This is a genomic window from Moraxella catarrhalis (assembly GCF_001632285.1).
GTDB classification, from domain to species: domain Bacteria; phylum Pseudomonadota; class Gammaproteobacteria; order Pseudomonadales; family Moraxellaceae; genus Moraxella; species Moraxella catarrhalis.
Genome location: NZ_LWAH01000014.1, coordinates 58,798 through 116,468 on the forward strand (window position 1 = coordinate 58,798; position 57,671 = coordinate 116,468).

General features: G+C 41.6%; 50 protein-coding genes and 4 tRNA genes (1 of these 54 running past the window's edge). 34 read left to right on the forward strand and 20 right to left on the reverse strand.

All coding sequences use genetic code 11. The annotated features are described in order from the left end of the window. Window positions 1–654, forward strand: the end of a protein-coding gene (locus A4U55_RS05485) for an insulinase family protein (RefSeq protein ID WP_063454107.1). It extends 2,316 nt beyond the left edge of the window; the window shows 654 of its 2,970 coding nt (coding positions 2,317–2,970); its start codon lies off the left edge, out of view; it ends in the stop codon at window positions 652–654. Between the two features lie 105 nt (window positions 655–759). Here A4U55_RS05485 and A4U55_RS05490 read toward each other — a convergent pair whose 3' ends face one another. Next, window positions 760–1,980, reverse strand: coding sequence for a BaiN/RdsA family NAD(P)/FAD-dependent oxidoreductase (locus A4U55_RS05490; protein WP_063454108.1), 1,221 nt, complete (start codon window positions 1,978–1,980; stop codon window positions 760–762). 157 nt (window positions 1,981–2,137) lie between these two features. Here A4U55_RS05490 and pgsA point away from each other — a divergent pair, with 157 nt between their 5' ends. Beyond that, window positions 2,138–2,797, forward strand: a complete 660-nt coding sequence (gene pgsA / locus A4U55_RS05495; RefSeq protein ID WP_003657069.1) for a CDP-diacylglycerol--glycerol-3-phosphate 3-phosphatidyltransferase — start codon at window positions 2,138–2,140, stop codon at window positions 2,795–2,797. A gap of 229 nt (window positions 2,798–3,026) precedes the next feature. Here the strand turns inward: pgsA and pnuC are convergent, their stop codons facing one another. Together pnuC and nadR are read right to left on the reverse strand one after the other, a co-directional pair. After that, on the reverse strand, window positions 3,027–3,788 hold the full coding sequence (gene pnuC, locus A4U55_RS05500) for a nicotinamide riboside transporter PnuC (protein WP_063454109.1): 762 nt from the start codon (window positions 3,786–3,788) through the stop codon (window positions 3,027–3,029). 14 nt (window positions 3,789–3,802) lie between these two features. Beyond that, entirely contained in the window at window positions 3,803–4,858 is a 1,056-nt protein-coding gene (gene nadR / locus A4U55_RS05505) for a multifunctional transcriptional regulator/nicotinamide-nucleotide adenylyltransferase/ribosylnicotinamide kinase NadR (protein ID WP_063454110.1), read from the reverse strand. A 324-nt stretch (window positions 4,859–5,182) separates the two neighbouring features. On the opposite strand from nadR, the gene A4U55_RS05510 reads away from it, so the two are divergent. The 15 genes from A4U55_RS05510 to A4U55_RS05580 all read left to right on the forward strand — a co-directional run bounded on the left by A4U55_RS05510 (window position 5,183) and on the right by A4U55_RS05580 (window position 17,080). Then, a complete protein-coding gene (locus A4U55_RS05510; RefSeq protein ID WP_003657061.1) occupies window positions 5,183–5,428 on the forward strand; it encodes a PspC domain-containing protein in 246 nt (81 codons plus the stop codon). Between the two features lie 188 nt (window positions 5,429–5,616). Beyond that, a complete protein-coding gene (gene glyQ / locus A4U55_RS05515; protein WP_063454111.1) occupies window positions 5,617–6,573 on the forward strand; it encodes a glycine--tRNA ligase subunit alpha in 957 nt (318 codons plus the stop codon). Between the two features lie 203 nt (window positions 6,574–6,776). After that, window positions 6,777–8,855 (forward strand): glycine--tRNA ligase subunit beta, encoded by a 2,079-nt coding sequence (gene glyS, locus A4U55_RS05520; protein WP_038519031.1) that lies wholly within the window; start codon window positions 6,777–6,779, stop codon window positions 8,853–8,855. A 46-nt stretch (window positions 8,856–8,901) separates the two neighbouring features. Beyond that, window positions 8,902–8,992: transfer RNA gene (locus A4U55_RS05525), tRNA-Ser, on the forward strand. A gap of 251 nt (window positions 8,993–9,243) precedes the next feature. Beyond that, window positions 9,244–10,560, forward strand: coding sequence for a tyrosine-type recombinase/integrase (locus A4U55_RS05530; RefSeq protein WP_042510459.1), 1,317 nt, complete (start codon window positions 9,244–9,246; stop codon window positions 10,558–10,560). A gap of 301 nt (window positions 10,561–10,861) precedes the next feature. Continuing rightward, window positions 10,862–11,098, forward strand: coding sequence for an antitoxin (locus tag A4U55_RS05535; protein ID WP_003657054.1), 237 nt, complete (start codon window positions 10,862–10,864; stop codon window positions 11,096–11,098). Beyond that, window positions 11,095–11,472: a type II toxin-antitoxin system VapC family toxin gene (locus A4U55_RS05540; protein ID WP_003657052.1), complete on the forward strand. Its 378-nt coding sequence runs from the start codon at window positions 11,095–11,097 to the stop codon at window positions 11,470–11,472. Before A4U55_RS05535 ends, A4U55_RS05540 begins: the two co-directional genes overlap by 4 nt. A 75-nt stretch (window positions 11,473–11,547) precedes the next feature. Continuing rightward, complete coding sequence (locus A4U55_RS05545) at window positions 11,548–12,612, forward strand: GTP pyrophosphokinase (protein ID WP_003657050.1); 1,065 nt, start codon at window positions 11,548–11,550, stop codon at window positions 12,610–12,612. Window positions 12,613–12,940: 328 nt separating this feature from the next. After that, a complete protein-coding gene (locus tag A4U55_RS05550; protein WP_227513432.1) occupies window positions 12,941–13,489 on the forward strand; it encodes a hypothetical protein in 549 nt (182 codons plus the stop codon). Between the two features lie 166 nt (window positions 13,490–13,655). Then, window positions 13,656–13,865 carry a helix-turn-helix transcriptional regulator gene (locus A4U55_RS05555; RefSeq protein ID WP_003670252.1) on the forward strand — a complete coding sequence of 70 codons (210 nt, stop codon included), beginning with the start codon at window positions 13,656–13,658 and terminating at the stop codon, window positions 13,863–13,865. Next, window positions 13,862–14,155: a helix-turn-helix domain-containing protein gene (locus A4U55_RS05560; protein ID WP_042510457.1), complete on the forward strand. Its 294-nt coding sequence runs from the start codon at window positions 13,862–13,864 to the stop codon at window positions 14,153–14,155. Before A4U55_RS05555 ends, A4U55_RS05560 begins: the two co-directional genes overlap by 4 nt. A 33-nt stretch (window positions 14,156–14,188) precedes the next feature. Continuing rightward, window positions 14,189–14,659, forward strand: a complete 471-nt coding sequence (locus tag A4U55_RS05565) for a hypothetical protein (protein WP_042510456.1) — start codon at window positions 14,189–14,191, stop codon at window positions 14,657–14,659. After that, window positions 14,656–14,886: a hypothetical protein gene (locus A4U55_RS05570; protein ID WP_003657042.1), complete on the forward strand. Its 231-nt coding sequence runs from the start codon at window positions 14,656–14,658 to the stop codon at window positions 14,884–14,886. Before A4U55_RS05565 ends, A4U55_RS05570 begins: the two co-directional genes overlap by 4 nt. Then, entirely contained in the window at window positions 14,883–15,086 is a 204-nt protein-coding gene (locus tag A4U55_RS05575; protein ID WP_003670243.1) for a hypothetical protein, read from the forward strand. Before A4U55_RS05570 ends, A4U55_RS05575 begins: the two co-directional genes overlap by 4 nt. Continuing rightward, entirely contained in the window at window positions 15,083–17,080 is a 1,998-nt protein-coding gene (locus tag A4U55_RS05580) for a DUF3987 domain-containing protein (protein WP_003670241.1), read from the forward strand. Before A4U55_RS05575 ends, A4U55_RS05580 begins: the two co-directional genes overlap by 4 nt. A 1,015-nt stretch (window positions 17,081–18,095) precedes the next feature. On the opposite strand, the gene aat is transcribed toward A4U55_RS05580, so the two are convergent. The 3 genes from aat to A4U55_RS05600 all read right to left on the reverse strand — a co-directional run bounded on the left by aat (window position 18,096) and on the right by A4U55_RS05600 (window position 20,830). Continuing rightward, window positions 18,096–18,863: a leucyl/phenylalanyl-tRNA--protein transferase gene (gene aat / locus A4U55_RS05590; RefSeq protein ID WP_063454112.1), complete on the reverse strand. Its 768-nt coding sequence runs from the start codon at window positions 18,861–18,863 to the stop codon at window positions 18,096–18,098. An 86-nt stretch (window positions 18,864–18,949) separates the two neighbouring features. Then, window positions 18,950–20,212 carry a serine hydroxymethyltransferase gene (gene glyA / locus A4U55_RS05595; RefSeq protein ID WP_049148588.1) on the reverse strand — a complete coding sequence of 421 codons (1,263 nt, stop codon included), beginning with the start codon at window positions 20,210–20,212 and terminating at the stop codon, window positions 18,950–18,952. Between the two features lie 135 nt (window positions 20,213–20,347). Next, the gene (locus A4U55_RS05600; protein ID WP_003657036.1) at window positions 20,348–20,830 is read right to left on the reverse strand and encodes a chorismate--pyruvate lyase family protein; all 483 of its coding nucleotides are present in this window, start codon (window positions 20,828–20,830) and stop codon (window positions 20,348–20,350) included. Window positions 20,831–21,253: 423 nt separating this feature from the next. On the opposite strand from A4U55_RS05600, the gene A4U55_RS05605 reads away from it, so the two are divergent. Further along, window positions 21,254–22,852 (forward strand): isocitrate lyase, encoded by a 1,599-nt coding sequence (locus tag A4U55_RS05605; RefSeq protein WP_003670238.1) that lies wholly within the window; start codon window positions 21,254–21,256, stop codon window positions 22,850–22,852. Window positions 22,853–23,009: 157 nt separating this feature from the next. After that, on the forward strand, window positions 23,010–25,172 hold the full coding sequence (locus A4U55_RS05610) for a malate synthase G (RefSeq protein WP_063454113.1): 2,163 nt from the start codon (window positions 23,010–23,012) through the stop codon (window positions 25,170–25,172). 317 nt (window positions 25,173–25,489) lie between these two features. Here A4U55_RS05610 and A4U55_RS05615 read toward each other — a convergent pair whose 3' ends face one another. Then, window positions 25,490–28,984: an Rne/Rng family ribonuclease gene (locus tag A4U55_RS05615; protein ID WP_063454114.1), complete on the reverse strand. Its 3,495-nt coding sequence runs from the start codon at window positions 28,982–28,984 to the stop codon at window positions 25,490–25,492. Window positions 28,985–29,752: 768 nt separating this feature from the next. Here A4U55_RS05615 and A4U55_RS05620 point away from each other — a divergent pair. The 6 genes from A4U55_RS05620 to A4U55_RS05645 all read left to right on the forward strand — a co-directional run bounded on the left by A4U55_RS05620 (window position 29,753) and on the right by A4U55_RS05645 (window position 36,513). Further along, window positions 29,753–30,901 carry an RluA family pseudouridine synthase gene (locus tag A4U55_RS05620; protein WP_003657033.1) on the forward strand — a complete coding sequence of 383 codons (1,149 nt, stop codon included), beginning with the start codon at window positions 29,753–29,755 and terminating at the stop codon, window positions 30,899–30,901. 108 nt (window positions 30,902–31,009) lie between these two features. After that, entirely contained in the window at window positions 31,010–32,560 is a 1,551-nt protein-coding gene (ppx, locus tag A4U55_RS05625; protein WP_003660952.1) for an exopolyphosphatase, read from the forward strand. Between the two features lie 134 nt (window positions 32,561–32,694). Continuing rightward, window positions 32,695–33,492 carry an acetyl-CoA carboxylase carboxyltransferase subunit alpha gene (locus tag A4U55_RS05630; RefSeq protein ID WP_003657031.1) on the forward strand — a complete coding sequence of 266 codons (798 nt, stop codon included), beginning with the start codon at window positions 32,695–32,697 and terminating at the stop codon, window positions 33,490–33,492. 94 nt (window positions 33,493–33,586) lie between these two features. Continuing rightward, entirely contained in the window at window positions 33,587–34,942 is a 1,356-nt protein-coding gene (gene tilS, locus A4U55_RS05635) for a tRNA lysidine(34) synthetase TilS (RefSeq protein WP_063454115.1), read from the forward strand. 126 nt (window positions 34,943–35,068) lie between these two features. After that, window positions 35,069–35,914 (forward strand): pyrroline-5-carboxylate reductase, encoded by an 846-nt coding sequence (gene proC, locus A4U55_RS05640; RefSeq protein WP_003658648.1) that lies wholly within the window; start codon window positions 35,069–35,071, stop codon window positions 35,912–35,914. A 107-nt stretch (window positions 35,915–36,021) separates the two neighbouring features. Further along, window positions 36,022–36,513: a YggT family protein gene (locus tag A4U55_RS05645; protein WP_237049740.1), complete on the forward strand. Its 492-nt coding sequence runs from the start codon at window positions 36,022–36,024 to the stop codon at window positions 36,511–36,513. Window positions 36,514–36,574: 61 nt separating this feature from the next. Here the strand turns inward: A4U55_RS05645 and A4U55_RS05650 are convergent, their stop codons facing one another. Beyond that, window positions 36,575–37,372: a hydroxymethylpyrimidine/phosphomethylpyrimidine kinase gene (locus A4U55_RS05650; RefSeq protein ID WP_003657026.1), complete on the reverse strand. Its 798-nt coding sequence runs from the start codon at window positions 37,370–37,372 to the stop codon at window positions 36,575–36,577. Between the two features lie 234 nt (window positions 37,373–37,606). Here A4U55_RS05650 and A4U55_RS05655 point away from each other — a divergent pair. The 3 genes from A4U55_RS05655 to A4U55_RS05665 all read left to right on the forward strand — a co-directional run bounded on the left by A4U55_RS05655 (window position 37,607) and on the right by A4U55_RS05665 (window position 38,638). Further along, window positions 37,607–37,698, forward strand: a tRNA-Ser gene (locus A4U55_RS05655). A 114-nt stretch (window positions 37,699–37,812) separates the two neighbouring features. Continuing rightward, a tRNA-Arg gene (locus A4U55_RS05660) sits at window positions 37,813–37,889 on the forward strand. A gap of 197 nt (window positions 37,890–38,086) precedes the next feature. Then, window positions 38,087–38,638, forward strand: coding sequence for an RDD family protein (locus A4U55_RS05665; RefSeq protein ID WP_003663155.1), 552 nt, complete (start codon window positions 38,087–38,089; stop codon window positions 38,636–38,638). A 20-nt stretch (window positions 38,639–38,658) separates the two neighbouring features. Here A4U55_RS05665 and hemN read toward each other — a convergent pair whose 3' ends face one another. The 3 genes from hemN to A4U55_RS05680 all read right to left on the reverse strand — a co-directional run bounded on the left by hemN (window position 38,659) and on the right by A4U55_RS05680 (window position 41,575). Next, complete coding sequence (gene hemN / locus A4U55_RS05670) at window positions 38,659–40,068, reverse strand: oxygen-independent coproporphyrinogen III oxidase (protein WP_063454116.1); 1,410 nt, start codon at window positions 40,066–40,068, stop codon at window positions 38,659–38,661. A 186-nt stretch (window positions 40,069–40,254) separates the two neighbouring features. Next, on the reverse strand, window positions 40,255–40,827 hold the full coding sequence (gene pth, locus A4U55_RS05675) for an aminoacyl-tRNA hydrolase (RefSeq protein ID WP_038519056.1): 573 nt from the start codon (window positions 40,825–40,827) through the stop codon (window positions 40,255–40,257). A 76-nt stretch (window positions 40,828–40,903) separates the two neighbouring features. Continuing rightward, complete coding sequence (locus A4U55_RS05680) at window positions 40,904–41,575, reverse strand: 50S ribosomal protein L25/general stress protein Ctc (protein ID WP_003658644.1); 672 nt, start codon at window positions 41,573–41,575, stop codon at window positions 40,904–40,906. 474 nt (window positions 41,576–42,049) lie between these two features. On the opposite strand from A4U55_RS05680, the gene putP reads away from it, so the two are divergent. Further along, window positions 42,050–43,546, forward strand: coding sequence for a sodium/proline symporter PutP (gene putP, locus A4U55_RS05685; protein WP_003657018.1), 1,497 nt, complete (start codon window positions 42,050–42,052; stop codon window positions 43,544–43,546). A gap of 398 nt (window positions 43,547–43,944) precedes the next feature. Then, a complete protein-coding gene (gene rpsU, locus A4U55_RS05690) occupies window positions 43,945–44,160 on the forward strand; it encodes a 30S ribosomal protein S21 (protein ID WP_003657016.1) in 216 nt (71 codons plus the stop codon). A gap of 162 nt (window positions 44,161–44,322) precedes the next feature. On the opposite strand, the gene minE is transcribed toward rpsU, so the two are convergent. The 5 genes from minE to A4U55_RS05715 form a co-directional block, all read right to left on the reverse strand. Next, window positions 44,323–44,598, reverse strand: a complete 276-nt coding sequence (gene minE / locus A4U55_RS05695; protein ID WP_003657015.1) for a cell division topological specificity factor MinE — start codon at window positions 44,596–44,598, stop codon at window positions 44,323–44,325. A 2-nt stretch (window positions 44,599–44,600) separates the two neighbouring features. Next, window positions 44,601–45,416, reverse strand: a complete 816-nt coding sequence (minD, locus tag A4U55_RS05700; protein ID WP_003657013.1) for a septum site-determining protein MinD — start codon at window positions 45,414–45,416, stop codon at window positions 44,601–44,603. A gap of 154 nt (window positions 45,417–45,570) precedes the next feature. Further along, window positions 45,571–46,353, reverse strand: a complete 783-nt coding sequence (minC, locus tag A4U55_RS05705) for a septum site-determining protein MinC (RefSeq protein ID WP_003657011.1) — start codon at window positions 46,351–46,353, stop codon at window positions 45,571–45,573. Between the two features lie 158 nt (window positions 46,354–46,511). Beyond that, window positions 46,512–47,555, reverse strand: a complete 1,044-nt coding sequence (locus A4U55_RS05710; RefSeq protein ID WP_003657010.1) for a hypothetical protein — start codon at window positions 47,553–47,555, stop codon at window positions 46,512–46,514. A 181-nt stretch (window positions 47,556–47,736) separates the two neighbouring features. After that, complete coding sequence (locus tag A4U55_RS05715; RefSeq protein ID WP_003658641.1) at window positions 47,737–48,693, reverse strand: acyltransferase; 957 nt, start codon at window positions 48,691–48,693, stop codon at window positions 47,737–47,739. Between the two features lie 355 nt (window positions 48,694–49,048). On the opposite strand from A4U55_RS05715, the gene A4U55_RS05720 reads away from it, so the two are divergent. Both A4U55_RS05720 and A4U55_RS05725 read left to right on the forward strand, forming a co-directional pair. Continuing rightward, on the forward strand, window positions 49,049–49,723 hold the full coding sequence (locus tag A4U55_RS05720) for an OmpA family protein (protein WP_003657008.1): 675 nt from the start codon (window positions 49,049–49,051) through the stop codon (window positions 49,721–49,723). 628 nt (window positions 49,724–50,351) lie between these two features. After that, window positions 50,352–50,876 carry a c-type cytochrome gene (locus A4U55_RS05725; protein WP_003663156.1) on the forward strand — a complete coding sequence of 175 codons (525 nt, stop codon included), beginning with the start codon at window positions 50,352–50,354 and terminating at the stop codon, window positions 50,874–50,876. Window positions 50,877–51,146: 270 nt separating this feature from the next. Here the strand turns inward: A4U55_RS05725 and A4U55_RS05730 are convergent. The 4 genes from A4U55_RS05730 to gatC all read right to left on the reverse strand — a co-directional run bounded on the left by A4U55_RS05730 (window position 51,147) and on the right by gatC (window position 54,833). Then, a tRNA-Pro gene (locus A4U55_RS05730) sits at window positions 51,147–51,223 on the reverse strand. 214 nt (window positions 51,224–51,437) lie between these two features. Then, window positions 51,438–52,910 carry an Asp-tRNA(Asn)/Glu-tRNA(Gln) amidotransferase subunit GatB gene (gatB, locus tag A4U55_RS05735; protein ID WP_003663158.1) on the reverse strand — a complete coding sequence of 491 codons (1,473 nt, stop codon included), beginning with the start codon at window positions 52,908–52,910 and terminating at the stop codon, window positions 51,438–51,440. 66 nt (window positions 52,911–52,976) lie between these two features. After that, window positions 52,977–54,452 carry an Asp-tRNA(Asn)/Glu-tRNA(Gln) amidotransferase subunit GatA gene (gene gatA / locus A4U55_RS05740; RefSeq protein WP_042510447.1) on the reverse strand — a complete coding sequence of 492 codons (1,476 nt, stop codon included), beginning with the start codon at window positions 54,450–54,452 and terminating at the stop codon, window positions 52,977–52,979. 93 nt (window positions 54,453–54,545) lie between these two features. Then, on the reverse strand, window positions 54,546–54,833 hold the full coding sequence (gatC, locus tag A4U55_RS05745; protein ID WP_003658632.1) for an Asp-tRNA(Asn)/Glu-tRNA(Gln) amidotransferase subunit GatC: 288 nt from the start codon (window positions 54,831–54,833) through the stop codon (window positions 54,546–54,548). Between the two features lie 316 nt (window positions 54,834–55,149). Here gatC and A4U55_RS05750 point away from each other — a divergent pair, with 316 nt between their 5' ends. Beyond that, window positions 55,150–55,761: a Maf family protein gene (locus A4U55_RS05750; protein ID WP_003656996.1), complete on the forward strand. Its 612-nt coding sequence runs from the start codon at window positions 55,150–55,152 to the stop codon at window positions 55,759–55,761. 188 nt (window positions 55,762–55,949) lie between these two features. Further along, a complete protein-coding gene (locus A4U55_RS05755) occupies window positions 55,950–57,578 on the forward strand; it encodes an Rne/Rng family ribonuclease (RefSeq protein ID WP_063454117.1) in 1,629 nt (542 codons plus the stop codon). Window positions 57,579–57,671 lie beyond the last annotated feature (93 nt).

Sequence of the window (57,671 nt, forward strand, 5' to 3'; positions counted from 1 at the left end):
ACACCTGCACCAAGTCAAAAAGTATCTCAAAAGCTGGTTTTTGATACACTCGATGAGCTGTTATGCCAACAGGATGAACCAAAAACCGCATGGCTCATCTCAAGCAATGTCTATTATAATGCAGCTGCTTATCAAGCAACAACATCAGAGCATGAAGATACGCCTGCTTTAATGGTGCTTGCCCCATTTTTAAGAAATGGTTATTTGCATGGTGCTATTCGTGAAAAAGGCGGTGCTTATGGTAGCGGTGCCAGTTTTGATAGCAATGCTGCTGCATTTCGGTTTTATAGCTACCGTGATCCGCATTGTGCCAAGACTTTTGCACATTTTGACAAAAGTATCGATTGGCTTTTGCAGACAAAGCATGATACTGAGCAATTGCATGAGGCAATTTTAGGGATTATTGCAGGTATGGATAAACCAGGCTCACCTGCGGGTGAAGCGGTCAAGTCATGTTTTAATGAGCTACATCATCGTGATAAGGCATGGCAACAAAATCTGCGTGCCAAAATTTTGGCAGTCAGTATTGATGATTTAAAGTATGTGGCTCAAAAATATCTTAAAAATAAGCCAAGTCATCAAGCGGTACTTGCCCCCATTGAACAAGAATTGGCACTCATCGATATGGGCTTTAAGATTAAAAAATTAAGCTAAACTGCCAAAAGTATTTGGTCGTTTTTAGACCCCACGCCCCAAAGATTGGGCGTGGGGTTGTCTATTTATTTAAGGTTTTGGTTTAAAAAAATAGTATCTTACCAGCTACCACCGCACCCCAATGCTCTGAGCACAGGCATAACCACTTGCCCACGCCCAAGTAAAGTTATAGCCGCCAAGCTGTCCTGCCACATCAAGCACCTCGCCGATAAAATACAGATTTGGCTGTCGGCGTGATTCCATGGTTTTTCCTGAGATATCATGCGTATCAACACCGCCCAAAGTCACCTCTGCGACACGATAGCCTTCGGTGCCACTGGGTTTAAGGTGCCAAGCATTTAACTGCTGACCAATGTGATGCATGGTTTCATCTTTTAAATTGGCAAGTTCAATATTTTGATAAGCTTGCCAGAACAATTGTTCAAATCCACTGATGAGTTTTTTGGGCAATAAGGCTGCTAGAGCAGTTCGCAGTAATTGCTTGGGGTGTATTCGCTTTGCATCTAATAGATACTGATACACATCTTGGGTGGGGACTAGGTTGATGGTAATTTGCTCGCCTGCTTGCCAGTGATTTGATAATTGTAATATGGCAGGGCCTGATAAACCACGATGTGTAAATAATATCGGTAAATCAAACGATGCTTTGTCATTATAAGCAATCACATCAAGACTTAACCCTGCTAATGATTTTATCATCTCACCGACTTTATCGGTGAAAGTAAAAGGGACTAGTCCTGCACGAGTTGGAATAATTTGATGTCCAAACTGCGTGGCAACTTGATAGCCAAAACCACTTGCACCCAGTGTTGGAATTGATAGCCCGCCTGTTGCTATGACTAAAGCGTGTGCTTGAATGACTTTGATGCGATTATCAGGTTGAGATTTGACAGTGACCAAAAAATGAGTATCAGTTGCTTGAATATCTTGGACGGTTGTTTTTAGATGAATATCAACCCCTGCCATGTGGCATTCGTTTAGTAGCATTGATAAAATGTCTTTGGCACTGTTTTTACAAAATAGCTGACCATGTTCACGCTCTTGATGGGCAATGTGATGGCGGTTGACCAAATCAATAAAATCTTCTGGCTGATATTTTGATAGGGCAGATTTGACAAAATGCGGATTTTGACTGATAAAATGGCATGGTTCAACTTGTTTATTAACGAAATTACAACGACCGCCACCTGACATAAGAATTTTTTTGCCCGCTTTATTGGCGTGATCAATAATGAGTACCGATTTGCCATATGCCGCCGTATTAAAAGCACAAAACAGCCCCGATGCCCCTGCGCCGATAATAAGAGTGTCTACACTGATGCTCACAAAAACTCACCGCCGGATCAATAAAATAAAAAGATGGCTTATGGTAGCATTTTTGGGTTTTAAAATCACGAGTTGAAATCAGCTAAATTCAGCAAAACCATAGCAAATCACCCAAAAATTCGGTATCATAATACAAATTTATCAAAAACCAAGCTGCATGAGTTTAAATCCACAATCTCGGTCAATTAAAACCCCCTCGGTATTTAATTTACCTAATAATCTAACCATCGCACGCATTGTGATGATTCCTCTATTTGTTGCGATTGCCTATTGGCCACCTGCACTTGGCATTGGCGTGCCTGCGATTCCTGATAATGCCATCGCACGCTTGGGCATGATGGGCTATAGCGACAGTATGCTGCGACATCTGATCTTGACATTGCTGTTTATTTTGGCGGCAGTCACAGACTGGCTGGATGGTTATTTGGCTCGGCGTATGAATATCACATCAGCGTTTGGGCGATTTTTGGATCCTGTGGCAGATAAACTGATGGTGGCAGCTGCGTTAATTGTCCTTGTGCAGTGGCATCCAAATATTGTGATGGCGACGAGTGCCATTGTGATTATTTCACGCGAGATTGCGGTATCGGCATTGCGGGAATGGATGGCGGAGCTTGGTGCACGCACGAGCGTGGCGGTGTCTTATGTGGGGAAATTAAAGACCACTTTTCAGATGATTGCCATTACGGTATTTTTGCTTAATTGGCAATCGCTTGAGATGATCGGCTATGTGCTGATGGTCATTGCGGTCATTTTGACGCTTTGGTCGATGATGATTTATCTAAAAGCTGCTTGGCCATATCTTAAGCAGCCATAAAAAAGCCGTCTTAAAAACGGCTTTAGCAAATAAATTAAATTAAGGATGTATCAGATCAATCAGTGCAATAATGCAAAAATAATTGGCACACACAGCTAATGAATGCGTTTATTGGTGGGATTTTGATGGCTTGTGGCATAGTCATTAAGCCAATATTAAGCAGTTTTTGGCTTAAAAATAGTGGCATCACAACGCCTTTGGCTGGTCCTTTGCTTACTATAGCCAAATGTTAAGGCGATTGTAAGCGAGCTAATTGCTCAGAGCGATGCCAACCATATAATCCGACAAAGGCATTGATTTGATAAATCACGGTTTGAATGGCAAAAATGGTATTACCTGTCATAAGATTAATAATCAGCCAAACCGCATTAACCACAATCCATAGCCACCAATTTAAGGAATAGCGTAAAATCATCATCGTTTGTGCGGTAATTGACAAGACAAATGCCAAGACATTAATCCAAAAAAAGTCAATTCGCCCCAAAAATCGACTGCCGTCATTTTCAACCACCACATAGCCCATATTCGCAAGCCATGTATTGACCGTTGGGAATAATAACAGCCCCAAAACAATGAAACATATGGTGATGAGCCAAACATACTTTCCTGCAGACTTTGGAATCATATCGCCATCAGCACCAGTATGGTTTGACCAGTATTTAACGCCATAGACATGTGTAAAAAAATTAAATAACGGTGCAAGCATGAGACCAACGGCACCTGATGTACCTTGTACGATGACCTCACCTGCTGTGGCAACCATACCAAGTCCATTGCCTGTGATATTTTTGCGAAAAGACAAACTTACCACACAGACCAAGCCGATGATTGAGATGACAAAATAAAACCAATCCAAATGCGTGTGAGCTGTTGTGGTCCAAAATCCAGTAAATAGTGCAATAAATCCGCAAACAAACCAAAGTAGCACCCAGCTTGTTGTCCAATCTTTTTTACCAAAGCCTGTGATGTTATCTAAAATATCAATTTTCATCAGATTTTCCCTAATTAATTGTCATGAATTTTTGTAAAATGATTAAAAATATGATTGTCTATCAAGCTTAATGCTTGTAGATAGCGTTTGTGATAGTCGGTGTCATTAATGATATGATGACCAATATCATATCGTGCCAAAATCTCAAGCAGTTTATTGGCGAACAAACTGCGTTGATGATCATCACCAAGCCTACGCATGCCATCAGCGACCCAAGCAACATTATTATCTAAATAAATCGTAAAATCCAATCGCATTTGTTTAGCAAATTCTGCGACAAGCGGATGCGTTCGCCCTTCATAAATTTCACAAAATGCCTGCGTTGTTGCAAAATCAGTATCAATCAGTGTAACAGCAGAGCTGGCAGTGGTACGAGCGGTTTCGATAGCGTTGGCGTGATTGATGGCAATGGATGCGTAGTCGCTGTATTGAAGGGCAAGTTCGCTACCGCCGAGATGGGAGTGTGTGTATAATCGACCCATTTCAGGTGCGATGCTGGCACCATAATAATTGGCAAGTTTTTGTACTAAGGTAGTTTTCCCTGAGCTTTCGCCACCAACAATACAAACCGTTTGGGTATAAAAATAGCGGCAGACGGCAGACAGTTGATAAAAATAAGCCAATGGATTGTTTTGTACCAATTCATCATCATAATTTGAGGCATGGCCGTATTTGGGTAATGTCAATTCAAATGGATGTAAAGTATCTTTATGTGATGATTTAATGCCAAGCATTGTCGTATGAGCGGTAATATTGAGTGCTTGGCAAATGGCTAAAAATTGATGTTTGGTCAACTGCGTATTGTTTCGATAATCAAATGACATATCAGGTAAAGCCAAACTACCAAAGGTATGAATTTTAATAAAACCAAATGATTGACAAGCCATCTGAACCCAACGCACCGCATCAGCAAGTGTTGGCGTGCGACCACGGGGCAGAGGTGCATGGTTGGGCGTTTGAATGATGATGTGTAGTGTCTTTGACAATCCTGCAGCATGATTAATATCGGCAAGCATGCTAAGCGTGAGCGGTGCAAAATCCCCAATTAAAATCAAGTGGTCTGGTTGCATTATCATATCCTTGGTATGTTATTTTGTCATCATCATTGGGCAAAATCAGACTGCATCAAAAGCTGCCTTGCCCAAATATCAATTGATGCACTTATCATATCAATGTCTTTTCTAGATTGTGTCATGCTGTGTAAACTTTTTATGCTACTTGGTAACCAAATTCTATGAATGGCTTGAAATTGTCGGTAAAATAACCATTATTTATTTATCATTAGATTTATTTAACTGATTAACTGATAAATTAAGTTTAATAAAATAGGTCAAGTACCTGCCAAGATGGCTTTTTTAGCCCTTCACTCACAATGATAAACTATGGGGAAATTTATGCCAAGACTGATAAAATTACACCGCTCAAAAAACCATCGTATGATTGCAGGCGTGATGGGTGGTATTGCTGAATATTTAGGGTGGTCGCCTAACATGGTGCGTATTGCATTTGTGATTATCTCAAGTTTATCGGCCGCTGTACCAGGAATTTTGATTTATTTGGTGCTTTGGCTAATTATGCCAAATGCAACACCAAATTCTTATGCTACGAATTTGGTTCAATATGACCGTAAGTCGCTGTAATTTTGATTTAAGGTTGAATTGATTGTTATGATTGAAAGCCATGCAAATGGCTAAAATCAATGATTTTACCCTTATTTACCCAACTTTGATAACGATAAACTTGATAACGACAAAAACTCAAAAACTGATAGAAAAAATACCCAGTATTTAGTAAAATAGGTTTCATTTGTGACAGTTTTAGGATTTATATGGATTCGGGTGAGACCTTGACTTTTCAAGCACTGATTTTAACGCTGCAAAATTATTGGGCATCTCGTGGCTGTGTGGTGCTGCAGCCTTATGATATGGAAGTGGGGGCTGGGACATTTCACACCGCCACTTTTTTGCGTGCCTTAACCCCCGAGCGTTGGAATGCAGCTTATGTTCAGCCATCTCGCCGTCCAACCGATGGGCGTTATGGTGATAATCCCAATCGCTTACAACACTATTACCAATTTCAAGTGGTGTTAAAGCCCAATCCTGCCAACATTCAAGAGCTGTATTTAGGCTCTTTAAAAGCCATTGGCATTGATACGCTGACCCATGATGTCCGCTTTGTTGAAGACAATTGGGAGAGTCCAACGCTTGGGGCGTGGGGGCTTGGCTGGGAAGTATGGCTAAATGGCATGGAAGTTACCCAGTTTACCTATTTTCAGCAGGTTGGTGGCATTGAGTGCTTCCCTGTTACAGGTGAAATTACCTATGGGCTTGAGCGCCTTGCCATGTATATCCAAGGCGTGGACAGTGTGTATGATTTGGTGTGGGCAGATGGTGAATTTGGGCGTGTGACTTATGGTGATGTGTTCCATCAAAATGAAGTGGAGCAATCCGCCTATAATTTTGAACATGCCAATGCGGCTAAATTGTTTGAATTATTTGATTTTTATGAAGAGCAAGCAGATAAGTTGGTTGCGGTCAATTTACCCTTGCCTGCTTATGAGATGGTGTTAAAAGCCAGTCATGCCTTTAACCTGCTTGACGCTCGTGGGGCGATTAGCGTTACCGAACGCCAACGCTTTATCTTGCGTGTACGCACACTGGCCCGCAAAGTGGCAATCAGCTATACCGAAGCTCGGGCAAAATTGGGCTTTCCTTTGGCAGATGATGCCCATAAGGCAGAAGCGTTGGAGAAGTGGTTGCCAAAAGAACCAAAAATTATCTTATGATACAGTGAATATTGTAAATACAGTCAATCCAAGCTGTATACCTGAATAAGGCAAATGAATTGATAGATAAAGCCGTCCAGATTTTTTGGGTGGCTTGATTTTTTAGCTCATAAAATGTGTTAAAATGAGTGTAAATTTTTGACTAATTTGGCAATTGATTATTGTAAACTTTGCCGCCTTATGGGGCAAAAAAAGGCTGATTTATGACCACGATTTTATTTGAACTTGGCACCGAAGAGTTGCCACCAAAAAACCTAAAAACACTGCGTGATGCCCTTAAAAATAGCGTTGGCACTTTACTAAATGATCAAAATATCAGCTTTGATGATATTCATGCCTTTGCCGCACCACGCCGTTTGGCACTTACTATTACAGGTGTGGGCGAGTTTCAGCCTGACCGTATCGAAACTAAAAAAGGTCCAAGTGTTAAGGCGGCATTTGATGACGCAGGTAATTTAACGCGTGCAGGGCAAGGATTTTTGCAAGGTTTAAATGCCACTGGGCGAAATCTTAGCGTCAAAGATTTGGGGCGTATTGCTGATAAAAAAGGCGAATACATCGCTTATGATTTGACCATTAAAGGCGAAAAAATCACCGATTTAATGCCAAATATCTTACAAAAAGCGCTTGATGATTTGCCAATTGCTAAGCGTATGCGTTCTGGCATCGATCGCCATGAGTTCATACGGCCTGTTCATTGGATTGTCTTGATGTCAGATGATGTTGTAATTGAGGCGACCATTCAAGGCCATAAAACAGGCAACCAAAGCCGTGGTCATCGCTATCATTCACCTGATTTTTTTGCCATTGATCATGCCGATCATTATGAAAATTTACTTAAAAACCATCATGTCATTGCTGATTTTGATCAGCGTCAAGCCGATATTTTAGCACAAGTCAAAACATTGGCTGATGATGTGAATGGCACGGCAATCATGCCTCAAGAATTGCTTGATGAGGTCACAGCTTTGGTGGATTTGCCCGTTGCGTTAAGAGCAAGCTTTCCTGAGCGATTTTTAGCCGTTCCTCAAGAAGCCCTTATCAGCACCATGCAGGCTGACCAAAAGTATTTTTGCTTGACCGATCAAGCAGGCAAGCTGATGCCGCATTTTATTTTTATCAGTAATATCAACTCTAAAGATTCTGCTCAGATTATTACGGGTAATGAAAAAGTTGTTCGTCCTCGTCTGTCAGATGCAGAGTTTTTTTTCTTACAAGATCAAAAACAGCCACTGTTTGAGCTGAACCATCATCTAAAAACTCAGATTTTTCAAGATAAGCTTGGTACATTGTGGGAAAAATCTGAGCGTATTGCAAATTTGGCCGCCCATATTGCAGATCAGATAGGTGCTAATACCGATGCAGCGTATCGAGCTGGATTGTTATCCAAATGCGATTTGGCGAGTAGATTGGTGGGTGAATTCCCCGAATTGCAAGGCATTGCGGGTACTTACTATGCACGCCTAAATGATGAGCCTGATGTGGTGGCAGATGCCATCGAAGAACAATATTTACCAAAATTTAGTGGTGATAAGCTGCCTGCCACTCATGTGGGTGTTGCACTTGCATTGGCAGATCGTTTGGATACGCTGGTGGGCATTTTTGGGATTGGTGAAATACCCAGTGGCTCTAAAGACCCATTTAGCTTACGCCGTGCGTCTATTGGGATTTTGCGTATTTTAATTGAAAAACGCCTGCGTGTGAGCCTATCTCATCTGGTTAAACAAGCCTTAATGGGCTATGGCGATATACTTGAAAATATCGATCAGACCCTAACAGAAGTCATGGAATTTATCAATGCGCGCTATCGGGCGATGTACAGTGAGCAGGGCGTCTTGGTGGATACGATTCAGGCGGTGCAGGCGGTGCAGACAGATGTGCCGATGGATTTTGATGAGCGTATCCAAGCGGTAACAGCATTTCGATTGTTGCCACAAGCGGCTATTTTGGCCGAAAATAATAAGCGTGTGGCAAATATTTTGGCAAAAGCTGGTACTGTGCAAGGTGATGTAACGCCCCAAAATCTGATTGAACCTGCTGAGCAGGCACTGTATCAGGCGATCGAATCTGCCAAAGTCAGCGTTCAGCCCTTGCATAATCATGGCGATTACCAAGGCATTTTGACGACCCTTGTGAGCTTATCGGAGCCTTTGACGCAGTTTTTTGATCATGTCATGGTGAATGCTGATGATGAAACTTTAAAACAGAATCGTTTGGCACTGCTTAGCCAAGTGCGTAAGCTTTTTTTGAGTGTGGCGGATATTGGGCTGCTTCAATCGTAAAAAATCAATGACAAATGCCCAATTATTGAGTATAATAGTCAACCTTGGTGACGTGGCTGAGTGGTCGAAAGCGCACGCCTGGAAAGTGTGTATATGTTAATAGCGTATCGAGGGTTCGAATCCCTCCGTCACCGCCAAACTCTTAAAAATACTCTTATTTCATAGAGTATCAAGCAGTATCAGACAGTATCAAAAATTATATAGAACCCTTACAATGCCTAGCTTGTAAGGGTTTTTCTATTGTATCACATGTTATCAGTAACTACCATTTATTAGCTTGCAAGCCCAAGATAATGACAGTAAAATTGACAGTAAAATAATTTTTTACCCTTATTTTTTTACTGTTTACTAGCAAGATCACAAAAATTGGTCAGGATTTTTTACTGTTATGGCAAGAAAAACCAAACCTCTTACCGCTACCCAAATCGACAAAGCCAAATACAGTGCAGGCAAAAATAACCGTTATTATGATGGTGATGGCTTGTATTTAGCGATCAGTCCAAAGGGGCTGAAGTCTTGGCGTGTGGAATATAAGCTAAATGACAAGGCAAATACTTATACGCTAGGGCGATATCCTGCCTTATCATTGATTGATGCCAGACAAAAACGCAAAGAAATACAGGCTTTAATTGCTAAGGGTATAGATCCCAAACAGTTTTATGATCAAGCCAAGCAAGAAAAACAAGCCTTACAAACTTTTGGTGATTTTATTACTGTTTATCTTGCCAAACGACAAGGCGAGATTAAGCCCGCCACCTATAAAGAAGAGGTATCAAAATTAAATCGTGATGTGTTGCCCATGATTGGTGATAAGCCACTAATTGAACTTACCAAAAAGGACATTAGAGCCATTGCCGAGCGTATCGAAAGCAGAAAGCATAATGATGGTTTACCACCAAGAGAGCTTACAAGGCGTACCATTGACTTGGTTAATCGTGTGCTTAAAGCTGCCGTTAATGATAATTTGATCGCTGAAGTGGTATCAGCCAACCTAAAGGATGATTATCCCAAGGGCGTAACACACCATTATAAGCATGTAGATATTTTTACCTTGCCACGCCTGCTAAATGATATTGATGGCTATCATGGTAACGAGCAAACCAAGCTAGCTATGAAGTTTTTGGCTTATACTTTATGCAGAACCCAAGAAATGCGTTTAATGAGATGGCAGGATATAGATTGGAAAAATAAAATTTGGAATGTGGATATAGTCACGCTTAAGAAAAATAAAAAGCACATTGTGCCACTATCTCATCAGGTGATAGAAATTTTACGCACGCTTGAGATTTTTACGGGTGAATATGACTATGTATTTTATAACAAAAGCAAACAACAACCTTACTCCGAAAACTTTGTTACTAACGCCCTAAAAAATCTTGGCTATGGTGGTATGCAAACGGGGCATGGGTTTAGGCACATTGGTAGTACGCATTTAAACGAGCTTGGCTATTCTAGTGATGCCATTGAACTACAATTACACCATGAAGTAAAACAGGGCATTAAAGGGGTATATGACCATTCTAAGCATTTAGATAAACGATTTGAGATCATGCAAGGATGGGCAGACTTTTTGGACTTGGTAAAAGATGGCAAATTTGAAACTTACAAACAGGCACGCACCCAATTAGATGGCGATAGAAAAAAATTGTATGACTTGGGTTTGACAGATGAGCAGATAAACGCAGTATTGGCGTTTAAAATATAAAAACCTAAAAAAGGGGAAAGTGGGAAAGTAACCCACGCAAAGCCTTTAATACCAATGCTTTTCAAGCTTTCCCCCTGCTAGGAAAGTAGGGGAAAGTAGGGAAAGTTAGCCCAACACCTTTTAAAATCCGCTACATTTTGACAGGCTGATTTGTAGATTAGATCGTTTTAGATTGACAAAATCTAATTAGACAACGACAATCTAACGCCATCTAATGCCTTTGGGCAGCCCTTTGACCTTGTTATACTTGATAAAAGCCCTTATAATGTAACTACAAATAATCATTACTTAGGGGATCATCATGCCAACCATACACACCAAGCCAATCATGGCGGGTAATTCTCAAGCGGTAAGATTGCCCAAAGAGTTTGCCTATCCTGCCAACACCCCATTAATTCTTAGTAAAGAAAATGGCGTGATCACTATTAGACCAGTCACCACCTTAGGTGAAGTGCCACAGATTTTTAAAGCCTTGGGCGATAAGATGAGTGATGAATTTGAACGCATGGATTTAGATGATGTGGAGCGTGACTGGTGAAATATCTGCTTGATACCAATATTTGTATTTATCTTTTAAAACACCAGCCAAAAAGCGTGCTAGATCGTTTTGCCAGTTGTCATGTGGGCGAAGTTGCCATTAGTGCGATCACATGGGCGGAGCTATTAAGAGGCTTGGATAAGTACGAGCCTAAAGCAGAGTTTGAGCGTTTGCGTGGCTTACTTCAGGTACTGCCGTTTGATGAAAAATCTGCCGTATGTTTTGGTGAATATATGAAAACCGCCAACCACAAAGCCAGTTTTGACACGCTGATTGCTTGCCATGCCAAAGCTCACCAATTAACCCTAGTAACCAACAATACCAAAGATTTTGAGCGGTATGGGGTAAGCTTGGAGAATTGGGTGCAGGCGTGAGCCATGTAAATACTCTCATTCACAGTTTAAGTCTGAACTACCATTTTAATAACAGGTACGATAAAGGCAAAATTTATGGATATTCCAAGTAAAAAACAAGTACAAAAGGCAGGTAAAGCCCTAGCCAAAAACGCCCAAGGACAAGAATTTATAGATAGCATGGCGATACTATCTAAATGGCGTTCATTACACACCTACCCTATTAATACTTTTAAAGCCTTGCTAAGAAACAGAGTGAAAAAATTAGGCTTTAAAAGCCCCATTATTGCACAACGCCTAAAACGCACACCATCTATCATCACCAAATTACAACGCTTTCCCAATATGGATTTGTCAAGAATGCAGGACATCGGGGGGCTTAGAGTGGTGTTAGGCAATGTTGATGATGTGTATAGACTGCATCAATCATTGATAAACGGTAGACACCAGCACACCCCGTTAGTGCCACCAGCGGACTATATCGCCACACCCAAAGATGATGGCTACCGTAGTTTACACCAAGTATTTAAATATCACAGCCACGACAACCCCCAATTAAACGGCTTATTTATTGAATTACAGATACGCACCAAAAAACAGCACGCATGGGCAACCGCCGTTGAAACATTGGGCATATTAGAAAAGTCATCATTTAAGACAGGGCAAGGCACAGATGAGTTTAAACGCTTTTTTAAATTGGCTAGTGCTTTGTTTGCCTATGATGAAAAACAACCCATATTAAAAGAACTGGCAGGCGTGGACATTCACACCATTGCTAAAGAGCTAAAAGATATTGAACAAGCGTTACAAATATTTAGCAAATTAAAAGGGCTAATCATTACCGCTAAACACATTGAAAGCAGTAATGATAATGGCGAATATCATTTAATGGAGCTAGACAGCGAAAAACACACAGTAAATCTACTGGCGTTTAATCAAAAGCAGTTGGCACTGGCAGAAATGTTCTACAAAGCCCGTGAGATGGAAACCAAAGACATACCGCATATTGAAGTAGTGCTAATATCAGCAGGTAATTTAAAGCAAGTCAAAAAAGCTTATCCAAACTACTTTTTAGATACCCAAGACTTTATTAAGAGCCTAACCAAGATTTGCGATAAGCTAAATGAACAGCAGATTGCAGACATAAAAAAATTGAATTAATCTTTTTAGCAGGCTAGGAGTAGCTACCGAACAGCGGTTATTTTTCATACCTTAGACCGCCACGCCTGCTATCTTTTATTGGTAAGGTATGAATAAGGTATGAGAGATGGGACTTTTGCCAAACTATGACCAATTTAACCAATGTGAACACTTAATTAATCACTTTTCAGCATTAACAATTTTGGAAAGCGCATTAATTTGGTGTGGTGTTGCTAAAGAACATATACCAAATTTCATCAAGGATTGCAGACCAAAGGGCGATAGCGGTGTAGCTAGCACAATATACCAACACCCTTATATTTCTTGTGTAGAACCAAGATGCAGGGTATTGAATGAAGCATTTGAGAATAATTTATTAAAGATGGGGCGTGATGGCGGTAAAGGTCATTATATAAAGGATATAGGGCATATTGCCTACCCAAGACGAACAATCATGATTAATGACTTAAAGGAGTATATCCAAGAGCATCACCCTAACGATATGCCAAAAACTTTGTTTTCATCTGTGGAAATTAACAAAGTACAGCCAATCAGCCATGAAAATTATTTATCATTAACCGCCAAACTAGACGCATTGACAGTAGAAAATGAAAGATTGCAACAGTCGTTAATGCGAGCAGAACAAAACAATAAAGAACAAAAAGCTAAAGATGAGCGTATCGCTGAACTTGAACGCCAACTTAATGAGCGTAGCACGCCTGCTGATATGGAGCTAACAGGTACAAGCAAAAAAGCGGTAACCAAGCTTTTATATGCCTTATTACTTGAACATAATTACAGCATAGATGGCACAACCAAAGGGGCAATAACACCTTGGAAAACCTTACTACAAGGTACAACGTACCAATCACAAGGGAAACAATCGCCAAATGGCTAAACGAGATTAACACCTTGCATCACGACAAAAACAAATAATTTGGGGCTATTTAGCCCCTTTTTTTGGGCTATTTAGCCTTATTCCAACCCCTACCTACCCCTTATCATACCCCCAAGCACCGCATGACAGTATAGCGGATAATTTTAACCAACTTGGGAGTAAGACCATGACAGAACCTACACTACCTACTCAAGGCATGAGCCGAGCCAAAGACATTTTACCGCTTTTGCCTTTTAGCAAATCGACCCTTTGGCGAAAAGTCAAAAGTGGCAAGTTCCCCCAGCCCGTCCGATTTGGTACAAATTGCACTGCTTGGCGAAACCAAGATATCCACGCTTGGCTTACTGATCCAATTGCATGGGAGCAAAACCAATGACCCAAAACCAACAAATCCTAGATTATTTGATGGCAGGCAATACGATTACGCCACTGGAGGCTTTAGAGCGGTTTGGGTGTTTTTCGTTAGCGGCTAGGGTGTACGAGCTTAAAAATACGCATGGCAAGCCAATTCAATCCAAACTGATTGAGCTACCCAATGGCAAGCGGTGTGCTCAATATTGGCTAGATCGTGACTATATCACCAGCCTTAAAGACCAAATCAGCATGAAAAACACCGCTAAGACGGTTCGCCCAATACGCCATAAAAATTGCCCCATCATCAGATGACAGGGCAAAACTTACTAGCAAGGATATTATAACATGATTAAACAACAAAGATACCATCATGAATTATCATCGATTGCCTTAATTGGCAATTTGTGGCAAAATACCCATACTACTAAACGAAAAGCGGTAAAGCCAAGCCGTCATCCTTTGGCTATTTTTACGCCTACTGTTAGCGATAACAGTGCCACAGGTGTAAATATATCGTCATTACAAGATACGGACAGTATCACCAGTTATGGCGGGTTGATAGGGGTAAATACAAGACCGAAAGGAAATAGCCCCAGCCGTCTTTTCGCGGTAGTTGAAACCTGCCACCCTTTATCATGGGTGGTAAAGCTAACTAAACGAAAAGGAAACCCACAAATGAACCATCTGCTATTTACCCTTACCAGATTATCCCCAGCCCAATCTTTTGCCATTGGTGTTGTCATGGCGTTTTCTATCATTGGCGTTATTTCCACTGCCATTGTGATTGTGCTTGCTATTGCAGGGGGTGCACTATGAAACAAGATAAATTAATCAGCGCACTATCCAACATTGAAAGTGCAAAATCGATCATGGAAGATTTAAATAATATCTTTGGGATTTTGCGTGAGGCTGATCCCAAAGAAATAGAGCGCATCAGATCGCTAACCTTTGTTATGTGGAAAGAGCTAGAAACTGCTTGCCAATATCTAAATGATGGCTACAAAGTGCTAGATGATGAATATTCCAAGGGGGCGTTTAGATGAAAAAATATCACGAGCTAAACAGCCAAGAACAAATCGCCCCACAAGTAAATTATGGGATTGAGTGCCAAGCGTTAGGCATTTATCGAATGTTTGATGACAAATCAGATGCCCAAGTCTTTGCCGAGCAATTACAAATAGATTATCCGCACCATGACATTTTAAGAGTGAAAGGATATTTTTTTACTTGGGGTGATGAATGAAAATTGATATTTATGCACTATTGAATGATTTATCACGCCTGCCACCTGATGCCATCCCACTAGAGATCTACAAAGGTGATAAATGGCGTGTTATCAATGCCGAGCTAAACGGTAGATTATACAACCAAACGCCTTGCCTGCTGATGCACGATGCCAAAGGCAGGCTTGCCAATGCGTTTATTTATGATCATGCCTATCATCACACTTTGAGCGCTTGGGATAATCATGCCGTCATCATTGGCGATCTACATTCTGCTACCAGCTATCATGTTATCGCAGGCGTGGACGATGGCGAGGTCATCTATCGCCATATTCTGATGCAGGGTGAAAATCCTTGCATCATCGCCTTGCCTGATAAATTTGCCGACAAATTACCCTTATTGGCGATCGCCTTTGGTCACTACCAACCAATGAAAGTGTATTGTACAGCGGATAAAAAAGATGATCTGATTGACCAATTGGTCAATAAAATTAATGCCAATATTTACGCATCGATCAGCAGACCAAGCCAGACGCCTAACGCCTTACTTGATGCCGATTTTTTCAGCGTGGCGAGCGTTAGCCTCATTCAATGGAGAACGCCCATACCGCTAGAGCCTGCCAAATCTTATGATAATCCCTATCCTGTAGAGGCGTTTGGCGAGCCTTTGAGTGATGTGGTCAAGATGTTGGCGTATTACACTCAAACGCCTTTATCATGGGCAGGTATGGCAGTTTTGGGCGTATTATCCACCATCGGACAATCTAGGGTAAATGCACCATTGGGCAACACCTATAAGCCAAGTAGTTTATTTTTATTAACCGAGGGCGAAAGCGGAGGCGGTAAATCCAAACTACAAGATTTGGCATATCATGCCGTCGATCAGCACATAAAAAATGCTCAAAAAGCATATCGCGACGAGCTAAACCAATGGCAAGCAGAATTAGCCAGTATCAAGCCTAAAGATCGTGCAACATGGCTAATGGAAAATCCAGAACCCAACGATCCTGATTTTATCTTAGATGATGCCACCATTGAGCCAGCTTTAGATAGGTTTGTGATGGGAGAGCTTAATAATTTGGTATGGCGAACCGATGAGGCGGCGAAGTTTTTTGGTGGTCATACCATGAAATCAGATACCGCAGGCAGTGCGATGGGCAATATCACAAGCCTATACAGTGGCGGAGCGGTCAGACGCAAACGCTCAATACATAGCAAAAACGCCATAAAGGGCGTGGCGTATGACTGTAGATTAACATTCTGCCTAAGTGGTCAGCGTGTAATCCTTGAACCAGTATTGAAAGATCGTTTAATGGCAGAACAAGGATTATTAGCACGCTTTTTATTCACTGCCGAGCCGTCCTTAGTGGGCTTTCGTGATTGGAGCAGTAAAGATAGGCTAAGCCAAGATGAATATACCGACAGCGTATTAAAAGGCTATTGGACAAGATGTGGCTACTTGATGCAGGATTTATTACCCTCAGGGCATAATCCATTTACTGATGGCGAGCTACCCACTGATGACAAGGGGCGGTTTAATATGCCCTTTGCTGATGGTGCAAAACAACACTTAGCCAATTTTCAGCAGTCCATAGAATGTAAGATACTAGGCGAGCTAAAGACTGCTAAAGAAGTGGCAAACCGTATGGCAGAGAACGCCAGCCGAATTGCCACCTTGCTTGCCTTTTATGATGGTGCTACCAAGCTAAGTAGTCAATACTTGGACGGTGCATTTAAACTGGTGTGGCACTCCGTCAGAGAATTTATAAACTATGGCAAAGATGATGAAAAGTCAGATGCTCAAACTGTGCTTGAATGGTTTGCCGACAAATATATACCCAAGCATCAAATGAGCTACATACTTTATGCCGATATGCAAAGCGCCATCACGCCCAAAAAGTTAAGGAAAAAAGAAATCTTGGAGAACGCCACCGATAGCTTGGAAAGTCATTATTATATCGTCGTACAAGGACAGCCAAAGACGGTATTTTTTAACCCCATCTTACTGCCTTAGCTGATGTGCCAAATTGGGGATGGTTTGATACTTTCCCCAGTTTCCCCTACTTTCCCAATAGGGGGAAAACTTGCAAAGCCTTATATACCAAAGCTTATCGCCTGCCACTTTCCCACTTTCCCCAAAATCACTGTTTTTTATTTTATTTTTAAATTTCGATTGGTAAAAAGATAGATTTACTCATATTTAAATACATATATGTATATACAACTACAGTTATATATAATAGTCAGGAAATACGACAGCTTACGACTTTTGTGACCAGTATCGTAAGAGAATAAAACAACCCTATGAAAGATGGTACAATATAACAAATTGCTTAATGATTTAGATTATGCCAAAACTTGCCCTACAATCAAGCCTAGATGATTTACCCAAGCTTAAAATCAGTGATTATCAAAAACAAACCCGCTTAAGATTAGCCACCACAGCGTGTAATTATGGCGGTTACCGTAAATGGTTTGTCTGTAAGTGTGGCAGGCGTGCAAGTGTATTTTATTTTAGCCGTTATTGGCAGTGTAGGCATTGTGTGGGGCTACAGCTAAGTTACTGGGATTGGATAAACCAAAGCCACATGATCCAAATCAAAATTCTGTAGATTTGATGGCGGATTTGATGAAAGCGTTATCCCAGTAATGAAACAACCAACTAAAAAGCATGGCTAGGGGCGGGTAAAAAGTTTGGAAAGATTGTCTTGTAGCACCGCCCCCTTATCCAAATTTTTACGACCGCAAAATTAAAAGTTTTGGGCAGTATCAAGAAAAGGTAAAAAAGGGGCAAAAATGGCGATTTTTAGGGGTGACTTTGGATAATAACGGTAAAATTGACAGTAAAAAAATTTACTAAAAAAAGGAATTGTTTAAAATCAATAACTTATACTTAGGGTTTGTAGTTCTCCGTCACCGCCAAACTCTGAAAATCCTATATCGCTTATTACCGATGTGGGATTTTTTTTATGAGCTTATGGGGGTTGTCTTAGCTGAATATGTTAAATAGTTATTTGAATAAATCTAAATTATTTGGATGAATTCACCAAATCAATGCAAGATATTTGCATTAAATTGCCAGAAATTCCCAAGCACGGCGTCATGACAAGGTGTTTTAGCAACTCCAAAAACTCATCTCTTGGCATCAAATTTGCCCCAAGGTGTCTTAAATGCGGATTTTCAAGTTGGCAATCTATGAGCTGTATGCCGTATTGATTTGCCCAGTGCATCAATGCCCAAAAGGCAATTTTTGAGGCATCGTTACGCCTGTGAAACATACTTTCTCCACAAAATATCGAACCAAAACTCACGCCGTATAAACCTCCGATCAGCTCGCTGTCATATGGCATGCCTGCCCAAACTTCTATACTTACCGCCGCACCAATTTTAAATAGCTGTCGATACGCCAAAACCATATTATCATGAATCCAAGTCTGAAAGGTATCACGGCGAGGCGCACGACACGCATTTATCACTGCCTCAAAATCAGCATTGGTGGTGATGGTCCAAGGCTGCTTTTTGGCTGTGCGTATCAGTGATTTACTGGGATAAAAGTCATTTGGTGTAATGACGCAGCGTATCTCTGGCGACCACCAGCAGATTGGCTCGTCTTCATCAAACCAAGGAAAGGCACCAGAACGATAAGCGTGTAATAGTGTTGACACTGTCAAATCGCCCCCTGCACCCAAAAAACCATGTGTACGCAGCTTGTCTGCTGGTGGGCGAAAATCATACAAGCAGGCATCAGCCAGTTTATGCAGATTGCTTAGTGTGTTTGAATTATCGATATGATTCATGATGAAATGATACAAACTTTATGAGAATTGTATGTTGAAAAAAGCCGCTCAAGATTGAGCGACTTTAGAAATATGATCAGCGAATATTATGCCACATTACGCTCATAAACAGGCAATTTGTTACAAATTTGGGAAATCTTTTCACGCGTTGCTGCTAAGACTGCTTCATCACCTCGTGCGTCTAAAACATCACAAATCCAGCCAGCCAATTCACGAACCTCAGCTTCACCAAAGCCACGCGTGGTAACGGCAGGCGTACCAATGCGGATACCACTTGTTACAAATGGTGATTTTGGGTCATTTGGCACAGAATTTTTGTTCACAGTAATGTGAGCATCGCCAAGCCATTTGTCCGCCTCTTTACCAGTGATGCCTTGTTTGATTAAGCTGATAAGCATCAGATGGTTTTTGGTGCCACCAGAGACAATTTCATAGCCACGACTTTGGATAACCTCTGCCATCGCTTTGGCATTGATAATGACTTGCTTTTGATAGCTCTGAAAATCATCACTCATTGCCTCTTTAAAGCAAACAGCTTTAGCGGCGATAGCATGCATCAGCGGACCGCCTTGACTACCTGGAAAAACAGCAGATGCCAATTTTTTCTCAATCTCTTCATTGGCTTTGGCTAAAATTAAACCAGAGCGTGGACCACGCAGTGTCTTATGAGTGGTTGTGGTGGTGACATCGGCAATTTGTACAGGGCTTGGGTAAATGCCAGTTGCCACAAGACCTGCAACATGTGCCATATCCGCCATCAAATATGCGCCTACCTCATCGGCAATGTCACGGAACTTTTGCCAGTCAATGATTTGGCTGTATGCTGAAAAACCTGCAATGATCATTTTGGGCTTATGCTCACGGGCTAGGCGGGCGACTTCTTCATAATCAATCAAGCCAGTTTCGGTGTCCAATCCATATTGAACCGCATGATAATTGCGTCCTGAAAAATTGACAGATGCCCCATGGGTTAGGTGACCACCATGTGCTAAGCTCATACCAAGTACAGTGTCATTTGGCTCAAGTAATGCCAGAAATACCGCACTGTTGGCACTTGAACCTGAATGTGGTTGTACATTGACATAATCAGCACCAAACAGTTCTTTGGCACGGTCAATGGCAATTTGCTCGATGGCATCAACATGCTCACAACCACCATAGTAGCGTTTTTTTGGATAACCTTCGGCGTATTTATTGGTTAAGGTTGAGCCTTGGGCTTGCATGACAGCAGGTGAGCAGTAATTTTCTGATGCGATAAGCTCAATATGATCTTCTTGGCGTTTGGTTTCGGCATCAATTTGTGTTGCCAATTCTGGGTCGTATTGATGTAGCGAAATTTCTTTAAACATGAATTTTCCTTGTTTGGTGGGAGAATAAAAAGTCAAGATTAGTTTAGCATACTTGCCCAATATTCACTAGGGCGGTGCCTATTTTTCATTGATTACACAAAATAACTGAATTTTATCTTGACGGTATCTGTGCTGTCATTGGTCAAAAGATGCTTGAAAAGCTGCCAAAAATAGCTCATCAATCAAGATTTTACGCCCATTGATATCATAAACTGTTTGCCGACCAATTTGACCATCATACCGATAAAAATGACGCTTAATTGGCAGTTGTTGCCTTTTTTTGAACAAAACATATCCGATGGGCGTTGCACCCAGTGCTTTTAGGCGTGCTAATGAACCTGTCAGTGATGACAAAGGAAAAATACTTTTGGCAAGCACCCAAGCGTCCGCATCACCGTATAACTTGACACTGCGTACCCAAGCCATTTGTGGGCGATTTAGGGGCAGTCCCAGTTGTGATTTTTGGGCAAAGGTGAGTGGCTGATAGCCTTGATGGATGATTTCAACCTTTAGGGGTTTTTTTGAGTGTGCTTCTAATCGTGCCGTTAACGACCCTTGAGTAAATACAAAATCGGCAAGTTTTGGAGGCAGGTGGTCTAATATCTCATCCATTGGCATGAAATCATCATCTATTGGCGGTACAAGTGTACAATTTTAGCATAAAAATAGCCAAGAAAGACAAATTTAGCAAGCTTTATTGGGTGGATTATCAAGAATATCTTATGATGATAATTTATAAAATGTGATAGATAACTTAAAAAATCTGATATAAATCAAGACATAGCAACCATATAATTTTATTTATTTGAAAATTTAATGATAATTTTATATCCATTTATTTTAAAAATGGTGAACATTGGTCAAGGCTATTGGATTAATCGCATTATTTTGGGTATGCTGTATATAACAGCTAGATGACAGGTAACTTTAATAGGTAACTTTAGTTAACCCTAAAATCACCCATTCATCAGCGACTAGGCACATAATGTGCTATCTTGTCATAAGACATTTATTGAGTTGTCAAATTAAAAGGAGTTAGTAATGACCTACCAATCAGCCCTAGAACATGTTCGCTCTGTTAAAGCCAAATTAGGTAATTATTGGGACGCCATCCGCCCAGAAGATGCCGCTCGTATGGTTGTCCAAAACCGTTTTAAAACAGGTCTTGATATCGCCAAATACACCGCAAGCATCATGCGTCGTGATATGGCAGAGTATGATGCTGATAACTCAAAATACACCCAATCCCTTGGCTGTTGGCATGGATTTATCGCCCAGCAAAAGATGATTGCCAACAAAAAATACTTTGGCACTACCAGCAAACGCTACATCTACCTATCAGGCTGGATGGTTGCTGCATTGCGTTCTGAATTTGGTCCATTGCCTGACCAATCCATGCACGAAAAAACCGCCGTACCAAAACTCATTGAAGAGATTTATACTTTTCTTCGTCAAGCAGATGCCAAAGAGCTAAATGATTTATTCCGTGCCTTGCAACAAGCAGAGCAAGCAGGCGATGAGGCAAAGGTCAAAGAAATTGAAGCGAAAATTGACAACTTTGAAACCCATGTTGTGCCAATCATCGCTGACATTGATGCAGGTTTTGGTAACGAAGAAGCAACCTATTTATTAACCAAACAAATGATTGAAGCGGGTGCTTGTGCCATTCAAATTGAAAATCAGGTGTCAGATGCTAAGCAATGTGGGCATCAAGCGGGTAAAGTGACTGTACCACACGAAGACTTTTTGGCAAAAATTAACGCCGTGCGTTATGCGTTCTTAGAGCTTGGCGTGGATGAGGGCGTGATTGTGGCCCGTACCGACTCAGAGGGTGCTGATTTGACCCAAAAAATCCCAGTCAGCCGTGAAGCGGGCGATTTGGCGAGTAAATACATCAGCTATTTACAGACCACCGAGATTGACATCAGTGAAGCCAAAGAAGATGAAATTCTTATCAAGCGTAACGGCAAGCTACACCGCCCAACTCGTCTGCCATCGGGTCTATATCAATTCCGTGAAGGCACGCAGCATGAGCGTGTGGTGCTAGATTGTGTCACATCGCTACAAAACGGTGCGGACATGATTTGGATTGAGACCCCAACCCCAGATGTGGCGGGCATTGCAAGATTTGTCAATGACATCAAAAAACAAGTACCAGATGCCAAATTGGTGTACAACAATTCACCATCGTTTAACTGGACAATCAACTTCCGCCAACAAGCCTATGACCGCTGGGCGGATGAAGGTCGTGATTTATCAGGCTATGACCGTGATAAGCTCATGGATGCCCAATATGATGACAGTGAGCTTGCTTATGATGCTGATGAAAAAATCCGTACTTTCCAAGCAGATGCTGCCCGTGAAGCTGGCGTATTTCACCATCTCATCACATTACCCACTTATCACACTGCCGCTTTATCTACCCATGAGCTTGCCAAAGGCTACTTTGGCGATGAGGGCATGCTTGCCTATGTCGCTGGTGTGCAGCGTAAAGAGATTCGTGATGGTATCGCTTGCGTGAAACACCAAGCCATGGCAGGCTCTGACATTGGCGATGACCACAAAGAGATTTTCTCAGGTGAAAACGCCCTAAAAGCGGGCGATGCAAGTAAGAACACCATGAACCAATTTGGCGGTTAATACCCATCAAATAAAAAAACGGTGTTTTGCTGTTAAGGCACAACACCGTTTTTATTTAAAATTTCAAGACATTGTTTCAAGAGATTGTTTCAAGGTATTTTGGCATATAAAGTACAGACCATGCCCCAACATCTCAAATCATTTTAAGGATAAAATTATGACCACTCAACGCATCATCAAAGGCTCGCTTGCCATTGACAAGATTTTATTTGATTTTATTGAAAATGAAGCCTTACCTATCGCCAAACTTGACAGTGATACTTATTGGAGAAATTTTGAGCAAGTGGTGCTTGACTTGACCCCAAAAAATAAAGCCTTGCTTGCCCATCGTGAGAAATTGCAAGCCAAGATTGACGATTGGCACAAAAATCATGTTTATGAGCTGGGTGCATATAAGCAATTTTTAAGCGAAATTGGCTATCTTGAACCTGAGGTTGCAGATTTTACCATCACCACCGAAAATGTCGATGAGGAGATTGCCACCATGGCAGGGCCCCAGCTTGTCGTGCCTGTGCGTAATGCCCGCTATTGCCTAAATGCCGCCAATGCCCGTTGGGGGTCGCTTTATGATGCGTTATACGGTTTTGATATCATCGCAGAAACGGACGGTGCTGAAAAAGGTAAGGGCTATAATCCTGTGCGTGGGGCAAAGGTCATCGCATTTGCCAAAAATTTTCTTGATGAAACTTTCCCGCTTGTGGACGGCTCACACGCTGATGTCATATCTTATGCCATAAAAGACGGTCAATTATCTGCCAATATGGGCAAATCTTGGAGCACTTTAACAGAAAATAAAGTGGTAGGCTATAATGGCGTGCCTGACAATCCGAGCGAAATCATATTAAAAAACAACGGCTTACATGTTATCATCCAGATTGACCCACACAGTATCATTGGCAAAGATGACAAAGCAGGGGTTAAGGATATACTGCTAGAATCTGCCGTTACCACCATTCAAGATTTGGAGGACTCTGTGGCGGCGGTAGATGCCGAAGAAAAAGTGGAGGGCTATCGCAACTGGCTGGGTCTTATGAAAGGTGATTTGTCTGAGACCTTAGAAAAAAATGGTAAAACCATCACCCGTACGCTAAATGCTGACCGCACTTATACTGACCTAAATGGCAATACCCAAACTCTGCATGGGCGTTCACTCATGCTACTTCGCAATGTGGGGCATTTGATGACAAATCCTGCCATCTTGGTGGGTGGCGAGGAGATTTTTGAGGGGATGATGGATGCACTTATCACGCCCATGCTCTGTGCCATTGACATTCGTGGTGAAAATACCTTGCGTAACTCTCGTACAGGTTCAATGTATATTGTCAAGCCAAAAATGCACGGTTCACAAGAGGTGGCGTTTGCTGCCGAGCTGTTCTCTTGTGCCGAAAAAGCCATTGGCTTGCCCAAAAATAGCCTAAAAATGGGCATCATGGATGAAGAGCGTAGAACCTCTGCCAACCTAAAAAACTGTATCGCCCAAGCTTATGAGCGGACGATTTTTATTAACACAGGCTTTATGGACAGAACAGGCGATGAGATTCATACCGCCATGCATGCAGGGGCATTTGTGCGTAAGGGTGAGATTAAAGAGCAAATCTGGTTTCATGCCTATGAAAAACGCAATGTCTTAATCGGTCTTAATGCAGGACTGCGTGGTAAGGCTCAAATTGGTAAAGGCATGTGGCCAAAGCCTGATGAGCTTGCCGATATGTATCGCACCAAAATTGAGCATCCACAAGCTGGGGCAAGCTGTGCATGGGTGCCATCGCCAAGCGGGGCGGTGATTCATGCCATTCATTATCACAAATGCAATGTTACAAAACGCCAAGAAGAATTGGCACGCCTTGCCATACCAAGTCTTGATGATTTATTGACCATTGCTCTTGCCACCGATACCAATTGGACAGCAGAACAAAAACGCTGTGAACTTGAAAACAACTGCCAAGGCATCTTAGGTTATGTGGTGCGTTGGGTTGATTTGGGCGTGGGTTGTTCCAAAGTGCCTGATATCAATGATGTGGGACTGATGGAAGACCGTGCCACTTTGCGTATCTCCTCTCAGCATGTCGCCAACTGGCTGGTTCACGGTATCGTAACCGCCGATGAGGTGTGGGGTGCCCTAAGACGCATGGCAAAAGTTGTTGATGAACAAAACGCATCCGACCCCATCTATCGCCCAATGTCATCTGATTTTGATAACAACATTGCCTTTCAAACCGCCGCCGAGCTTATCTTTAAAGGAGCGACCGAACCATCTGGCTATACCGAGCCGCTATTACATAGGGCAAGATTAAAACTAAAAGGTTATCAAGGCGACTGATGATTAATCCATTCATCCGACTAAAACCGCTTTTCATGCAGTCGTGAAAAGCGGTTTGGTATTTGAATGGCGTTAAATATTAATACGCTTAATATTATTTAAGACTATCTGTCAATTACCAAATAAATGAGCATTTGAAATGATGGATATCTTTTTTTGACCAAACAAAAATAGGCACTAAAAACTGGGTGATTTTGCGTATGTTCAATAAAAAATATCGCTCTGATGTTGATGCGTTTTAAGCATTTGAAACCAAAATATAAAAAAAGCACCATGTAGATTCATGGTGCTTTTTTTGTGCAAATATTTGATGTGGATTAATTGTTGGCTGAATCATCTGCTGATTTAGCAGGAGAAGACTCAGAAGGCTCCACAGGCTTAGATAACTTACGCACTTCTACCTTGGTTGGTTTTTTGCTTGGCTTTCTAGGTGCTCTTGTTTTGGCTGGTTTGGACACTTTGGCAGGTTTAGTTGCCATCAGATTTAAAATACCAACCTGAGGTTGTAGCTGACCTGCGACATTTTCAATCATATCTTTATAGCTATTTGCCTTGGTCTTGCGTTCGGTTTTTTGGTCAGCGGTGATCTCTTTGATTTGGCTGACTTTTTTGTCTTTACCACTTTCAGGTTTCACTTGGTTATGAGTATCCAAATCTGCCATTTTAGCAGTATCATCAGCCGCTTCTGATACGACGGTTGAGATATCAGCCATTGTCTTACTGACGGTGTCGCCAATGCTATCAGAGATTTGCTCTGCAGCCAGCGTTGTAGCATCAATGGCATCATTGGTTTGATGTTCAACCGCATCATCAGCTTTGCTAAGTTGGCTGTTATCTGAGTCGGATGAAGAATCGGTCACTGTCTTTGATTCCTTATGCTTGGTGTCGGCTGGTGTGACAGCATGATCAAAAGTATCAGGACTGGCTTGATTAGAATGCTGAGCAATTGTTTTGCTGACCTGATCATTGTTAGGGCTGGTTGCTTCAATATACTCAGGATGCTGACCACGAGGGTCATTGGCAGCACGGCGTGTGATTGGGCGTGGTATAGCCTCGGTTCTGCCCTGTGGCGCTGATGCTTGAGCGGTCGCTTGAGTTAGTTTACCAAACTCATTTTTTGTGGCTGTATCCAGCGGTGAATAACCAAAGTTGGCAAAATCAAACTGTGCAGGCGTGGACATTTTTGTCATTGCAGTGATAAAATCATTCACAAAATTACCTGTCGCCGATTTACCTAAGACACGCAAGATGAGCGCCCCTGCTGTTATTGCATTGAGATTGATAGCCTGTGTCTGCTGAAGGGCGATTTGTACCACTCTAGGGTCGTTGGTAGCCTTATTCATAGATTTGGCAAGTGTCTGAATTTTTTCAGCCAGTTTGGGCTCAACCCCTGTCGTAGCAGAGACCGTATGTAATGCACTCATCTCACCTGATTCATCTGATTGTGTGATCGGCTCAGCTTCGTGCTTGGGTTTGGTAGGTATCGGCTCTTTTGGTGCTTTTATTGCCTGATTGGAATTTGCTTTAGGTGCAATTTTGGCATCATCTTTGGCACTTGATGTTTCGTCTTTTGTTGGTTTTGTAGACTTACTGCCATCCAATGAAAGATGGATGACTTGCGTATTATTTTCAGCCGCTTTAATGCTGCTCACATGTAGCACCACTTCTTTAGGATTGGCCGCTTTTTGATGTGGTAGCTTTTCGGTTTTTTCAGATTTGGGCTTATCGGCACGAATGGGCTTATCAGCTTTATCCGCTTTTTCTGCTTTTTCTTCGGTTTTATGAAGTGTCTCACCACGCACAATCTCACCACGAGATTCTCGGCGAGAGCCTGCTTCACGCTTTGGATACTGTTCTTTGTCGCGTTCTTTTTTGGTTTTTTTGTCTGTCTTTTCAGAGGGTTGGGCTTGGGCGGCGGTCTCTTCGCCGGATTCTTTTTTGGCATTTCGAGATTTTTTGTGGCGTTTATCTTCTGCTTGGGGGCGTGGGGTTGGCTCAGCTGATGGTGCTTGGATATTTGCCATACGGCCTGCTGCACCTAGGCTTACCGCACCGCCATTTACCAGTGCTTCAATCGCTAAAGCGGCATCTGCTGTACCTAAACTGCCAGCAACTTTCGCTTGTGGTTTTGGTGCAAATAAGTTTGACAACCATGCAACCGCTTGAGGTTCTGGTTTGGTTGGCTTGGGTTCTGAATCGGTCGTATTTTTTTTGATGGGCTTATTGTCAGGTTTTTGCCAACGGTTTGAGTCTGATTTTTCGTGGTCTGTTTGCCAATTCACCTCATAACCACGGTCGATATTTTCTTTTTCTTCGGTGTCAGCAATGCGTTCATAGCTTGACGGAGCAAATCCATCAGGATTAAAGTGTAGGCTAAAATTTGGGCTTTCAAGATGTGCATGTGGTAAAATGGTGATTCGTGCACCGCTGTCTTGCTCTAAATAAACCAAACTTTCTCGTTTTTCATTTAATAAAAATGCCGCAATATCGGTTGGGACTTCAGCTTGAATTTCGCCCATGCGTTCTTTGAGAGCAATTTGTTCAATTTGTCGCATGATAGATAGCGATAAAGAACGCAAATCTCGAATCATGCCATTACCGTGGCACCGAGGGCAAATATAGCCTGTAGATTCCTCAAGAGAAGGACGCAAGCGTTGTCGGCTCATCTGCATCAGTCCAAATTTACTAATCTCAGAAAACTGAACACGGGCACGGTCATGGCGTGTTGCTTCGATGAGGCGTTTTTCGACATCTTTTTGGTGGCGTGGGTCGTTCATATCAATAAAATCAATGACAATCAAACCACCCATATCACGCAAACGCAACTGGCGAGCAATCTCATCGGCAGCTTCTAAATTGGTATGATAGGCGGTTTCGGCGACATCTGAGCCCTTGGTGGATTTTGATGAATTGATATCAATAGCAACCAAAGCTTCAGTTTGGTCAATGACAATAGAACCACCAGAAGGTAGGCGTACTTCACGCTGATAGGCGGTTTCGATTTGACGCTCAATACCAAAACGGGCAAACATTGGCTCATAATCGGTGTATTTACGCAGTTTGCTAAGCTGGGTCGGCATGACAGCTTTGATGAAATTGGCAGCTTCATCATAAGCATTTTCACTGTCAATCCAAACCTCGCCAATGTCATCACGCAAATAGTCACGGACCGCACGAGTTACCACGCCCGCTTCTTGATGTACCAAGCAAGGGCTTGGGCGTTTTTTATTTTGTTCTTGGATGGATTTCCAAATATCTAAAAGATGGTCAAGGTCATTTTGTAAATCATCAGCCCCTTTACCAAGTCCTGCTGTGCGAACAATCACGCTCATATTTTTTGGTAGGTTTAGCCCTGCGATGATTTGTTTCATTTCTTCACGGACTTTACCTGAGATTTGACGGCTGATGCCACCTGCTTTGGGGTTGTTTGGCATCAAGACCAAATATCTGCCCGCCAGTGAAATAAAGCTGGATAAGGCAGCGCCTTTATTGCCACGCTCTTCTTTTTCAACTTGGACGATGATTTCATCACCTTCTTTGATGAGCTGCTTAATGCTGTCTTCATGAGTATTGCCGTTTAGGTATTCAGGGGCGATTTCTCGGAGTGGTAAAAAACCTTGGCGTGCTGAGCCATATTCAACAAATGCAGCTTCCAAAGAAGGCTCTACACGAGTGATATGACCCTTATAAATATTGGCTTTTTTTTGTTCACGAGTACGATTTTCTAGGTCAAAGTCGTATAAATGGTTATCTTTGCACAGTGCAACACGAATTTCTTCACTATGTGTGGCGTTAATTAAGATGCGTTTCATGATGTTCCTTATGGGCAAAATGCCTAGGCTAAGCAACATCGGTATCAAGTTTACGAAGATTTATCAATCAAGCTTGGTTTTCTTTGGGCTTGATGGGTTAAGTTGTCACAGATTTATCCGTCTTGGCATTGTTGATGTCTGTTGTTTGTCTAAAATGATACCAATCTGAATGATACTTATCTTTTAGACAAGATTGGATAAATAAAAATCGCTTGCACCGATTTTAAAAACTCAATGTTCTTTGGGCTTTGTTGGGGATTGTTTTGCAAAAGCAGAGTTTGTCTTGTGCTTTTGAACCAACAGTTCCCAAAATTACGCCACCACGGATTGGTGGTTGGCAAAATCTTGTACGGTATCAATACCGAAGTTGCATCGCAACAATAGTAGGCAAAAGTTTAAAAATTTGCTTGGTCAATGTTGTTTGGTCGTTGCATAGAAAATGGCATCAAAAATGGCAAAATCTTGTTTTAGCAAAAATTCATCCGTATTGAGATGGTATTTTTGCTGATATGGCTGATATCAGAGCATGTTTGATGCTTGATGAAAGCCTCAAGAATAAATGTAAGCTTACCATCAAAGTTTTATCATTAAAACTTAATTTAGGTGATGAAAACACACGAATGTACTTAGTGGTACATTGTATAGATAACTTTCAATTGATACATTCTTAGATGACAAAGTCATCGCAAATTTGCCACAATTTTTGCCAAAATGAATATCGGATAAATCTTTGTCAAAATAAAAATTATCCTAAAATTTCGTTGCAACATGATAAACTATACCAAAACTTTTGCCAAACGCCTACTAAAAAATGTCAAAACAATGAAAAATTTACAAAAAACTTCAAAAAAACAGCCTTTTCCCATCGATTTGAGCAAAAAATCTAAAAGAGCCAAGCAATCTGTGCAACAATCTGCCGATTTTGCTATTACAGATTTTAGCCGAGTGAATTTTTTGACGGTGACGAATAATCAAGATGGTCAGCGAGTGGATAACTTTTTATTGGCAAGGCTTAAAGGTCTACCTCGCTCACATCTTTATAAACTGATTCGCAGTGATGAGATTCGTATTAATGGCAAACGGTGCAAGGCACACGATAAGCTGTATATGGGCGATGTGGTGCGTGTTGCGCCCATTCGCTTGAGCGTGCGTGAAGCACCAATTATCAGTGAAGAGCTTGCCAAAGGACTGCTTGAGCGTATTATTTTTGAAGATGATGGATTGATTGTATTAAATAAACCACATGGTATGGCAGTGCATGGCGGTTCAGGTGAGAGCTTTGGCATCATTGAGGCGATGCGTTTGGCTATGGGTAAAAAATACCTTGAGCTAATTCATCGGATTGATAAAGACACCTCAGGGCTGCTACTGATTGCCAAAAAACGCAGCACCCTAAAAATCCTTCAAGAGCAATTTCGCAAAAAAACGATACAGAAGCGGTATTTATGCTTGGTGATGGGTCATGTTCAGGCTGATGAAATGGTTATTGATGTGCCGTTACTGCGTTATACATTGGCTAATGGGGAACGCCGTGTCAAAGTTGCCCATTTAAACGAGCAAAAGGCTGGTGAATATGCCAAAGCAAGCCTAACCAAAATCAAAACTTTATTACGATTTAAAAAAGATGGTTGTCCTGTCAGTTTGGTACTTGCCATGCCTGCCACGGGACGCACACATCAGATTCGGGTGCATATGGCACACATTGGGCATGCACTGCTTGGTGATGATAAATATCAAAACAATCCTTTAGCACCCAAAGTTGGGCGTTTGTGCTTACACGCTTGGCAGTTGGGTATGACGAATGATGATGGACACACTGTCACACGCCCACAAAATTTTGTTGCACCCGTGGCAGATGATATGGCACAGTTGTTGCCAAAAACGGCAGAGTGGTTACCCAAAACAGTATCAAATTGACATAAAGCCCAGCCAAGCATTTGTAAAGCTTAGCAAAACCGATGGATAAAAGCCGCCATCTGTCGTAAAATAACCCCATTTATCAAAAATGTTATCCAAGGATTTGCCATGCAATCAGCCATTTTAGATGATGACCATCGCCACCAACAAATTGCCAACGCCATCCATGCTGCTGCCATCAGTCGTGATGAGTTGCTTGGTGCGATTGATTTGGGTTCAAACAGTTTTCACTTGGCAATTGGACGCTTAGATCATGGCGAGGTGCGAAAAGTTGCTTCCATTTCCGAAAAAGTCCAGTTGGCAGCAGGTTTGGATGATAATAATCAGTTGTCCAAAGAGGTGATGCAACGGGGTATTGAGTGTTTGCATCGATTTGCTCAGCATATCACCGAGGTGCAGCCAAGTCGACTGCGTATTGTTGCTACCAATGCCCTTCGTAAAGCGGTCAATGCGGCCGAATTTATACAGTATGCCAATGAGATTTTACCAAAGCCGATTGAGATTATCTCAGGTCGTGAGGAAGCTCGTTTGATTTATTTGGGTGTTTCGCATTCTAATGCCAGTACGGATAAACGCCTTGTGATTGATATTGGCGGTGGTTCAACAGAGTTTATCATCGGACAAGGATTTGAGCCAATCGAGATGGAATCTTTGCAAATGGGCTGTGTATCTTATACCAAAAAATTTTTTGGTGATGGTAAAATCACCGAGCGTGCCTTTGATAAAGCTGCCAAGCACACACGCTCTGAGCTTTTGACGATTGCAAAACGCTATCAAAAAGTTGGTTGGGATAATGCGATTGGCTCATCAGGTACGATTAAAGCTGCGAGGCTGGTCTTAGCGGAGCTTGGATTTGGCGGTGAGAGCATCACAATCCAAAGTATGCAAAAGCTAAAAAAGCATCTGATTAAGCTTGGCAGTGTTGATAAGATTGATTTTGATGGTGTTAAAGCACATCGCCAAGCTGTTTTTCCTGCAGGTGTGGCACAGCTGCTTGAGATTATGCAAACTTTAAAGATTGATGAACTTGGCTATTCAGATGGGGCACTCAGAGAGGGGGTGATGTATGATATGCTGGGTCGGCTAAATTCAGAAGATGTGCGTGATCGTTCAGTAGCAGCAATGGCACAGCGGTATTCGGTGGATACCAAACAAGCAGGGCGGGTGATGGCACGCGCTGCCAGATTATTTCATCATGTGAAAGAGGCGTTGGGTTTAGATGATGAAGATGCTGATTTATTACGCCGCACAGCCAATTTATATGAAATTGGTTTGGCAGTTGGGCATAGCAATTATCAGCGTCATAGTGCATATTTGCTTGAGTATTCAGATATTGCAGGGTTTTCCCAAGTGGGTCAAGCCATGATGGCCCAAATCGCACGACATCACCGCCGCAAACTAAAAGCCGATGCACGAGAGACCGTTGAAAACTTAGGTGGGTGTAAATTGGTGTATCTGTGCTTAATTTTGCGATTGGCAGCTCAATCTAGCCAAAGTCGCACCACCAAGGCAGCCACCCTTGACTTATATAGTGTCACACCAGATCATTGGCAGGTAACCGTCGGTGAGGGGCTACATAAAGAGTTAATCATCACACAGTTAGAACAAGATGTGGCACAATTTGCCAAATGGGGTGTGCGATTAGAGGTGGCTGGCTGAGGCACCTTGAATTATAAATCAATGAAAGCTGATTTGATGAAAAATCACAAATTTCAGATAAAACAGATGACGAGACCTAAAAAAAGTGCTAAACTAAATATCAGTTTACATTTGTACAGTTTATTGAGTATCCTATGAGTCAAGTTTGGCAAAGCGTACAGTTAGCACGACATGCAAAGCGACCATTATTCTTAGATTATGTCGATTCATTATTTGATGAGTTTGATGAATTGCATGGAGATCGAGCGTTTGCTGATGATCGTGCTATTATTGGTGGGTTGGCAAGATTTAATGGTCAGCCTGTACTTGTTGTTGGTCAACATCGTGGCCGTAGCACTCGTGAGCGTATTGCCCATAATTTTGGTATGGCAAACCCTGAAGGCTACCGTAAAATCATTCGTTTGGTACAGTTGGCGGAGCGTTTTGGTTTGCCTGTGTTTACTTTTATCGATACTCAAGGTGCGTATCCTGGTGTTGGTGCCGAAGAGCGGGGTCAAGCTGAGGCAATCGCCAAAAGTATCGCAGTATTTTCCAGTCTAAAAACGCCAATCATTGCGACAGTGATCGGCGAGGGTGGTTCAGGCGGTGCGCTTGCCATTGGTGTGGCAGATCGGGTTAATATGCTTGAAAATAGCATTTATTCGGTCATCTCTCCAGAAGGGTGTGCATCTATCTTATGGAAGACGGCTGAAAAAGCATCCGATGCGTCAGAAGCACTCAAGCTCAATGCAACCAATTTGTATCAATTGCAGCTGATTGATGAGATTGTCAGTGAAGGTGTGGGCGCGCATGAAGCACCTGAACCTGTCATGGCAGCACTAAAAAACCTATTGACAGTACAATTGGCAGAATTACACGCATTGCCAATTGATGAGCTGCTTGAACAGCGGTATCAGCGTTTGATGCAGTTTAATTCAAAAGTATCACTATAAATTTAAAGTTATTATTATAACTATCATAAATATAAACATCATAACAAACAAGGAGTAAGCCGCTCCTTGTTTTTTATTGGATTTGGTGAAGCTTATGACTGATGATATTTTGACAAGCTTATCGAGTGCTTTTGATGAATTGGCATTGCCTGCTCATGCTAAGCTATATCTTGCTTGTAGTGGCGGTAGGGATTCCTTGGCTTTGGCTTATGCATGTTTCTTATTATATAGACAAGGTAAAATAATAAGGCTGCCCACCATATTACATGTACATCATGGTTGGCAGGCGGCAAATGATGCTTGGATGCAATTGGTTCATCGCTGGGCGATTGAGCATGGATTTGATTGTCAAATTTTACGGATAACTTTGGCAAAAAATAGTGAGACGCATGCCCGTGATGCACGCTATCAAGCCTTTGGCCTGGTCATGAACCAAGGTGATGTACTGATGCTTGCTCACCATGCAAATGACCAAGCCGAAACAGTACTGATGCGGCTGGTTTCGGGTGCAGGGCTGCAAGGACTGTCAGGTATGAAAGTTTGGCAAGCCAAAACTGTGCATACAGACGAGGCAGCCAAAACCATCACCTTGTGGCGACCTTGGCTTAAGATATCTAGAAATCAGATCAGTCAATTTGCAAAAGCCCATGCACTGCCTTATGTGGATGATATCACCAATACCGATCCTGCTTATGCTCGTGGACGCATTCGCCAAGACATTTTACCGCATCTTTTGACGCTCAATCCTAAGGCGGTTGAGAATATCGTTCGGTCAGCTGGCCTGCTATCAATGGCATCCACCATGGTGGATCAGCAAGTGGAGACTTTGCTGACATCTTTGGATCATCCTGCCAGCCAAATGCCTTATCAGCAAGTGCTTGGCATTAAAGACTTTCTTAATTTATCAAAATCCGAGCAAGCCTTAGTACTGCACCGCTGGTTGCAGGCAGATGAAGCACTGCCCCCAAGCCATCAGTTGACCCAGCAGGTTATTGAGATGATTTGCCGACAGGATAATGATCACAGTAGCCAGCTTGTGTGGCAAGCTGAACAGGCGGCTTATGTGATGTGCTGTTATGATGACTGTTTATATCGTTATCGTGCGGATATTTGGGCATTGTTTGGTACATCAGGGCATACCAAACCAAGTAGCCAAGGCTGGATTTTGTCTGATGATGGCCGTTGTCAACTTATCTTGATGGCTAAAATTGATGATATCCAAAAAATCACCAAAACCGATACGATAAACATTGGTAAACATAGATATAAAGGCAAAAAATTGGCTCAAAAATTACGCATACCATTTTGGCTAAGAGACAGCTTATGGAAAATTAATCATCAAGGTCATCCATATTTGATTGCACCGATGATGGTGTGGGATTTGAGCAGTGGTCAGCGTTTGGATAGTTTTGCACCAATAGGGCGAATGGTGTACAATGCACCTGATTAATCCTTGAAATTAACCCTTAGCTGAGTTATTTCACTGATGTATTGAAGATAAAACGGTACTGGTGGTTTTTATTGGTATGATTGTAAGATAAAATCACTCAGCCCTAAAAAATTACGGAGAAAACTTATGACAGATTTTAGTATGCTTAATGGTAAAACCATCAGTTTCATTGGTGGCGGCAATATGGCACATGCGATTATTGATGGTCTTTTGCAAGCAAAAAATCAGCATAATTTGGCATTGACATTGTGCGTCTCAGACAGCGATGACGATAAACAAGCCAAATTTCGTGATAAAGGGTTGATAGCAACCAATCCTGATAATGCCCATCAGATTATCGAGGGTGCTGATGTTGTGGTTTTGGCAGTCAAGCCACAAATTATGCATCAAGTTGCTGGCAGTATAGCACCTTATTTGCAGCAACAAACCGTTTTATCCATCGCAGCGGGGCTGTCGATTCAGGCGTTATCACATATGCTGGGTGGCTACGATAAAATCGTACGCTGTATGCCAAACCTACCTGCCAGTAAGGGCTTTGGTGCATCTGGACTTTATGCTTTTGATGTGAGTGATGAGGTGCGTTTAATGACCCAAAATATCATGCAAGCTTCAGGTAAGGTGTCTTGGGTGGAAGATGAATCCTTGTTACATGCCGTAACAGCAGTGGCAGGTTCAGCACCCGCTTACTTTTTTTATGTGCTTGAAAATATGATTGCCAAGGCGGTAGAAATGGGGTTATCACCAGAAGATGCACATACTTTGGCAGTACAAAGTATGCGGGGGGCAGCAGCATTGGCCGAAGAAAATAACCCTGCCGTTTTGCGTGAGCAGGTAACTTCTAAGGGGGGTACGACCGCTGCTGCACTTGATAGCTTATATCATGATAATGTGGGCGATGCTTTTGCCCGTGCTATGCAGGCATGTAGTGACCGCAGCTTTGAGCTTGGGCAAACATTCAGCCAAGCGGACTAAACCGTCGTCAATTTTATCCATGATGGATTTATATTATGAACTCCATGTCTTTTGTTTTAATCAATATGGTCATCAACTTTGCTTTGATGCTTATATTTGTGCGTTTCATGATTCAATTAGCCCAAATTGATACCAACATGCCGATAGCACGAGCAGCTTATCGCTTGACTGGCGTGGTGGATGTGTTTGCACGCATTTTCCCAACGATGGGTAAAGGGCGTATCAGTCTAGCGGCTGTGGTTTTGATGTTGCTTTTGTATTTTATTAACATTGCCGCTAATACCATCATCTTGGGTAGATCCATGACTGCCATTGAGCTGTTTTTTATTGGTTCTTTAAGCGGTATCATGAAATTTTTACAACTGCTTCGCTATACCATGATTGCATCAGCAATCAGTAGTTTGCTTGTTGTATTTTTAAATATTAATAATAGTGTGATGTTTGTCTTGATGCAGTTACCCGAGCCGATAGTCGCACCATTTCGCCGTTTTGTCCCCAATCTTGGCATGATTGATTTATCATTTTTGGCAGCACTATTTAGTTTGTTGCTGCTTGAAAATTTTATTGGCATTATTGGCAGCTACATTTGGGGCGGATAAATTAGGGGATTTCAGACAGGGCAAATTGCCCTGTTTTTATTTTGGCTAAGCATTGAGTTGGTTAAATAAAACGATTTGGGATAAGCTGGGTATTATCAGATTGATGAGGTTTGTCGGCATGGATAAGTGTTTGGTGAATCCAAGCATCGGCCGCTGTAATGGCGTCAATGATGTCATCGCCCATCGCCAAACGCCCTGCAATATGGCTGGCTAATGAGCATCCTGATCCATGAAATTCACCAGTCAATCTAGGTACAATGCTGGTATGATGGATGCGTCCATTTATGTATAAAAATTGTTCAATATCACCTGTATTAAAATCATGCGAGGTTTTGACCAGTACAGCGTTTGCACCTTGGTCATTTAATGCTTTGGCAGCATCATGTAAATCTTGTTGCCCACTCAATGCTCGGATTTCGTGAGTATTTGGCGTGATGAGCGTTGCGTAGGGCAATAGACGGCTAAAGGCTTGGGCTAAAGTTTTCACATCGCCCAAAATGCCACCTGAATTGGCAACCAAAACAGGATCCAAAACATAAGGGATGTGTTTGATGGTACAAGTTTCGAACAATTCGGTCAAGGCAATGATATTCTCAAGCGTTCCCATCATGCCAGATTTGATGGCACGCACAGGCAAGTCGTCTAGCACCGCTTGCGCTTGTGCCTTTAGCAGCTGATGACAAACAGGTTCAAAGCCAAATACTTTTTGAGAATTTTGTATGGTTAGGGCAGTACAGGCAATGGCGGCGTGAGCACCTGAAGCACCAATTGATTCAATATCAGCTTGGATACCTGCACCGCCTGATGGGTCCAGTCCTGAAAAACATAATACTGTCGGTCGCATTTGATGGATTTGCATGGTTTATCTCTCATGATTATAATTAATCATTGAATATGGTAGCAAATTTTTGATAAATTGGGCGAATTTTCTAAGATTTTGGTAAAAATTACAAAATTTTTTCATATTTTTATCAAAATCGCTTGCAATCGTTGGTAATTTTGATATAATCATTGCCCACAACGACAGGCAAAACCATCATCTATGATATGTATGATGACCAAATAAATTTAGCAATTTATCTAGCCTAAGTTCGGTGAAGTGGGTGAGTGGCTGAAACCAGTTCCCTGCTAAGGAACCATACCTAATTACGGGTATCGAGGGTTCGAATCCCTCCTTCACCGCCATTTATTTTCTGATTAATTTTTGGAAAATAATTTAAAAAAGTGCTTGACATACAAAATAATCACTGTATAATAGCCGCCACAACGAAAGATATTCAGAATATCTCAGTTGAACTTGCACCCGTAGCTCAGTTGGATAGAGCACTTGGCTACGAACTAAGGGGTCGGGAGTTCGAATCTCTCCGGGTGTGCCATATGATAAAAATCACCGAATGATAAATTCGGTGATTTTTTATTTGTAAGCTATTGCTTGTCTTGCTTTGTCATGCAGTTTATGCATCTAAATTTAAATCATGATACAATAGCCCAAATTCTTTTTGATATATCAATCATGCCAAACGCTTCTCATTTAGTCTCTACATCCCCATCACAACCTACCGTTGCCAAACCTATGGTACGCTTGGTTGCCATTATTTATGATGGTATGCTGATTTTGGCAATGTTATTTTTGGTTGGATCGATATTGGCGGTTTTGGGTACGGTGCTATTTTTGGAGATTGGAACAAGTTCTCAAGAGGCCCAAACTTTACCAGATTGGTATAAAAATGCAATTATGACACCATCATTTGTCTTAACTTTGGTGGGGTTTTATGGCATTTTTTGGCGTAAATCAGGGCAAACGCTGGGCATGCAAACATGGCGATTAAAAACCGTCAATGATCAAGGTGGACTTTTAACATGGCGTCAAAGTTTTGTGCGTATCATCAGTGCTTGCCTTTTGCCTGCGTTATGTGCATTATTGGGGGCACTTTTACATGGCTCAAAGTTTGCCATTTTGGTAGCAACAGTCTTGGGGTTTTTGTTTAATTTCTTATTTTGTCTTTTTAACCGTCAAGGGCTTGCGGTGCATGATATGTTGTCAAATACCATCACCTTAAAAGTACCAAAAATTGCTCATCAAACACTATGGCAAACCATCAAACGCCGCAAAAATCGTCTTTAATTTTGTCTGAATACGATAAGCTAGATAACTTTTGAGAAACGATTGGTGTGTTTTTTGCCTAAATATTCATCAAACACCATCGCAATGCTGCGTCCTAAGATTCGACCTTTGGGCAAAATTGTGATGCCATCTTCATCTATTTGAACCAAACCATCGGTTTGCATATCTTGTAGGTTTTTAATTTCATTGGCGAAATATTCTTTGGCATCGATGTCAAATCGTGCGTGCAAATCCTCAAAACTCATGTAATCATGGCATAAAAGATTCATAATGACATGGCGACGCAGTGCATCTTTATCATCACTTTGGATGTGTTTGATGGCGGGCAGTGTATCGGCAAGAACAGTGGCTTGATAGTCGACCAATGCCGTTGGGTTTTGCAAAATATGCTTGCCGATTTGGCTGATTGCACTGACACCAAAACCCAATAAATCGCACTCGCCTAAGATTGCATAACCTTGAAAGTTACGATGCAGCTTACCTTGTCGTTGTGCAATAGCCATGGCATCATCTGGCTTGGCAAAGTGATCAATCCCAATATATTGATAGCCTGCATTACCAAGCGATGTGATGATATTGCCAAACATGGTTAGCTTATCGGTGGGGCTGGGTAGGTCTGCTTCCAAAATGCGTTTTTGGGCAAAAAATCGTTCGGGTAAATGTGCGTAATTAAATACCGAAAGACGGTCTGGCGAAAGCTTGATGATTTGTTCAATGGTAGCATTCATGCTGGCAGGTGTTTGATGTGGCAGTCCATAAATCAAATCAATATTGGTTGAGCTAAAGCCTAGTGCTTGTGCTTCTTGCATGACATTTTGAATCAACTCAAGCGATTGTACACGATTGACGGCAATTTGTACTTTTTTATCTAAGTCTTGCACGCCAAAGCTTAGACGATTAAACCCCAAATCTTTTAAAATTTTTAAGGTATTTGGGCGTAGTTCTCGTGGGTCAATTTCGATTGAAAAATCACCCTCATCAGCAAATAAAAACTCTTCATGCAAAAAATCCCAAAGCGTGATGAGTTCATCATCACTCAAAAAAGTGGGTGTACCGCCACCAAGATGTAACTGTTTGACCCAAGTCTTACCACGCAATAAAGATTTTTTTTGGCGGATTTCAGCAAATAAGTAGGTCAAATAATCGCCTGCATCGCTGTTTTTTTTGGTGATGATTTTATTACAGCCACAGTAGTAGCACAAATGATGACAAAACGGAATATGAATATATAAAGATAATGGTATGGCAGGATTTCGGTTTACTAAAATTTGAGCTTCAACGCCTTGTTCGATTGGCATGAATTCTAGGGCTGTTGGATAGGAAGTATAGCGTGGACCTTGGCGATTGTATTTTTGGATTAAAGCTTCATCATAGCGGATACCATCAAAATGCTGGGCGGTACGATGGGCATAAGGATTTGGCGTGGTCATAACTATCCTTTTTGGGTGATTTAACATGAATCAATAGACATATTATAACGCAAATCCACAAATTTTTCAGGGATTTTAATCCTTTTTTGCTGTATCCGCCATTAAAATGGAGTACCGATGAATATATTAGGCGGATTTGATGTGCTTATATACCAAGTCTGGATTGGTAAGATTGGTAGGTTTGTATTATCTAAAGCCATTAATTTGATTGCGTGCACGCTCCATATCGCCTAAGATAATTTCATGGATTGAGGCAACGGCACAATCAATAGCAGCTGTAATGCTGATACGGTCATCAGCAGAAGGTTTGCTAAGTACATGACCGCTGACTTGTGATGAGTGCATAGGTCGACCGATACCAATACGCAATCGATGAAAATCAGCACCAATATGTGGCACGATATCTTTTAAGCCATTATGACCACCATGACCACCACCTGTTTTTAGTTTAATACTACCAACTGGAATATCAAGTTCATCATGTGCGATTAAAATACTTTCTGGATGAATGCCATAAAATTTAGTAAAAGGTGCAACAGACTGCCCTGATCGGTTCATAAAAGTTTCGGGCAATAGCAGGCGTACTTCCTGATTGTGAATCGTGCCACGCCCCACTTGACCATAAAATTTTTTATCAAAAATCAACCGAATACCAAATTTATCGGCAAGCTGTTCAACGAACCAAAAGCCTGCATTATGCCGTGTTTGTTGGTACTGTACACCAGGATTACCAAGCCCTACAATTAATTTGATGCCCATTTTGCTTACCTATTTTTGGTATGTGATGAAAAAACCAGTAAGCAAGTTACTGGTTTTTAAACTATCAGAGTGTATGTTACTCTTCGGTAGTCTCTTCAGCGTCAGCTGGTGCTACTTCTGCTTCTGTTGTCTCTTCGGTTGAAGCTTCGGCATCATCAGCAGTTTCAATGACAGCAGGTGGCTGCATGGTAGCGATGGTACGGTTTAGGTCAGCTTCATCATGCGTCACCAAAGTTACCTCATTTGGCAGTGTGACATCGCTAAGATGAATAGAATCGCCGATGGCAAGGTTTGCTACATCAACTTCAATGGCTTCTGGTAGGTTGCGTGGTAAGCAATTCACTTCGATATCATTCACCAAGATTGTAAGAATACCACCTTCTTTTTTACCGACAGAGCTGTCTTCATTGATGATATTTACAGGCACATTGAAATTCATGGTTTGACCACGAACGATGCGTTGAAAATCGATATGTAATGGAAAGCCTTTTGATGGGTGGCGTTGAAGTGCTTTGATGATAACTTCATGCTCAGCACCATCTAGATTGATGGTGATAACGCTAGAAAAAAAGCTTTCGTTAGACAAGGCTTTAACGATTTCGTTGGTTTTAACACAGATGGCCACAGCCTCATCATTACCACCGTAAATGATTGCTGGAACAAGATTGTCTTTACGCAGGCGGCGGCTCGCACCTTTACCCTGCTGCGATTCAGCACGCGCAACACCATTTAAAGTAAATTGGCTCATGAAAGATCCTTTTGGATAGATAAATGTCAAATGTCAGACGAGCTTGCGACCAGCTCGCCAAGTGATGCCCAAATGGGCGTTTTATCATTTTGATCATACTTTGATAATCAAAATAAAATAAGCATAATATTATACCTAAGTTTTTTAAATTAACAAATCTTTTTTAAAGGATTTTAATGGTTTACTTATAACATTTCCCTAAAGTCATCAAACGATAGGGGGTTGATTATCATTTTATGAGAAAGTTTGAATTTGATTACCGATTGCAAACAAAACAAATGGGCAGTTTGGTCATTTAATTAAAATTAAGTGAATAAATATTGATGGTATTCTGCCAAATGATAATCATTTGTTATTTTCATGTTATAATGTGAATATACATATACTTTGTGTATGTATTTTTAATATTTCAACCAATATATTTTATTAAAAATGATAACATGCGCTAGGCTGGTTATCAAAAGGAGATTGACCATGCAATCTGTAGAAACAGGTGTATGGATTTCGTTGGCTGTCTATTTTATTTTGATGATTGCAATCGGAATTTATGCTTATTTTAAACAAAAAAATGACATTGAAGGATATATGCTTGGCGGACGCAATCTAAGTCCTGCTGTAACTGCATTATCTGCAGGTGCGTCTGATATGTCAGGCTGGCTTTTGCTGGGCTTGCCAGGATACATGTACGCTTCAGGCGTGGTAAGTATTTGGATCGCACTGGGTCTGACCATTGGTGCTTGTGCTAATTATCTGATTGTTGCACCGCGTTTGCGTGTTTATACCGAGCTTGCAGATAATGCTGTTACTTTACCAGATTATTTTTCAAATCGTTTTCATGATAAATCACATCTTTTGCGTATCATGTCGGCGGTGGTCATTATCTTATTTTTTACGGTTTATACAGCAGCCAGCTTGGTGGCTGGTGGTAAACTGTTTGAAAGCTCATTGAATTTATCATATAGCATGGGTTTGTGGGTAACAGCAGGCGTTGTTGTGGCTTATACCTTGTTTGGCGGCTTTTTGGCAGTGTCATTAACTGACTTTGTCCAAGGCGTCATTATGCTGATCGCCATGCTAATTGTACCTGTGGTAGCATTTGGCGAGATTGGTGGTGTGTCTGAGGCGATGGCGATTGCCACACAGACAAATACCGAGGTCTTTAATTGGATGAATGGCGTGACTGTCATGGGTGTTATCTCTTTGATGGCATGGGGTTTTGGCTATTTTGGTCAGCCACACATTATTGTACGCTTTATGGCAATTCGCTCAGTTAAAGATGTTCCGACTGCCATGGTGATTGGCATGGGCTGGATGATTTTAAGCCTAATTGGTGCTTTGATGGTTGGCTTGGCAGGGATTGCTTATGTGGCACGCACAGGTATAGAGCTTAAGGATCCTGAAACCATCTTTTTGGTATTTTCACAAGTGCTGTTTCATCCGCTGATTTCAGGATTTTTGTTGGCGGCAATTTTAGCAGCAATTATGAGTACCATCTCAAGCCAATTGCTGGTGGTCTCAAGTTCACTGACACGAGATATTTATAAGTTATTTTTGGATAAACAAGCCTCAGAGGCACGCCAAGTGCTTATTGGCCGTATTTCGGTTGTTTTAGTCGCGATCATTGCGATTATGTTGGCAGGCGATAGCAACAGTTCAGTATTAAATTTGGTATCACATGCTTGGGCAGGATTTGGGGCAGCATTTGGTCCATTGGTAATTTTAAGCCTGATGTGGAAGCGTATGAACCGAAATGGTGCTTTGGCTGGCATGATTGTGGGTGCCTTGACGGTGATTATTTGGGTGTATGGTGGTTTTGAGATTGGCGGTCAGCCAGCTAATGATGCCATTTATTCAATTTTACCCGGTTTTGCTTTTAGTTTGGTGACAACCATTGCAGTAAGTCTGATGACAGCACCGCCGCCTGTTTATATTGTTCAAAAATTTGAGGATATGGAAAAGGGGCTAAAATAGTCTTTGTCATTATTAAACACTACTTGCTTATTTGATGATCAAGTAGTGTTTAACTTTTTAAACTGTGTGTTAGCTCAATCGGTTTGAATGGTGAAAATGGGTTGAAATTAATCAATGTTGCCTATATTGTCACAGTGTGAATGATAATAAAAATAAGTATTTATTGACAAAAAATTAGACCATATTAAACATGACTGCAATTAATCCTTGTTTTCTTATAAATATTCATGTATAATTTTCGCTGTTTTGTCTGTCTTGATAAAACAGACCATATCACCAAAGGGTGAATGGGTTTATTTTTTTTCCGATTTGAGCTGATGCCCGTCCCAAGACAACGGAGCTATATAGCGAATAATACAGCCAGATTGATGCCACCTGTCTTAAATATGGAGTAACCTATGCCTTCAGTAAAGGTAAAAGAGAACGAACCAGTTGATATTGCGATCCGTCGCTTCAAGCGTGCTTGTGAAAAAGCTGGCGTGCTAGCGGATGTTCGTAAAAAAGAATTCTTTGAAAAACCTACGCAAGAGCGTAAGCGTAAAAAAGCGGCTGCCGTTAAACGCTATAAGAAAAAAGTCTATCGTGAGCAAGTGCGTCATCAGCGTAAGTACTAATTATTGTACTGCTCGACTGCATCTGCAATAAAGATTAAACCCTAGATTATTCTAGGGTTTTTTATTTTAGTTGTTGGCTAAATAAGATTTAATCATTTAAGCCTTATCAAGATAAAAACGCAGAGCATAAGACTTTGCGTTTTTATTCAATCAATCTATTTGCTACTTGCGATCAGGTAAACTGATGTTCATCTCAAGCATATCCAAGTTATCTTCATGACGATGATTAATGTTAAGGTCGTCAATATTAACACCGTTAACATACTTATTGACCACGGCTAAGATTTCACGCTTCATCTGCTCAATGCGATCAGCAGTCAAGCGAGTATTGAGTCGGTCGTGGCTGGCAACGATAACTTTTAGGCGGTCTTTGGCAATATCGGCACTGTTTGGACCGCATTGATTGCCGAACAACGAACTCCAAAATCCTTTTTTCATGACTAGCCTCCAAATAAGCGTTCAAAGAAGCCTTTTTTCTTCACTTCTAGGTGGCGCAGTGGCACATCTTCACCCAAAAAACGAGAAACAATGTCTTCATAGCATTGACCAGCAGCGGAATCTGTAAAGTGAATGACTGGTTGCCCTTGGTTTGAAGCTTCTAAGACGGCATTACTTTCTGGAATGATACCAATCAGAGGCACGCGTAAAATTTCATCGGCGATGGTATGATAATCCATCATCTCACCTTCGGCTGCACGCTGTGGATTGTAGCGAGTGATAACCAAATGCTCACGCACACTACCACCATCTTCTACTTTTTTGGTACGGCTTTGTAGGATACCAATGATACGATCAGAGTCTCGTACCGATGAAACTTCAGGATTGGTAACGATGAGTGCTTCATCAGCATGATACATCGCAAGCTGTGCACCACGCTCAATACCCGCAGGGCTGTCACAAATGATAAAATCAAATTTCATATCATCTGCCAGCTCTTTCATGACTTTAGCCACGCCTTCATCGGTCAGAGCGTCTTTGTCTCGCGTTTGCGATGCAGGCAAAATGTATAGATTTTCAAATTGTTTGTCTTTGACTAAGGCTTGAGCAAGCTTGGCATTACCACTGATCACATCTACAAAGTCATAGACGATGCGATTTTCACAACCCATAATTAGATCTAAATTACGCAAACCGACATCAAAGTCAATGATGACTGTTTTAAAGCCACGCTTAGCAAGCCCTGCACCAAATGATGCACTGGTGGTGGTTTTGCCGACACCGCCCTTACCTGAAGTTACTACAACGATTTTTGCCACAATGGCACTCCTTAAAATAAGATAAAGCAAACAGCGATGATACAATCAACGCACAAATTTACCCAAATTTAACATATTATTAGCATAGCATATTTAGGAATTTTCATCAATTCATGAGTAATTATTTGGATAAAATTATCCAAAAAATTGGTACTTATAGCTGGTTTAGTAGGGTGAATACCAATCCTTGTGCTTCATCATAAGTAACTTGTACTGCCTGATCAATCATCTCGCTTGGGATGGCATCACGCAAGCAATAAGTACCTGCAACTGACACCAAAGATGGATTAAATTTTTGGCAAAAAATGCGTGCTTCTTTATCACCCGTTGCACCTGCAACAAGTCGCCCCAAACCACGCCCATAAATGTGCAAACTGTTATCCGTAATGGCTTCTGCACCGTCATTGACGCCACCAATGACTGTCAAATCACCCCCTAAGTGTTGTAGGCTTTGACCTGAACGCAACATATGTGTATGAATGCCGCTCACTAATGAGCGATGATTATCTTGAGCGGTTGATAGCGTGGAACCTTGCTGAGTACTTACAGCAGCAGCTGAGATGGGTTTGTCAGTGTCATAGTTGGGTGCAGGCACTGTACCGCTTTGATTGGGATTTGATTTGTCTTCGGTATTTGGCAATCGTTCAATGCGTTTACCATCAGCAGGAAAGATTGCCAAGCGTAGATCTCGTGCTTGATTATCTAAAGGACCGCTCACCACACCGATGGGCTGCACATCCATCAGCCAAAGCATATCAATGAGTGCATCCAGCTCAAGATTTACCGTGCTATCAATCACAATCGGCAAGCCACTGGCAATGGGATTGTTGCTGAGTACTTGCATCAAATCCTTTCGAATCTCGGTTAAGTCATCGGTATGGACTTTTAGGCGACTGAAAGTTAGCATTTTACCAAATAAAGTGACGGCTTGGGTCATAAGAATGATGCCTTATAAAAATAATGCCTGAATTGAAAGGATTGGCTTAATTTGCCATTGTAGCACTTTTTAAAAAATGAAAAAAGTACGCCAGTTTCAAATGGGCAGTTGTTTTTTATGGTGATATTGTTGAGTTTTAACTTGTTCTTCAAAATAATTTAGCACCGCTTCAATAATCTCGGCAATGAGTATCTGAATCTCAGGACGAGAGGCATCAATTTGGGCAACACCATGGGCAATCGATGACATAGAGTATCTAGTGTTATATCGTCAAACAAATGACGATTGACAGCAGTGGTGACATTTTGCCCGATTTGATTGCCAATGGTGTGAATTTGTGATTCTATCATACCATCTGCAATGGGGATGAGTTTTAGATATTTGTGTAATTCAGGGGTGTTGGTGAGTGCTTTTTCTACGGCTTGCCCAATATCAATGGCAAGTTTTTCACCGTGATTTGCCAAAAGAGCGGATTGTAATTTGGGCGTCAACTCGTTACGCAATAAGGTGAGTAAGGCAAGCTCAATTTGGGTACGATTACGCTCAATGGTCTGGTGAATGACTTTAGCACCCCCAGCACCATCACGAGCGATTTGGGCACGAAAATTATCAATTGCTGTCAAAATTACCCGATCAGACAGCCCCTCAAGTAAAAGATGATAATAAAATTTGGCAGAATCTACCCAGCGTTTGGGAATAACCTGAATACCCAATCGGTGTAATCTTTTGGTAATGACTGCAGCTCGCAAAAGTCGTAACGCACGCAACGCAGGAAATACGCCCAAAACCTCATACCAATGCACAAATGGAAAGAAAAACCAGCGGTAATAAGTTTTTTGATAAATCGCCAAACTCCAGCGTGCTAATAAATCCATTATCCAAAATAATGTAAAAAATCCGCCAAGTGCAGAGATATGCAAGTGATGATCGGTTTGATAGGTTGTTACAGCCTGTGATATCGTCAACCAATTGGCAATACTGAGTGCAAAACCACTCATTAAAATATTGTCAATGATCATTAAAATCAAATCGATGAATAATAATATCAACATGACAATATCATAGCCAAGCTTAAGGCGGCTAGGTGGGTGGTCGCTGTATTTTTGAGTGCCATAAAACGGAATGGCATCGTTTGGCAAGTCCGCTTGTTGTGGCGTGCCAAATTCTTCAAAATCTTTGGCATTATTTGGGGGCGCTTTCATGGTTTTACCTAATCAATTGCATGGGTCAATAAAGAGGTGATGCATGTATTTTATCCAAACCAAAACCAAAAACCAACCAAAATAAGCACAACAGGCTTTTTTAATGAAGTATTAAAAAAGCCCACCTTTGTTAAAATATATTTTAACCATATCTTGTGGTGGACTTTTGTTTATGGTTTAATTAAGACTGATGAAATTCCGCCAGTCTTTGACTTATTTTTTTATCTTTGGCTTGCCAAATTTCATCAAGCCAAGCATAAAGTGCATGTTTGATGGTTTGATTGGTATCGTATTCACCATGTTTAAGTGCTGTTAATAACTCATCATTTGGGCTGATAAATTCAATATCTACCGATAGCCGTGTCAGTTTACCTGACCAAAGGTCGCTGTATTTCGGTGCGCCGTCTGGATAAACCAAAGTCATATCCAAAATACCATCAATCTCATCACCAAGGCTGGATAAAGCCAGTGCAAAACCACCCGCCTTAGGTCTTAACAGATGCTTATACGGAGAGGATTGCTTGGTGTGTTTCTCAGCAGTAAAGCGTGTTCCTTCTAAATAATTGAGTAAGACAAAAGGCTTATTTTTCAAAGATTGGCAAGCTCGTAATGCTTCATCCAAATCACGGCGAGCCAATTGAGGGTTTTTGGCAATTTGTGCTTTGGTATGGCGTTTCATCATGGGAAAATCTAAAAAATAAAAGGCTTGACCAACAACTGGGATATAAATCAGTTCATGCTTGGCAAAGAATCGGGTGATGGGCAGCCGACCTTCGCTGATATACTGAATGATGCTGGTATCTACCCAAGATTGGTGATTACAAATTAGCAGATATTTGCCATTGGGATTTAAATTTTTGGGTAAAAAAATACGCCAATCTTTATGAGGTAAGACCTTATCAATCAACAAATTATTGGTATGAATCCAGCGATTGGCAGCTGTGATGATGGTTTGATCGGCTAATTTTGAGCGAGTGAGTGTCTTAGCCAAGCCCGCCCCAATGACAGGTACACCCAATGCCAAACTATTGGCGGTAATGGCACTTGCGTTGGTGAGTAGTGAAAGTTTCTGGGCAAGTTTCGGTTGCTTGGTGTGCAGTTTTTTAAATAAGGGCAGCATTTTGCGAGAGTTTATCATGAGTTACCTACATACAGTGATGCATATCATTTGACAGTATCGATAAAAGTTAATAAGAGTTGATTAAATTTGAAAAAAGCTTCATGATTAAGAACAGTTTACCAAAAACTGCTGAAAAATGCATAAAATTAACAAAGGTAATCTATCGTTGACTATGCATTTTTGATTAAAAATAATAAAAAGTGCACATCTGTGCTACAGTTATTATACAAATAAGTAAGAAATTTTGCTCATAATATTTCATAATATAAGTAAGTAATCAACTTACATTTTGTATTTAGATGCAGAAATATTTTCTAATCTTAGAATTTATAATAATTTCACATTTGGTTAGCCAAAAGCAAAAGGAGTTTTTATGAAAATTAAAGCATTGGGTGTTGTGCTGTTGGCATCAAGTATGGCTTTGGCAGGTTGTGCAAATACAGGCACAACTGGCAATGGCACAGGATTTGGTGGTGCTAATGTCAATAAGGCGGTGATTGGGGCTGTGGCAGGTGCACTTGGCGGTACTGCCATTTCAAAAGCAACTGGTGGCGAAAAAACAGGTCGTGATGCCATTTTGGGGGCGGCAGTTGGTGCAGCAGCAGGGGCGTATATGGAGCGTCAAGCAAAGCAGATTGAGCAACAAATGCAAGGAACGGGCGTGACTGTAACCCACGATACCGACACGGGTAATATTAATCTAACTATGCCAGGTAATATTACTTTTGCTCATGATGACGATACTTTAAACAGTGCATTTTTGGGTCGTTTAAACCAGCTGGCTAATACGATGAATCAGTATCATGAAACAACGATTGTCATTGTAGGACATACAGACTCAACGGGTCAAGCGGCTTATAATCAAGAGCTGTCTGAGCGTCGAGCGGATTCAGTGCGTTATTACTTGATTAATCAAGGCGTTGATCCATATCGTATTCAGACAGTGGGGTATGGTATACGACAACCGATTGCATCGAATGCAACCGAAGCAGGTCGTGCTCAAAATCGCCGTGTTGAGCTGATGATTTTAGCACCGCAGGGTATGTAAAAATGCTTGGCTTATCTGACTAAGATAACATAGCGTTAATGAATGAGATACAGATAACCATCATACGAATATACACAATATGAATGTATAAAATCTTAGTATCGTGAGTATCGTGGTTGCAAGTTATTTGGGATAAAGCCGTCAAATGTGGATTTGGCGGTTTTTATTTTTAAGGTTTAAAATGTTATCAAAGGTCGGTATGGCTTAATTTGATAATTAAATTTTAATGATTATCTACCAATAATTAAATTTTATTGATAAAAAATAGTTAAAATAAAAAATTGGACAACCTTATATCACAACCATATTTTTAACCGTATTTTTATTTTGATTGACTTTCTAATAGTTATGGGTTTCTTATTTTCATTAGGTTATGGGCTGTTATCTTGTGAATGGGATGTTGCTTGGCTTTATGATTTGGCATGACAATTCCACATGATTTATTTAAAATATCATTTGTTGTTACTATTAAATATGTTAAAATATTGATGTGATGGTAATAAACTATCACAGATGCATCCAGCACTCATAGTCAGCCTAAAGCAGAGTTAAATTTGGTGATCAAACCAAGTTAAATGATCAAACCAAGTTAACTGCAAAGCGCAAACCAAACTGTATCGGAGCAAATATGAAACACCAAAAACTAAAAGTACAGCCACTTATTTTTTCTTTGTGTTTGGGTCTTTGGTTGACAGGATGTGGCAGCGATAATTCAACATCCACGCCTGCACCTGTTAATGAAACCCAGCCAAGCACACCAACCAGTGAGCCTGCCCCAGCTCAGCCTGAACCAAGTGTTGAAACTCAAGCAACACCTGAGACGGCAGAGACCCAAGACGCCCCTGAAGTGGCGGAAGTGACTGAGCCAGTTGATGTTACTACAAGTCATGCACCAGTGGAAGCTGCATCTATTGAGGTGGGTAAAGCTCGCTATGAAAAGACTTGTAAAGTATGTCATGATGCAGGCTTGCTTGAAGCACCAAAAATCACTGACAAAGCTGAATGGCAAAAACGCCTAGATGAAAAAGGTTTGGAAACATTACAGGCGCACTCTGCCAAAGGATTTAACAAGATGCCAGCCCAAGCGATTGGCGATGTAGCAGAATCTGAGGTTTATGCGGCGGTTAATTATATACTTGAGCAAGCCAAATAAACCCCATTGAGTCAATCTAAAACAAGCACATGGTTAATGTTAATCATGTGCTTTTATGAGAATGCTGACGGCTGAGGCTCTTTTATTTGCGTATCGGTGAGCATTTTTTACCCCTTGTTGATATCATAAAATCAGATAACAAATGATACTAATGATTTCATTGGATTTAGAAAAATGGGGAGTAAATGACACCATTAGGATAAGAAAAAGGCTAAAAGCATTAAAAATAAAAAGGGTGTCGCACTGAAATGGACACCCTAAAATAATATTTGGTCGGAATGATAGGATTTGAACCTACGACCCCTTGCACCCCATGCAAGTGCGCTACCAAGCTGCGCTACATTCCGTAATCTTTTATATTTTAACTGATTTTTGGGAATTTGCAAGATAATTTATAAGTTTTTTGATCTTAAAGTAAAATCATCAAAAAATTATGCCCTATGGCGATTGTAGATGTGCTTATCAAAACAAGTGCCACACCAAAGGATCATTATTCGCCTTTGGTGTGACATAAAACGAAACTTAAGTACGATGAAATTAAGCTTAGATTTTAAGCTTAAATTACGCTCCAATCATCTGTTTTAACAACGCATTGACCTGAGCGGGGTTTGCCTTGCCACGGCTTGCTTTCATCACTTGTCCGACCAGTCCATTAAAGGCTTTTTCTTTTCCGCCTTTGTATTCATCCACCATGGCTTGGTTATTGGCAAGTACATCGACGATGATGGCTTCAATTGCCCCTGTGTCGGTCTCTTGTTTTAGTCCTTTTTCGGTGATAATTTCATCAGCACTTTTGTCAGACTCCCACAGATGACCAAACACCTCTTTGGCGATTTTACCGCTGATGGTATCATCCAAAATTCGCACAATCAGCCCTGCCAAACGCTTGGCACTGATGGGTGATTGGTCAATGGTCAGCTCATTTTTGTTCAGTGAGCCTGACAGCTCACCCATGACCCAGTTTGCTGCGATTTTGGCGTTATTTTTGCCAATGATATCAAGTACTTGCAAGAAATAATCCGACAGTTCACGACTGCCATTTAGTACATTGGCATCATAGGCGGTCAAGCCAAATTCATTCACAAATCGCTCTTTGCGTACGCTTGGCAGCTCTGGCATATCGGCACGCACCTTGGCAAGTGTCTCATCTGATATGATGACAGGCAACAGGTCAGGGTCTGGAAAGTAGCGGTAATCATTGGCTTCTTCTTTGGTACGCATGGCACGAGTTTCATCACGCTCAGGGTCATATAGGCGTGTGGCTTGCACGACTTTTCCGCCGTCTTCGATGACATCAATTTGGCGTTCAATTTCGGATTTAATGGCACGATGAATAAAGCGAAATGAGTTTAGGTTTTTAAGCTCACAGCGAGTACCAAAGGGCGTGTTTGGCTTGTGTACCGACACATTAATGTCCGCACGGAACGAGCCTTCTGCCATGATGGCATCACTGATACCCAGCCATGTAACCAGTTCGTGAATGGTCTTGACATAAGCAACCGCCTCATCAACCGAACGCATGTCAGGTTCAGAGACAATCTCAATGAGCGGCGTACCTGCACGGTTCAAATCCACACCCGTCATCTGTGGTACAGCATCATGCACCGATTTGCCAGCGTCTTCTTCTAGGTGAGCCCGTGTGATACCAATGCGTTTGGTGTATTCATCCTTTTGCCCTGCATTGACAAGGATGTCAATATAGCCCTCGCCAACAATGGGATTTGCCATTTGCGTGATTTGATAGCCTTTGGGCAGGTCAGGATAAAAGTAGTTTTTACGGTCAAAAGTGTTATAAGTACCAAGTTTGGCATTGACACCCATGCCAAATTTTAAGGCACGCTCAATCACGCCTGCATTTAAGACAGGCAACGCCCCAGGAAAGCCCAAATCTACAATGGTGGCTTGGGTATTTGGTTCTTGCCCAAAGACGGTGGGGGCGTTTGAAAAGATTTTGCTGTCAGTATTTAATTGGCAATGAATCTCAATACCAATCACAACTTCATAGCCATCAATTAGGGGGGCTTGTTGGGTCATAATGTGCTCTCTGTATTCAATCTATTAATATCATTTCTATTAATATGCTTTATTTGTGCCAAAGCGTCAGTCCAAATTTGGCTTATCCTTATGAAATTTGGTATTTGCCTGATAAATATGAGCGGTTGTCAATAGTTCGCTCTCTGCCCAGTGTTTGCCGATGAGTTGTAAGCCCACAGGCAAGCCATTTGCTTGTCCAACAGGGTGCGATAGGGCGGGCAGACCTGCCAAGTTTACGCCGATGGTGTAGACATCACCAAGGTAAATGCTGGCAGGGTCAAGGCTTTCACCCAATTTATAGGCAGCCGTTGGAGCGGTAGGACTTGCGATGATGTCGCATTTTTCAAATGCCTTTTTAAAATCATCCACGATAAGACGGCGTACCTTTTGGGCTTTGGTGTAATAAGCGTCAAAATAGCCTGCCGAGAGAGCATAAGTACCCATGATGATGCGGCGTTGCACTTCTTCGCCAAAGCCATCAGAGCGGCTGCGAGTGTATAAGTCGTGTAAGTCTTTGGGATTTTCACAGCGATAACCAAAACGCACGCCGTCATAGCGAGATAGGTTTGAGCTGGCCTCAGCGGGGGCGAGCAGATAATAAGTGGCAAGTGTGATGGCAGGGTCGGTAATGTCCACTTCTACGATTTTTGCCCCCAGTGCTTCATATGTGGCTAGGGCAGCACGAATGGATTTTTCTACTTCATCATCAAGCCCTGCCCCAAAATACGCCTGTGCTATGCCGATTTTTTTGCCTGCCAAAGGTTTGCCGTCTGTGGCTGTTGCCAAAATGTCCGCCACATAATCCTCACTGGGGCGACTGATGGATGTGGCGTCTTTGGGGTCATATCCTGTCATCGGGGCGAGCAGGTAGGCACAGTCTAGGGCGGATTTGCCAAAAGCGCCCGCCTGATCAAGGCTTGAAGCATAAGCAATCATGCCATAGCGAGACACACGCCCATAAGTGGGCTTGATGCCTGTGATGCCACAAAAACTGGCAGGCTGGCGAATAGAACCGCCTGTATCTGAGCCTGTCGCCACAGGCACAAACCCTGCCGCCACCGCTGCCGCTGAACCCCCTGACGACCCACCTGGCACACGAGTGGTATCCCAAGGGTTATGCACTGCCCCAAAGTATGAACTTTCATTGTCCGAACCCATGGCAAATTCGTCCATGTTAAGTTTGCCAAGACTCACAAAGCCACTGTTTGCGATGTTGTCAACGACCGTTGCATGATAGGGCGAGACGAAGTTGTAGAGCATTTTTGAGCCAGCAGTGGTCAAAACCCCTTTGGTACATAGGTTGTCTTTATGAGCCATTGGTACGCCCAAAAGTGGACGGTTGTCGCCTTTTGCACGCAGTTTATCGGCAAGTTCGGCTTGGGCTAGGGCATTGTCAAAATCTTTGGTGATGAAGCTGTTGATTTGACCATCTAAGCGGTTAATGCGATTGGCAAAATGCTCTACCAGTTCATGGCTGCTAAATTGTTTGTTTTTTAGACCGTCTGCTAATTCATGGACGGATAGGTGGTGTAAATCTGTCATAAAATGCCTTTTTTATGTTGAATTTTGTTTTATTTAAATGTTAAATCCAGATGGGGTCTAAAAACATACTGCCATTTTTTAGACCATGCCTTGTTATTCAATCACCTGTGGCACCAAATATAACCCATCTTGCACCATAGGGGCAACCGCTTGAAAACCGTCTCGGCCAATGTCAGAATTGGCAATGTCGGCACGCAGCTCATTACAAGCTTCGTGGATATTTGCCAAAGGCTTGATATTATCAGTGTTTACGCCATCTAATATGTCCATCATGGCTAGGATTTTATCCAAATTGCCTGCATAGTTTTGGGCGGTTTTTTCATCAAGAGCAAGGCGTGATAAATTTGCACAGTCCAAAATGTCTTCGGTGGTGATGGTCATGAATGCTCCTAAAAATCATACAAATTTGTTTAAATTGATCAGTAAGCAGATAAGTCATGCTTTTATGGATTGGTTGTGATCTCACGCCATCGCATGCCACGAAAAGCCAATCGCACTAAACTGAATTTGATTTGTCTTATAAAGTTAACGACATAAAGCCTAATAAAATGGTTAATTGTACCATAGCTTGAAACAGGCACAAAACAAACTTTTAAATCTGAGCGGTTTTTACTTATAAATATTTATCAGTGAGCCATTTGACCAAGCTGGTCAAAAAGCGGATAATGCGTTTGTTGTCTACTATCTTAAACCGATTATGAATGATATAAAAACTTTGCCGATTGTGTTGGCATCCACATCACCAAGACGCCAAGAGCTGCTTTTGGCTGCAGGCGTGAAATTTGTTGTAAACGCAGTTGAGATTGATGAGTCTTGGCAAGCCAAAGAGGCACCAACAGACTATATTAATCGCATGGTGCTGACCAAGGCACAGCAAGCAGCCCTGAACAGCCATTTGCCAGATAAGTGCCTTTTGATCACCGCAGACACCATTGGCGTGATTGATGATTTGGTACTGACCAAGCCCAAAGATCAGGCGGATGCATATCGTATGTGGCAGATGCTTTCAGATACATCACATGAGATTTGGACGGCAGTGTGTATTAGCGTGATTGATGCAAGTCAAATTGTTGACCAAGCAGTCATTTGTGAGTGTACCAAAGTAACTTTTGTTAAAATCACCCAAGCGATGATGGCAACTTATTGGGCAAGCGGCGAACCACAGGATAAGGCAGTTGCTTACGCCATTCAGGGCGGTGCGATGGCTTGGGTGCTATCGATTGATGGCAGTTATACCAATGTTGTTGGATTGCCATTAGCACAGACATTGGCTTTGATTGATAAAATGGCTTTACAAACAGTCAATTAGCCCCATTTTGTTCATTGATTGTATTGACCAATGCATTTATATATGACGATGTTTAAATTGCATAGACTGATATCAGATTTATGAAATCAATAAACTCATCTAAGGGGCATTAAACTTGCACATTAAGAAAATATCACTTACCATAAGTATCAGATAAAGATTACCAAGTTATAAATAAAGAGTAAATAATGTCAGAAGAATTATTAATTAATTATACACCCATGGAGTCACGCATGGCGGTGCTGACCGATGGCGTTACCAGTGAAATTTTGATTGAACGCCACCAAAAATTGGGTTTGGTTGGCAATATTTATTTGGGTACTGTGGCGCGAGTTTTGCCGGGTATGCAGGCAGCGTTTGTGGATATTGGACAAGCCAGAACTGCATTTTTACATGCCAATGATATGCAAAAACCCAAGCGTAGTAGCGACAGCTTAGACGAAGCACCACCAGCACCGATTACACAGCTTCGCATCGCACATCAAAGTAACGCTTCTCAAGATGAGCGTGCTGAGCAAAATGGGTATAGCTCAGCCATCGATATCCAAAGACCTGCTTTACCCAAAAAACCTGAGTCACCAAACGCTGAATTAATTCAATATCGCCTAAGAGAAGGCGATAAAATTTTGGTGCAAGTCGTCAAAGATGAACTTGGTACAAAAGGTGCTCGCCTGACGACGAACATCTCTTTACCATCTCGTTATTTGGTGTATTTACCTACAAATGATGAGTATGTTGGGGTATCGATACGCATCGAAGAAACTGAAGAGCGGACACGATTAAAAGACATTCTGACGCAACTTATGCAAAACGCCAACTTAAAAGGCGGACTGATTGCACGCACTGCCGCTGAGGAGATGAGTGAGTCTAAGCTTAAAGAGGACATTTATTATTTATTACAACTTTGGCAAACCATCATCGCACGCCAAGCAGCGACACGGTTACATTCCAATAAACGCAGTGAGTTGATTTACCAAGAGCTATCATTGCCGCTTCGGTGTATCCGTGATTTGGTTAATGAAAAAACAACCAAAGTGCTGATTGATAATGAGATGATGTATCATGAGGTAGCACATTTTGCCCAAGAGTTTGTACCTTTCATTGCACCGATGGTGACGCATTATGCAGGCGAGACTCCTTTATTTGATTTATATCGTGTCGAAGAAGATCTGCAAAATGCCCTAAAACGCCGTGTTGAGCTTAAATCAGGTGGCTATTTAATCATTGACCAAACCGAAGCGATGACAACTATTGATGTCAATACAGGTTCTTATGTTGGCGCACGCTGTTTGGAGGATACGGTTTATAAAACCAACCTAGAGGCAACACATGCCATCGCTCGCCAAATTCGTCTGCGAAACCTTGGTGGTATCATTATTCTTGACTTTATCGATATGTCCGAAGAGGTGCACAGAGCCGATGTACTAGCAAGCTTACAAGAGCAGCTCACCCATGACTATGCCAAAACGAATATCACTCAAGTCAGCGAGCTTGGTTTGGTAGAGATGACACGCAAGCGTACCAAAGAATCACTGCCACAACAGCTGTGTGAGCCTTGTCCTGTCTGTGATGGCAAAGGCTATATTAAGACTGCAGAAACGGTATGCTTTGAGATATTTCGTGAAATCATGCGCTATGGACGCACCTTTAATAAGCCTAAACAATTTACCGTCATCGCTCATTCAAGCGTGATTGATATGATGCTATCTAGCGAAGCTGGTACAGTGGCAGACTTAGAATATTTGATTGGCAAACCCATTTGTTTTGAGATTGAAAACTTTTTCACGCCCGAGCAGTACAACATTGCACTTGATTAACATTCACTGTTGATTTTCTTGATGAATTTTTGGTTATTGAAGACCAATTTATCAGTCAAATTTAAGAAAAATTAGCAAAAAGTCTCATATATA

What these genes read in the sequence shown, in the direction of transcription:
- pgsA (WP_003657069.1), top strand. Translation starts at nt 2,138, where the DNA reads ATGAGTTTAAATCCACAATCTCGGTCAATTAAAACCCCCTCGGTATTT.
- pnuC (WP_063454109.1), bottom strand. Translation starts at nt 3,788, where the DNA reads ATGAAAATTGATATTTTAGATAACATCACAGGCTTTGGTAAAAAAGAT.
- nadR (WP_063454110.1), bottom strand. Translation starts at nt 4,858, where the DNA reads ATGCAACCAGACCACTTGATTTTAATTGGGGATTTTGCACCGCTCACG.
- A4U55_RS05510 (WP_003657061.1), top strand. Translation starts at nt 5,183, where the DNA reads ATGCCAAGACTGATAAAATTACACCGCTCAAAAAACCATCGTATGATT.
- glyQ (WP_063454111.1), top strand. Translation starts at nt 5,617, where the DNA reads ATGGATTCGGGTGAGACCTTGACTTTTCAAGCACTGATTTTAACGCTG.
- glyS (WP_038519031.1), top strand. Translation starts at nt 6,777, where the DNA reads ATGACCACGATTTTATTTGAACTTGGCACCGAAGAGTTGCCACCAAAA.
- A4U55_RS05530 (WP_042510459.1), top strand. Translation starts at nt 9,244, where the DNA reads ATGGCAAGAAAAACCAAACCTCTTACCGCTACCCAAATCGACAAAGCC.
- A4U55_RS05535 (WP_003657054.1), top strand. Translation starts at nt 10,862, where the DNA reads ATGCCAACCATACACACCAAGCCAATCATGGCGGGTAATTCTCAAGCG.
- A4U55_RS05545 (WP_003657050.1), top strand. Translation starts at nt 11,548, where the DNA reads ATGGATATTCCAAGTAAAAAACAAGTACAAAAGGCAGGTAAAGCCCTA.
- A4U55_RS05555 (WP_003670252.1), top strand. Translation starts at nt 13,656, where the DNA reads ATGACAGAACCTACACTACCTACTCAAGGCATGAGCCGAGCCAAAGAC.
- A4U55_RS05560 (WP_042510457.1), top strand. Translation starts at nt 13,862, where the DNA reads ATGACCCAAAACCAACAAATCCTAGATTATTTGATGGCAGGCAATACG.
- A4U55_RS05565 (WP_042510456.1), top strand. Translation starts at nt 14,189, where the DNA reads ATGATTAAACAACAAAGATACCATCATGAATTATCATCGATTGCCTTA.
- A4U55_RS05570 (WP_003657042.1), top strand. Translation starts at nt 14,656, where the DNA reads ATGAAACAAGATAAATTAATCAGCGCACTATCCAACATTGAAAGTGCA.
- A4U55_RS05575 (WP_003670243.1), top strand. Translation starts at nt 14,883, where the DNA reads ATGAAAAAATATCACGAGCTAAACAGCCAAGAACAAATCGCCCCACAA.
- A4U55_RS05580 (WP_003670241.1), top strand. Translation starts at nt 15,083, where the DNA reads ATGAAAATTGATATTTATGCACTATTGAATGATTTATCACGCCTGCCA.
- aat (WP_063454112.1), bottom strand. Translation starts at nt 18,863, where the DNA reads ATGAATCATATCGATAATTCAAACACACTAAGCAATCTGCATAAACTG.
- glyA (WP_049148588.1), bottom strand. Translation starts at nt 20,212, where the DNA reads ATGTTTAAAGAAATTTCGCTACATCAATACGACCCAGAATTGGCAACA.
- A4U55_RS05600 (WP_003657036.1), bottom strand. Translation starts at nt 20,830, where the DNA reads ATGCCAATGGATGAGATATTAGACCACCTGCCTCCAAAACTTGCCGAT.
- A4U55_RS05605 (WP_003670238.1), top strand. Translation starts at nt 21,254, where the DNA reads ATGACCTACCAATCAGCCCTAGAACATGTTCGCTCTGTTAAAGCCAAA.
- A4U55_RS05610 (WP_063454113.1), top strand. Translation starts at nt 23,010, where the DNA reads ATGACCACTCAACGCATCATCAAAGGCTCGCTTGCCATTGACAAGATT.
- A4U55_RS05615 (WP_063454114.1), bottom strand. Translation starts at nt 28,984, where the DNA reads ATGAAACGCATCTTAATTAACGCCACACATAGTGAAGAAATTCGTGTT.
- A4U55_RS05620 (WP_003657033.1), top strand. Translation starts at nt 29,753, where the DNA reads ATGATAAACTATACCAAAACTTTTGCCAAACGCCTACTAAAAAATGTC.
- ppx (WP_003660952.1), top strand. Translation starts at nt 31,010, where the DNA reads ATGCAATCAGCCATTTTAGATGATGACCATCGCCACCAACAAATTGCC.
- A4U55_RS05630 (WP_003657031.1), top strand. Translation starts at nt 32,695, where the DNA reads ATGAGTCAAGTTTGGCAAAGCGTACAGTTAGCACGACATGCAAAGCGA.
- tilS (WP_063454115.1), top strand. Translation starts at nt 33,587, where the DNA reads ATGACTGATGATATTTTGACAAGCTTATCGAGTGCTTTTGATGAATTG.
- proC (WP_003658648.1), top strand. Translation starts at nt 35,069, where the DNA reads ATGACAGATTTTAGTATGCTTAATGGTAAAACCATCAGTTTCATTGGT.
- A4U55_RS05645 (WP_237049740.1), top strand. Translation starts at nt 36,022, where the DNA reads ATGATTCAATTAGCCCAAATTGATACCAACATGCCGATAGCACGAGCA.
- A4U55_RS05650 (WP_003657026.1), bottom strand. Translation starts at nt 37,372, where the DNA reads ATGCAAATCCATCAAATGCGACCGACAGTATTATGTTTTTCAGGACTG.
- A4U55_RS05665 (WP_003663155.1), top strand. Translation starts at nt 38,087, where the DNA reads ATGGTACGCTTGGTTGCCATTATTTATGATGGTATGCTGATTTTGGCA.
- hemN (WP_063454116.1), bottom strand. Translation starts at nt 40,068, where the DNA reads ATGACCACGCCAAATCCTTATGCCCATCGTACCGCCCAGCATTTTGAT.
- pth (WP_038519056.1), bottom strand. Translation starts at nt 40,827, where the DNA reads ATGGGCATCAAATTAATTGTAGGGCTTGGTAATCCTGGTGTACAGTAC.
- A4U55_RS05680 (WP_003658644.1), bottom strand. Translation starts at nt 41,575, where the DNA reads ATGAGCCAATTTACTTTAAATGGTGTTGCGCGTGCTGAATCGCAGCAG.
- putP (WP_003657018.1), top strand. Translation starts at nt 42,050, where the DNA reads ATGCAATCTGTAGAAACAGGTGTATGGATTTCGTTGGCTGTCTATTTT.
- rpsU (WP_003657016.1), top strand. Translation starts at nt 43,945, where the DNA reads ATGCCTTCAGTAAAGGTAAAAGAGAACGAACCAGTTGATATTGCGATC.
- minE (WP_003657015.1), bottom strand. Translation starts at nt 44,598, where the DNA reads ATGAAAAAAGGATTTTGGAGTTCGTTGTTCGGCAATCAATGCGGTCCA.
- minC (WP_003657011.1), bottom strand. Translation starts at nt 46,353, where the DNA reads ATGACCCAAGCCGTCACTTTATTTGGTAAAATGCTAACTTTCAGTCGC.
- A4U55_RS05710 (WP_003657010.1), bottom strand. Translation starts at nt 47,555, where the DNA reads ATGAAAGCGCCCCCAAATAATGCCAAAGATTTTGAAGAATTTGGCACG.
- A4U55_RS05715 (WP_003658641.1), bottom strand. Translation starts at nt 48,693, where the DNA reads ATGATAAACTCTCGCAAAATGCTGCCCTTATTTAAAAAACTGCACACC.
- A4U55_RS05720 (WP_003657008.1), top strand. Translation starts at nt 49,049, where the DNA reads ATGAAAATTAAAGCATTGGGTGTTGTGCTGTTGGCATCAAGTATGGCT.
- A4U55_RS05725 (WP_003663156.1), top strand. Translation starts at nt 50,352, where the DNA reads ATGAAACACCAAAAACTAAAAGTACAGCCACTTATTTTTTCTTTGTGT.
- gatB (WP_003663158.1), bottom strand. Translation starts at nt 52,910, where the DNA reads ATGACCCAACAAGCCCCCCTAATTGATGGCTATGAAGTTGTGATTGGT.
- gatA (WP_042510447.1), bottom strand. Translation starts at nt 54,452, where the DNA reads ATGACAGATTTACACCACCTATCCGTCCATGAATTAGCAGACGGTCTA.
- gatC (WP_003658632.1), bottom strand. Translation starts at nt 54,833, where the DNA reads ATGACCATCACCACCGAAGACATTTTGGACTGTGCAAATTTATCACGC.
- A4U55_RS05750 (WP_003656996.1), top strand. Translation starts at nt 55,150, where the DNA reads ATGAATGATATAAAAACTTTGCCGATTGTGTTGGCATCCACATCACCA.
- A4U55_RS05755 (WP_063454117.1), top strand. Translation starts at nt 55,950, where the DNA reads ATGTCAGAAGAATTATTAATTAATTATACACCCATGGAGTCACGCATG.